Origin of the sequence: Collinsella sp. AM24-1, from assembly GCF_003470325.1 — a bacterium.
Lineage (GTDB): Bacteria > Actinomycetota > Coriobacteriia > Coriobacteriales > Coriobacteriaceae > Collinsella.
In genome coordinates, this window is the sequence record NZ_QRHM01000007.1 from 57672 (window position 1) to 108940 (window position 51269).

The 51269-nt window shown below is 61.6% G+C and carries 44 protein-coding genes and 1 tRNA gene; 14 read left to right on the forward strand and 31 right to left on the reverse strand.

Going from position 1 to position 51269, the window contains the following annotated elements; genetic code table 11:
• Positions 1 to 9 precede the first annotated feature (9 nt).
• The 7 genes from DW661_RS04050 to DW661_RS04080 form a co-directional block, all read right to left on the reverse strand.
• Positions 10 to 85 (reverse strand) — tRNA-Arg (locus DW661_RS04050).
• Positions 86 to 390: 305 nt separating this feature from the next.
• Entirely contained in the window at positions 391 to 789 is a 399-nt protein-coding gene (locus tag DW661_RS04055; protein ID WP_117800596.1) for a DUF956 family protein, read from the reverse strand.
• A 120-nt stretch (positions 790 to 909) separates the two neighbouring features.
• The gene (locus DW661_RS04060; protein ID WP_117564942.1) at positions 910 to 1830 is read right to left on the reverse strand and encodes a PTS system mannose/fructose/sorbose family transporter subunit IID; all 921 of its coding nucleotides are present in this window, start codon (positions 1828 to 1830) and stop codon (positions 910 to 912) included.
• A gap of 16 nt (positions 1831 to 1846) precedes the next feature.
• Positions 1847 to 2665, reverse strand: coding sequence for a PTS mannose/fructose/sorbose transporter subunit IIC (locus DW661_RS04065; RefSeq protein WP_089573274.1), 819 nt, complete (start codon positions 2663 to 2665; stop codon positions 1847 to 1849).
• An 18-nt stretch (positions 2666 to 2683) separates the two neighbouring features.
• Positions 2684 to 3673 carry a PTS sugar transporter subunit IIB gene (locus DW661_RS04070; RefSeq protein WP_089573275.1) on the reverse strand — a complete coding sequence of 330 codons (990 nt, stop codon included), beginning with the start codon at positions 3671 to 3673 and terminating at the stop codon, positions 2684 to 2686.
• Between the two features lie 374 nt (positions 3674 to 4047).
• Positions 4048 to 4476 carry a hydrogenase maturation nickel metallochaperone HypA gene (locus DW661_RS04075; RefSeq protein WP_117583629.1) on the reverse strand — a complete coding sequence of 143 codons (429 nt, stop codon included), beginning with the start codon at positions 4474 to 4476 and terminating at the stop codon, positions 4048 to 4050.
• Positions 4477 to 4666: 190 nt separating this feature from the next.
• Positions 4667 to 7444 (reverse strand): FAD-dependent oxidoreductase, encoded by a 2778-nt coding sequence (locus DW661_RS04080; RefSeq protein WP_199584847.1) that lies wholly within the window; start codon positions 7442 to 7444, stop codon positions 4667 to 4669.
• 188 nt (positions 7445 to 7632) lie between these two features.
• Here DW661_RS04080 and DW661_RS04085 point away from each other — a divergent pair, with 188 nt between their 5' ends.
• The 3 genes from DW661_RS04085 (at position 7633) to DW661_RS04095 (ending at position 11071) form a co-directional block, all read left to right on the forward strand.
• Complete coding sequence (locus DW661_RS04085; RefSeq protein WP_118934748.1) at positions 7633 to 8295, forward strand: TetR/AcrR family transcriptional regulator; 663 nt, start codon at positions 7633 to 7635, stop codon at positions 8293 to 8295.
• A gap of 62 nt (positions 8296 to 8357) precedes the next feature.
• Positions 8358 to 9365: a DUF5692 family protein gene (locus DW661_RS04090; RefSeq protein WP_118934750.1), complete on the forward strand. Its 1008-nt coding sequence runs from the start codon at positions 8358 to 8360 to the stop codon at positions 9363 to 9365.
• Between the two features lie 233 nt (positions 9366 to 9598).
• Positions 9599 to 11071, forward strand: coding sequence for a hypothetical protein (locus tag DW661_RS04095; protein ID WP_118934752.1), 1473 nt, complete (start codon positions 9599 to 9601; stop codon positions 11069 to 11071).
• A gap of 73 nt (positions 11072 to 11144) precedes the next feature.
• Here the strand turns inward: DW661_RS04095 and DW661_RS04100 are convergent, their stop codons facing one another.
• The 12 genes from DW661_RS04100 to DW661_RS04155 form a co-directional block, all read right to left on the reverse strand.
• The gene (locus DW661_RS04100) at positions 11145 to 12497 is read right to left on the reverse strand and encodes an ATP-binding protein (RefSeq protein ID WP_117759088.1); all 1353 of its coding nucleotides are present in this window, start codon (positions 12495 to 12497) and stop codon (positions 11145 to 11147) included.
• Between the two features lie 245 nt (positions 12498 to 12742).
• Entirely contained in the window at positions 12743 to 13570 is an 828-nt protein-coding gene (locus DW661_RS04105; protein WP_158561639.1) for an HAD family hydrolase, read from the reverse strand.
• Entirely contained in the window at positions 13567 to 14799 is a 1233-nt protein-coding gene (locus DW661_RS04110) for a neutral/alkaline non-lysosomal ceramidase N-terminal domain-containing protein (protein ID WP_117759092.1), read from the reverse strand. The genes DW661_RS04105 and DW661_RS04110 overlap by 4 nt, the downstream gene beginning before the upstream one ends.
• A gap of 66 nt (positions 14800 to 14865) precedes the next feature.
• Positions 14866 to 15732 carry a Nif3-like dinuclear metal center hexameric protein gene (locus tag DW661_RS04115; protein ID WP_089573283.1) on the reverse strand — a complete coding sequence of 289 codons (867 nt, stop codon included), beginning with the start codon at positions 15730 to 15732 and terminating at the stop codon, positions 14866 to 14868.
• 57 nt (positions 15733 to 15789) lie between these two features.
• A complete protein-coding gene (locus DW661_RS04120) occupies positions 15790 to 16191 on the reverse strand; it encodes a PTS sugar transporter subunit IIA (protein WP_117759094.1) in 402 nt (133 codons plus the stop codon).
• 216 nt (positions 16192 to 16407) lie between these two features.
• Positions 16408 to 17289: a PTS system mannose/fructose/sorbose family transporter subunit IID gene (locus tag DW661_RS04125; RefSeq protein ID WP_158561640.1), complete on the reverse strand. Its 882-nt coding sequence runs from the start codon at positions 17287 to 17289 to the stop codon at positions 16408 to 16410.
• Positions 17282 to 18067, reverse strand: a complete 786-nt coding sequence (locus DW661_RS04130; protein WP_089573286.1) for a PTS sugar transporter subunit IIC — start codon at positions 18065 to 18067, stop codon at positions 17282 to 17284. The genes DW661_RS04125 and DW661_RS04130 overlap by 8 nt, the downstream gene beginning before the upstream one ends.
• A 15-nt stretch (positions 18068 to 18082) precedes the next feature.
• A complete protein-coding gene (locus DW661_RS04135; RefSeq protein ID WP_117759098.1) occupies positions 18083 to 18571 on the reverse strand; it encodes a PTS sugar transporter subunit IIB in 489 nt (162 codons plus the stop codon).
• Between the two features lie 260 nt (positions 18572 to 18831).
• Positions 18832 to 21585, reverse strand: a complete 2754-nt coding sequence (locus tag DW661_RS04140; protein WP_117759100.1) for a PRD domain-containing protein — start codon at positions 21583 to 21585, stop codon at positions 18832 to 18834.
• Positions 21586 to 21930: 345 nt separating this feature from the next.
• Positions 21931 to 22104: a hypothetical protein gene (locus DW661_RS04145; RefSeq protein WP_231501577.1), complete on the reverse strand. Its 174-nt coding sequence runs from the start codon at positions 22102 to 22104 to the stop codon at positions 21931 to 21933.
• A gap of 132 nt (positions 22105 to 22236) precedes the next feature.
• Positions 22237 to 24864 carry an ATP-dependent chaperone ClpB gene (gene clpB / locus DW661_RS04150; RefSeq protein ID WP_118934754.1) on the reverse strand — a complete coding sequence of 876 codons (2628 nt, stop codon included), beginning with the start codon at positions 24862 to 24864 and terminating at the stop codon, positions 22237 to 22239.
• A 286-nt stretch (positions 24865 to 25150) separates the two neighbouring features.
• The gene (locus tag DW661_RS04155; protein WP_147325196.1) at positions 25151 to 25822 is read right to left on the reverse strand and encodes a hypothetical protein; all 672 of its coding nucleotides are present in this window, start codon (positions 25820 to 25822) and stop codon (positions 25151 to 25153) included.
• Positions 25823 to 26056: 234 nt separating this feature from the next.
• Here DW661_RS04155 and DW661_RS04160 point away from each other — a divergent pair, with 234 nt between their 5' ends.
• Positions 26057 to 26725 carry a hypothetical protein gene (locus DW661_RS04160; protein ID WP_117640733.1) on the forward strand — a complete coding sequence of 223 codons (669 nt, stop codon included), beginning with the start codon at positions 26057 to 26059 and terminating at the stop codon, positions 26723 to 26725.
• Between the two features lie 270 nt (positions 26726 to 26995).
• On the opposite strand, the gene DW661_RS04165 is transcribed toward DW661_RS04160, so the two are convergent.
• From DW661_RS04165 to dnaK, 5 genes are all read right to left on the reverse strand, one after another.
• Positions 26996 to 29296, reverse strand: a complete 2301-nt coding sequence (locus DW661_RS04165; protein ID WP_118934756.1) for a hydratase — start codon at positions 29294 to 29296, stop codon at positions 26996 to 26998.
• Between the two features lie 286 nt (positions 29297 to 29582).
• Positions 29583 to 29999: a heat shock protein transcriptional repressor HspR gene (locus DW661_RS04170; protein ID WP_055250809.1), complete on the reverse strand. Its 417-nt coding sequence runs from the start codon at positions 29997 to 29999 to the stop codon at positions 29583 to 29585.
• A gap of 72 nt (positions 30000 to 30071) precedes the next feature.
• Positions 30072 to 31037 (reverse strand): DnaJ C-terminal domain-containing protein, encoded by a 966-nt coding sequence (locus tag DW661_RS04175; protein ID WP_055285310.1) that lies wholly within the window; start codon positions 31035 to 31037, stop codon positions 30072 to 30074.
• A 108-nt stretch (positions 31038 to 31145) separates the two neighbouring features.
• On the reverse strand, positions 31146 to 31988 hold the full coding sequence (locus DW661_RS04180; RefSeq protein WP_118934758.1) for a nucleotide exchange factor GrpE: 843 nt from the start codon (positions 31986 to 31988) through the stop codon (positions 31146 to 31148).
• Between the two features lie 2 nt (positions 31989 to 31990).
• Positions 31991 to 33883 (reverse strand): molecular chaperone DnaK, encoded by a 1893-nt coding sequence (gene dnaK, locus DW661_RS04185; protein ID WP_118934760.1) that lies wholly within the window; start codon positions 33881 to 33883, stop codon positions 31991 to 31993.
• A gap of 657 nt (positions 33884 to 34540) precedes the next feature.
• Here dnaK and DW661_RS04190 point away from each other — a divergent pair.
• Entirely contained in the window at positions 34541 to 34726 is a 186-nt protein-coding gene (locus DW661_RS04190) for a DUF362 domain-containing protein (protein WP_006235216.1), read from the forward strand.
• A gap of 237 nt (positions 34727 to 34963) precedes the next feature.
• On the opposite strand, the gene DW661_RS04195 is transcribed toward DW661_RS04190, so the two are convergent.
• The 6 genes from DW661_RS04195 to DW661_RS04225 all read right to left on the reverse strand — a co-directional run bounded on the left by DW661_RS04195 (position 34964) and on the right by DW661_RS04225 (position 42196).
• Entirely contained in the window at positions 34964 to 35509 is a 546-nt protein-coding gene (locus tag DW661_RS04195) for a transcription repressor NadR (protein WP_118934762.1), read from the reverse strand.
• Positions 35509 to 36369, reverse strand: a complete 861-nt coding sequence (gene nadC / locus DW661_RS04200; RefSeq protein WP_118256336.1) for a carboxylating nicotinate-nucleotide diphosphorylase — start codon at positions 36367 to 36369, stop codon at positions 35509 to 35511. The genes DW661_RS04195 and nadC overlap by 1 nt, the downstream gene beginning before the upstream one ends.
• Before the next feature lie 3 nt (positions 36370 to 36372).
• A complete protein-coding gene (locus DW661_RS04205) occupies positions 36373 to 37749 on the reverse strand; it encodes an L-aspartate oxidase (protein ID WP_233547449.1) in 1377 nt (458 codons plus the stop codon).
• A 56-nt stretch (positions 37750 to 37805) separates the two neighbouring features.
• Positions 37806 to 38831: a quinolinate synthase NadA gene (gene nadA / locus DW661_RS04210; RefSeq protein ID WP_117564544.1), complete on the reverse strand. Its 1026-nt coding sequence runs from the start codon at positions 38829 to 38831 to the stop codon at positions 37806 to 37808.
• A gap of 994 nt (positions 38832 to 39825) precedes the next feature.
• Entirely contained in the window at positions 39826 to 41007 is a 1182-nt protein-coding gene (locus DW661_RS04220; protein WP_118934764.1) for an IS3 family transposase, read from the reverse strand.
• Between the two features lie 82 nt (positions 41008 to 41089).
• Positions 41090 to 42196 carry a hypothetical protein gene (locus DW661_RS04225; protein ID WP_233547450.1) on the reverse strand — a complete coding sequence of 369 codons (1107 nt, stop codon included), beginning with the start codon at positions 42194 to 42196 and terminating at the stop codon, positions 41090 to 41092.
• 187 nt (positions 42197 to 42383) lie between these two features.
• Here DW661_RS04225 and DW661_RS04230 point away from each other — a divergent pair, with 187 nt between their 5' ends.
• Positions 42384 to 42911 (forward strand): GHKL domain-containing protein, encoded by a 528-nt coding sequence (locus tag DW661_RS04230; protein WP_117843688.1) that lies wholly within the window; start codon positions 42384 to 42386, stop codon positions 42909 to 42911.
• A gap of 18 nt (positions 42912 to 42929) precedes the next feature.
• Here DW661_RS04230 and DW661_RS04235 read toward each other — a convergent pair whose 3' ends face one another.
• A complete protein-coding gene (locus DW661_RS04235) occupies positions 42930 to 43505 on the reverse strand; it encodes a hypothetical protein (RefSeq protein WP_117564541.1) in 576 nt (191 codons plus the stop codon).
• A 136-nt stretch (positions 43506 to 43641) separates the two neighbouring features.
• Here DW661_RS04235 and trxA point away from each other — a divergent pair, with 136 nt between their 5' ends.
• The 8 genes from trxA (at position 43642) to DW661_RS04275 (ending at position 50905) form a co-directional block, all read left to right on the forward strand.
• On the forward strand, positions 43642 to 43962 hold the full coding sequence (gene trxA / locus DW661_RS04240; protein WP_117757734.1) for a thioredoxin: 321 nt from the start codon (positions 43642 to 43644) through the stop codon (positions 43960 to 43962).
• 231 nt (positions 43963 to 44193) lie between these two features.
• A complete protein-coding gene (locus DW661_RS04245) occupies positions 44194 to 44442 on the forward strand; it encodes a hypothetical protein (protein ID WP_006235225.1) in 249 nt (82 codons plus the stop codon).
• Between the two features lies 1 nt (position 44443).
• Positions 44444 to 44956, forward strand: a complete 513-nt coding sequence (gene nikR / locus DW661_RS04250) for a nickel-responsive transcriptional regulator NikR (protein WP_199408882.1) — start codon at positions 44444 to 44446, stop codon at positions 44954 to 44956.
• Positions 44957 to 45057: 101 nt separating this feature from the next.
• Positions 45058 to 47526, forward strand: coding sequence for a carbamoyltransferase HypF (hypF, locus tag DW661_RS04255; protein WP_117629672.1), 2469 nt, complete (start codon positions 45058 to 45060; stop codon positions 47524 to 47526).
• Positions 47527 to 47657: 131 nt separating this feature from the next.
• Positions 47658 to 47918, forward strand: coding sequence for a HypC/HybG/HupF family hydrogenase formation chaperone (locus DW661_RS04260; RefSeq protein ID WP_117629671.1), 261 nt, complete (start codon positions 47658 to 47660; stop codon positions 47916 to 47918).
• Positions 47918 to 49030, forward strand: a complete 1113-nt coding sequence (gene hypD / locus DW661_RS04265; protein WP_233505688.1) for a hydrogenase formation protein HypD — start codon at positions 47918 to 47920, stop codon at positions 49028 to 49030. Before DW661_RS04260 ends, hypD begins: the two co-directional genes overlap by 1 nt.
• A 48-nt stretch (positions 49031 to 49078) precedes the next feature.
• Entirely contained in the window at positions 49079 to 50113 is a 1035-nt protein-coding gene (hypE, locus tag DW661_RS04270) for a hydrogenase expression/formation protein HypE (RefSeq protein WP_117629670.1), read from the forward strand.
• A 123-nt stretch (positions 50114 to 50236) separates the two neighbouring features.
• Positions 50237 to 50905, forward strand: coding sequence for an HAD family hydrolase (locus tag DW661_RS04275; protein WP_233547451.1), 669 nt, complete (start codon positions 50237 to 50239; stop codon positions 50903 to 50905).
• Positions 50906 to 51269: the final 364 nt, after the last annotated feature.

Consider the following 51269-nt stretch of genomic DNA (forward strand, 5'->3'; position numbering starts at 1 on the left):
CGATTTTTCTGGTGCCCCCGGGCGGATTCGAACCGTCGACACCCGCTTTAGGAGAGCGGTGCTCTATCCCCTGAGCTACGGAGGCATGTTGTATTAGTGTAGCAGATTTACGCCGCTGTAATGCAGCGTATACCCACTCTTCGAAGTTGCGGTGGAACAGCCCTCCGGAAAGTGCGTCCCACTATCCAGGCAAATTCTGGGTCAGACTTTCCCCATGAGACCTCGCTGGGAAACTGTGACCCAGAATTTCGGCTCGAAACGGGACACGGTTTCCCAAACGACCCCGTTCCGGAAACTACATCCCGGAATCGACGCTCGAACTGGGATGCACTTTCCCGATCGAGCCACATGGGAGACTGCGCCCCACTTTGAGGGGGCGCTCTTTAATGACTAGTTGCCTTTGTGGAAAAGGTTTTTGATAACGGAGGGGATGCTCTTGGCGCCCTTGGCCGTCACATCGATAAAGTCGGGCGAACGAACGAGCCTGTCCTCGTCAATGTACTTACGCACCGCGCGAAGCGTTTCCTTGTCATTGCGCGTCGAAAACGTAAAGTGGCCATTCTCTTTGGTAAAGATGGCAAAACGCGTAATCTTCTTGGTGCCGCGCAAAACCTCGGCGGCAATATAGTCGACCTCGTCCCACGGGATTTGGATATAATCCTCGGGATTACGCTCGTTATAGTACTCAAACGCCTTATTGCCCACCATCACGTTACCGTGACTGGTAAGCCCCATCAGGCAGGTTGCCGGCGTTGCCAGATCGACCGTGCTGTTCTGAGATTGCGCCATACGCGCCTCGCCCTCCAATAAAAACAATCGGACCGCATCCAGTGTACCCACCGGGTGCGGTCCGTTTCAATGGCTCAAAAGCCCTTGCCTAGCAACTCTCGGTCTTAAGCCGAAGCGTGCTTACATGAAGCCGCAGACGCGACCGATGATGCCGACGGCGAAGAGAGCCAGGATGATGACGATCGGGCTGACCTTCTTCTTGAGGAGCTTGCAGACCAGAAGGGTCAGGCACACGGCGGCAAGGCCGGGGATGAGCTGATCGAGGTTGGCCTGAAGCGTGGTGACCTTCACCGGGTCGAGTGCGTTGGCACCGACAGAGCTGTACATCGTCAGTGCCTGCTTGATGCCCTCAGAACCGGCGGGCAGGTTGGCCCAGTCGATATAGGCGCCAGCAGACTGCGTGACCTTGGAGACGACCGGGGTGAAGGAGATGGACACCCAGCGCTCGACCAGGGCGCCGATGATGAACATACCCAGGATGGAAGCACCCTCGGTGACCTTGCCCATCAGACCGCCGGAGAGGTCCTTGGCGATGGAGGAGCCGACCTTGTAGCCAAACTCCTGCGTGTACCACAGGAAAGCGTAACGGATGATGTTCCACGCGAAGAAGAACAGCAGCGGACCGGCGATGCTGCCGGACAGGGCCAGGGAAGCGCCCAGTGCGCCCAGAATCGGGCGAAGGGTGAACCAGAAGGCGGGGTCGCCGACGCCGGCGAGCGGGCCCATCATACCGACCTTGACGCCCTGAATGGCGACATCGTCAATCGGAGCACCGTTGGCGCGCTCCTCCTCGAGGGCGAGGGTAACGCCAATGACGGGGGCGGAAACATAGGGGTGGGTGTTATAGAACTCCAGGTGGCGCTTAAGAGCGGCAATCTGGTCATCCTTGCTGGTGTAGAGCTTCTTGATCGCAGGGATCATTGCGAAGCACCAGCCGCCGTTCTGCATACGCTCGTAGTTCCACGAGCCCTGAAGGAACTGATGACGGAAGCAAACCTTCTTACGGTCAGCCTTGGTGAGCTGAATCTTGTTCTCTGCCATATGTATCACTCCCCTCCTACTCGTAATCGTTCAGAATGTCGCCGAGCGGGTCACCGGAGCCACCGCCCATGCCGCCACCCTGCTTGGCCAGATCCTTAAGGCCAAGGTAGATGAGGGCAAGGGAGATGCCGATGAGGCCAAGGGCGATCAGCGTGAGCTGAGGGATGGCAGCAAGGACAAAGCCGAGGATGAAGAACGGCCAGGTCTCCTTGGTGGCCATCATGTTGATGACCATGGCGTAACCGACGGAAGCGACCATGCCGCCGCCGACAGCCATGCCGCCGGACAGCCAATCGGGCATAGCGTTAAGCGCGTTGGTAACGGCCTCGGCCGGGATGATGCACAGAAGTACTGCCGGGATGGCGATACGAACACCCTGCATGAGGATGCCGGCGTACTGCCAACGCTCGATGCCGGCGAAGTCGCCCTTCTCGGCGCAGGCGTCCATGCCGTGAACCATAGCGGTAGCCAGGGTACGGCAGATCATGGTCAGGAACAGACCAGCGACCGACAGCGGGACGGCGACGGCGATGGCGGCGGTAACGGCCTTGGCCGAATCGGTGGCGCCACCGTTGAGGGCGAGCACCATGATGATCGAAGAAGCGACCGAGGCCAGAGCGGCGTCAGGCGCGACGGCGGCGCCGACGTTAGCCCAGCCAAGGGCCATCATCTGGAGCGAACCGCCCAGGAGGATGCCCTCCTGAAGGTGACCGGTTACGAGACCGATAAGCGTGCATGCCACGAGCGGCTGATGGAACTGGAACTCATCCAGAATGCCTTCCATACCGGCAAGCAACGCGACAATCGCAACAAGCAGAATAGTGATTGCAGACATGTATCGGACCCTCCTTTACTATGCTTGAGCGGCCAGTTCGGCCTTAGCTTTCTTCAACATGGCGTCGAGATCCTCGGAGGAATCCGAAGGAACCTTGCGGACCTCGAACTTGACGCCCTTGGCCTTGAGAGCCTCGATGGTCTTGACATCGTCATCGCCCATAGCGACAGCGTTAGTGACGACGACCTTGCCCTTGGAGTGGGCCATGGAACCGATGTTGGCTTCCTTGATGTCGACGCCGGCCTCGATGGCCCTGAGCAGATCCTGCGGGTTCTCGAACAGCAGCATCGCCTTGGTGTCGCCAAAGCGCGTGTCCTTGACGACCTCGGCCATCTTCTTGATAGGCACGACGTTGGCGTGGACTCCCGGAGGGGCAGCCTGCTCGATCATGGTCTTGCGGAGCTCGTCGTGAGCAACGCCGTCGGAGACCACGATGATGCGGTTGGGGTTGATCTGCTTGGTCCACGTGGTGGCCACCTGACCATGCAGCAGGCGCGTGTCGATACGGACGTGGGCGATCTTGATGTGCCCGTCGCCGATCACCGTTCCCGGAGGAATGGCACCCGCAGGAGCAGCGGCGGCCGCAGCCGGCTTCTTCTCCTCGGGCTCCAGAGACTCGGGCTTGACGCGCACGCCGGCCTTAGCCTCAGTCACGAGATGTTTTGCGATCGCATGTGCAGTGTTCTTTGCGTCAAAGCGCTGAGAATATGCCTCGATGAGCATAGGCAGGTTGACACCGGTGACGATAGCCCAGGAATCGTGGCCCTCGATGAGCCCGCTGATCTGGTTGAACGGCGTGCCGCCCCACAGATCAACGAGGAAGAGCACCTGCTCCTGGTCCTCGAAGGAAGCGATTGCCTCCTCGACCTTGGCACGGAAGTCGTCGGGGCCCATGCTCGGCTCGAGCGAGACCACGGCAACAGACGGCTGATCGCCAAAGACCATCGAGCCCGTCTGCTTGATTCCAGCCGCCAAGTCACCATGGCTAGCAAGAACAATACTTACCATCACATAACCTCCTTTTTGTCTACGTAATTCCTACACGACAGTTATGGAGTATAGCTGCAAATACAGCAGAATTGTTTGAAAAACTGCAAAAGGTAGCATTATTTGTTTAAACGTCTTAATTTGTTACAAGTTGATTACATTCCAGTATTTTGGCTGATTTGCTGCTGAGGATTGATAGCTGATCTATTTACATGACCGAATTGAGCACGCTGTTCATTATTGCCGGTTTTAAACAGACACAAATGTGCTCGCGTTGAGGCTATTTCGTTTAAACAGATGGTGCTTGACTAATGGTAAGAAATATGCTCTAGCAAAGTAGTCGTTAGGGACGTTCTTTAATGACTAGTCGTTTAAGAACGTCCCCAACGACTAAGTTAGGCGATGTGGAGGGGGTTGGCGGCGTCGACGGCATCGGGGGCATCGGATAGGCCGTCGGGGGCAGCGTCTGTCGGGTCCTCGTCGGGGGTCTCGATCTGCTTGATCATGACCTCCTGGCCCTGCAGCAGATAGGTCTCGCCGCTACCGCAATGGGGGCAGGTCTTGCCGTGCTCGACCGTCGCGTAGTCGCAGCCGCACGCCTCGCAATGCGTCACGGCCTCGACAGGCTCCACAATAAGCTCCGCGCCCTGCGTGATAGGCTTTTTATCTGCCGCCCAGCGCCAAGCATCAAGCAGCAGATCGGGAACGACGCCCGAGACCTCGCCCAGGAGCAGCGTCACGCTCGAAACGCGACTCACGCCATTGGCGCGCGCCACATTCTCGACATCGCGAATGATGTGATAGACGATTCCTAATTCATGCACTTTTTCTTCCGCCGTTCTAACGAACGGCGGTCGACTTGACGCTGCGCGAGCCCCAGACGGACGATCTGCCTTTCAATCGTCGGGCATGGGCAAAAGCCCTATGCCCTCCTCTTTCAAGGCACCTCGCCACGCCTGGGACTCGCTCGCTGTCCAACCGTTCTCTACGCCGTTCTCTTGTTTGTTGCGTTTTTTATTTCTTCCCAAATTTGATTTTGATCGCACGCTTCAAAGCGTACTTGCCGAGGCTGGGGAGCTTTTGCTCGTATTTGACCATCGTGGAGCACTCGGGGCGGTCGCGATCCAGATGGATGGCGTCAAACGCGCACTTGGTGGTGCACAGGCCGCAGCCGATGCACTTGTTGGGGTCGACGATCGAGGCACCGCAGCCCAAGCAGCGAGCGGTCTCGGCGCGCACCTGCTCCTCGGTAAAGGTCTCGACGTACTCGCTAAAGGGCGCAGCCTTCTCGCGCTCGCGGTCGACACGTGCCACCTCGCGGCTTGCGTTGTCATAGCTCTCAATCACAACATCGTCGCGGTCAAGCGCGGTGTAGCGGCGCTGGTTGCGGCCGATGGTGAGCGTGGAGCCCGGCTGCACAAAGCGATGGATGGACACGGCGGCCTCGTGACCGGCGGCGATGGCGTCGATAGCAAAGCTGGGACCGGTGTAGACGTCGCCGCCCACAAAGATGTCGGGCTCGGCGGTCTGGTACGTCTGCGGATCGGCAAGGGCACCCTGGCTGCGGCCGAGCTCCACCTTGGAGCCAGCCAGCAGGTCGCCCCACACAATGGACTGGCCAATCGACATGACGACACGGTCGGCATCGACACGGCGCAAGTCGTTCTCGTCATACTCGGGCGCAAAACGGCCCTCGTCGTCAAAGACACGCGTGCAGCGCTTAAAGGTGATACCGCACACACGACCGGCCTCGTCCAGGTGAATCTCCTTGGGGCCCCAGCCGCAGCTAATGTGCGCGCCGTCCTCAATGGCCTCGCGACGCTCCTCCTCGCTGGCAGGCATCTTGACCTCGCTCTCCAGGCAGAACATCTCAACGTGCTCGGAACCCAGACGGCAGGCGTTGCGCGCGACATCGATGGCCACGTTGCCGCCGCCCACCACGATGGTGCGCCCGGGCAGCGCGTCGATCTTGCCGCTGTTGACCTCGCGCAAAAAGTCGACGGCCACGGTCACGTCCTCGGCATCCTCGCCCGGAATACCGGCAAGGCGGCCACCCTGGCAGCCAATGGCCACGTAAAAGGCTTTAAAGCCCTGCGCGCGAAGCTCGTCGAGCGTCACATCGCGACCGACCTCCACGCCATAGCGGAACTCGGCGCCCATCAGGCGAATGACCTCGACCTCGGCCTCGATAACGTCCTTCTGCAGCTTAAAGCTGGGAATGCCGTAGGTGAGCATGCCGCCCGGGCGCTCGTTTTTCTCGAACACGACGGGCTTGTAGCCCTTCTCGGCCAGATAGAAGGCGCAGGACAGACCGGCCGGACCGGCGCCGATGATGGCGATCTTCTGGTCGAAGCCGCCGGCACGCGTCGGGGTCACCACAGGTGGGACATAGCGAGTCGCGGCATCCAGATCGCGCTGGGCGATAAACTTCTTGACCTCGTCGATGGCCACGGCCTCGTCCACGCGACCGCGGGTGCAGGCATCCTCACAGCGGCGGTTGCACACACGGCCGCAGATAGCGGGCAACGGGTTCTCGCGCTTGATGAGCGCCAACGCCTCGTCATAGCGGCCCTGCGCCGCGAGCTTCAAATAGCCCTGAACGGCAACGTGCGCGGGGCAGGCCGTCTTGCAGGGAGCGGTGCCGGACTCATGCGTCTCGATACGGTTGTCGTTGCGGTAGTTGGGCGACCACTTGGTGTGGTCCCACTTGGTGGCATCGGGCAGCTCCTGGCGCGGATACTCGGGCACCTGTCCGCCAGCCTTTTTGCTACAGAGCTTCTGGCCCAGTTTGGCGGCGCCGGCCGGACACACCTCAACGCAGCGACCGCAGGCCACGCACTTGTCCTTCTCGACCTTGGCGACGTAGGCCGAGCGCGACAGGTTGGGCGTGTTGAACAGCTGCGAAGTGCGCAGGGCGTAGCACACGTTGACGTTGCAGTTGCAGATGGCGAAGATTTTGTTCTCACCGTCGATGTTGGTGATCTGGTGCACAAAGCCGTTGTCCTCGGCCTGGCGCAGGATGTCGTAGACCTCCTCGCGCGTCACATAATGGCCGCGGTCGGTCTCGACCACGTAGTCGGCCATATCGCCCACGGCGATGCACCAATCGGCCGGGTCGTCGGCGCAGCCCTCTCCCATCACGCGACGGCTCGCGCGGCAGCTGCAGGTGCTAGCGGCATACTTACCTTCGTATTTGTCGAGCCAATGCTCGATATGCTCGATCGGCACCGAGGTGCTCGCGGCATCGATGGCCTTCTCGACCGGAATGACATGCATGCCGATGCCGGCACCGCCGGGCGGCACCATCGGCGTGGCCTTGGACAGCGGGCCCTTGGATGCCTGCTCAAAAAACTTGGCGTAGACCGGGTGCTCCTCGAGCTGGCTCACGCGCATGTTGAGGAACTCGGCAGAACCCGGCACCAGCATGGGCAGCACCCACTGCTTGGCGCGCTCGGGGTTTTCCCAGTTGTACTCGAGCAGACCCGTGTAGCTCATGTCGTCGAGCATCTTCTCGATATCGGCTTCGGGCATGCCGGTGAGCTTGACCATCTCGGGCAGCGTATAGGGACGGCGCATCTTCATCTTGCAGAGCACTTCGGCCTGCTCGTCGGTTGCGGCCTCGGCAAACGACCAGTACTCGTAGCCCAGCAGCTCATCGCGATGCAGCAGGCGGTTGGTGCAGTGCTCGCACAGTTTGACGATGGCCTCGCGCGGATGCTCCGGCAGCGGCGGCACGAACTCCGAACCGATATCGGGCTCGGTGTAGCTAATTCCCGGTCCGTTGAGAATCATGGTTGTCCCTTCTCTTGCCACAGCCCGGCGAGGCCGCGGCACCCCTCTTCTTACGGGTTCGACATGCCCCCACGCCGTTCACCCGTTATTGTTGACATTGTGTCAAAAACAGTATTGACGAACCGTCAACAATATTCAAGACTGTTAGGCGAACGGTCGGGCCCGAACGGATGAAAGGCGGCAAACACATGAGCGATAACACGGCGAATATCTCTGTTGCCGACACCGTCCCCGCACCCGACAGCGCGGCAAAGCGCCTGACGGGCGACGAGCGCCGTCGCGAGATTCTCGCCGCCGTGCGCGACGTGAGCTCCGAGCTGGGCGTATCCCATCTTTCGGTATCGGCCGTGACCAAACGGGCCGGCTGCACGCGCTCACTGTTCTACCACTACTTTGCCGATATGGACGCCGCCGTCACCGCTGTTATGGACGAGGCGATCGACGGCTTTATCTCCGAGCTCGAGCAGTGGAACGCCAGCCGCACGGTTGGCGACATCGAAGGCGCGCTCGACACCGTCGCTCCACTCTTTAAGCGTCTGGTCGTGAGCGGCCACGAGCTGCCGAGCACGCTCACCTCGAGCAGCGGCGCGCTCTACGGCGGCTTTCTGCACAACGTGGTCCAGCGCGTGGCGCAATACATTTGCGACACCACCGTGGTGGACTTTGTCGCCCATCACGACCTGCGCATCGACCATGTTTACGAGACGTTCTACACCCTCATCATGGGACTGTTGATGTATATCCGCACGCACCCCGATGTGCCCGACGAGACGGTCAAGGAGATTATCGCCTCGACGCTCCACATCGAGGGCTACACCGCCAAGTATCCCGAGCGCAAGCCCAGGAACTGACGACATTTTGCCAAACTGCCCGCGACGGAAGAGGGGACGCGGGCGCATGAAAGGAGAGCAGCATGCTGTTCGATGTTTGGGGTAGCGATACCCTTATCCACTGGGTCGGCTGGGCGATGGTCTTTATCGGCCTGATCGTGCTCAACGAGGTCGGCCGCCGCACCAAGCTGGGCGCGGCAATCATCTTTGGCGTAGCTCCGCTTGCCATGACCATCTACTGCGTCGCCATCGCCATCGGTGTCTCACAGGGCGCCGAGTGGGCGCTCACCAACCCCACCCGTGTGTACCAGAACAGCTGGTTCCACTACGCCAAGGTATACGCGGCGCTGGCCGGTTGCTGGGGCTTCATTGCCATTAAGTATCAGTGGGGCAAGATCGGCAAGGCGCATTGGTTCCGCGCGTGGCCGTTTGTGATCGTTGCCATCAACATCATGATCGCCGTCGTATCCGACTTTGAGAGCGCCTATCACTTCTTTGTCCTGGGCGAGTCCACCTGGGTCACCTCCGAGGGCGCCACGCAGCTTGCCGGCTGGAACAACGTGTTCAACGGCATCGCCGGTATCATCAACATCTTCTGCATGACCGGTTGGTGGAGCGTCTACGCCTCCGAGGATCAGACTGACATGCTGTGGCCCGACATGACCTGGGTCTACATCATCGCCTACGACATCTGGAACTTCTGCTACACCTACAACTGCCTGCCCACCCACTCCTGGTTCTGCGGCTTTGCGCTGCTGCTGGCGCCCACCGTCGCCGCCTTTATCTGGAACAAGGGCGGCTGGATCCAGAACCGTGCCTTTACGCTGGCCATTTGGTGCATGTTTGCCCAGGTGTTCCCGTACTTCCAGGAGGAGTCCATCTTTGTGACCCACTCCACGCTCGACCCCGGCGCCGCTACCGCGGTCTCGATCGCTGCACTGATCGCCAACGTCGCCGCAATCATCTACATCGCCTACCGCGCCAAGAAGCTCGGCCGCAATCCCTACAAGCAGGATGTCTTTGAGGGCACCAGCGATTGGGAGAAGGCTACCGCTCGCCGCGCCAAGGTTGATTACGCGCACGCCGAGTAACGTGCCTGACGCAAACATCGTTTGAGCACGAAGCGGCGTAGCCGGCTCCGCGCAACTCAACGCATTGCAGAGCCCCCCGGAATGTGATTCGTTCGCGTTCCGGGGGCTTTTTGCTGCCGCGAGGATGCGGCTGAACGATGTGCTCGGGTTAAATCGGATCTTATATTTCGCATTCGCTTTATATGGCTCCATTTTTGGGTACAGTGTTGAGCCGATATTGCATTGGGGGATATATGAGCGATGAGATGTGTGGCCGCGAGGATGCGGCCCAGGATGCGGAAGCATGTGCCGAGGCCCTGGAGAGCCTTGACCGGATTGCGCTAGACGAGCTCTCGTTTAGCGATTCGGCCGTCGACACGCAGGACGAGGCGCACGAAGACAGCGACGCCAAAGACGCTCCTGACGAGGCCGAAGCCGAAGAGGACGATAGCAAGGACGATGACCAGCCGGAATCCGACTCGGGAGAAGAGACCGTCCTGCTTGGCAGCTTGCCTGCCGACGACTCGCTCACCCGCGAGCTTCCCGGCCTGGGCTCTGCGCCTGCCGTGGACGAGACCATCGCCATGGGCGATATTCCCCTACCGTCCGTTCCTTCGGCACGCGAGGCCGAGGTTCGCCATCGCAAGATGTCGCCCAAGCGCCGCAATCTAATGGTCGCCGGCGCTGTGGCCGTTGCGCTTGTCGCCGGCGGCGCAGGCTACGCAGCCTGGAACGGATACCGGCAAGAGCAGGCTGCCATCGCCGCCGCCAATGCCCACACGATGATGTCGGTGCAGATTGGTGTACATGCCGCGGGGCTCGACTGTTCCACCGGCTCCAAGATTCCCGTACAGGTGAGTGGCCAGGATTCTGACGGATCCTCCGTAAGCGAAACACTCTATGTTGACGAGCACGGCCGTGGCATCAAACTGCTACCCGGTGACTACACGCTCTCCGTTGCCGCCTCCCCCATCGCGTCCGACGGCACCGTCTATACCGTGCCGACCACCAAGGCGCAGGTCACGATCAAGAGCGACGGACAGGACCTAAGCAGCCAGGCCGCCTTTAAGCTCAAGGTGCCTTCGGCCGACACGGTAACCGACGACCAGATCGATGCCGCCGCCAAATATGCCGAGGAGGGAGGCGCGAGCTCCGCCGCCACCGCCAAGGTGCTCCAGCAGGCGGCAACCGCGCGGCGCGACGCCGCCGTCAATGCCGTGAGCGCGCAAAAGGCACAGGCGGCCCGTGATGCCGACGCCCGTCACAAGGCAACCGACCTCTACCAGCTCGATATCCCCGTCGAGTGGTACGGCAAGGTCGAGACTTGGCAAAATGGCAGCACGCTATGCATCTATCTTGCCGGCGACAGCGATACGCCGATTGTGACGCTCGTCGCAGTGCGCGAGGGCGAGAGCTTTACGCCCGATGAGGGCGATACGGTTTTGGGTGCGGCCAACCTAGGCAACGGTTATACCGTCTACGCCAGCGGCCCCGTCTATCCGTACGTGGTGCCCCAGACCATCAACGGACGGACACAGAATCCCGTGTCGACCTACCCCATGGACACGGCCATTGAGCTTGTCGAGCTTACGACCGGCAACCGCTATACCTATAGCCAGATCAAGAACGTACTGGTCGGCAAAGACGGCAAGGCCGACGCTGCCACCAAACTCGAGACCGACTATCTCGCCCAGATTCTCCTGCCGAGCATCAAGGCCCAGGACTAGCCTGGCGCAGCAAGGTGCTCCCCAACTGTGATGAAGGAGCCAGGAGGTCCTGACCCCACAGGTCCATAGATGATTAGGCAAGGAGCCACTTCCATGCGGGCATAACGTGTACCACACCGTGCTCGCATGGAATATCGGTCTGTTCATCCATGGTAACGATTGCCGACTCGCCAAGATCGAACTGGGCCATCGAGGCATCAAGCGCGGCAATTTCGCGCTCGCGCGTTTTCTCACTTGCCATATCCGCACTCACCTGAATCAGGCTATAAGCCCGCATGAGAAGCGCGTCCCCAGCCACAAAGTCCACCTCATGGCTTTTGCTCTTCTCTTTGATTAGCAGGCGGCAGACAGAGCCGGTCCTCACCGCGGGAGTCCTTCTTCTGAGCGCATTGAACACTGCGGTCTCGAGCCTCTGGCCCTGGTCCAATGCCGATGCGGGAGAGAATGCTCCAAACATCGCAGGGTCGACAGCGTAGACCTTAGACGCAGACCGCATGTTATTTGCCAGTGAACGCGTGAACTCCGGCACAGAAAATAACAGGTAGGCGTCCTCATAATACTCAAGTAAATCGCTGAGCGAATTACGACTGACGGGTATCTGTCTGCTCTTGAACTCGTTGTACACTTTGTTCACTGACAGCTCTCGTCCCGAAGATGCCATACACCGCGTCAAGAACAGCGATGCCAGGCGAGGGTTCTTAACGTCGTAACGTTCAACGACGTCCATGGCGACCGTTCGCGAAGCATATTCCTGTAGCAGCTGAATCGCGTCTGCAGGCGTCTGCTCAAGTGTCGCGATGAATCCCCCTTGTTCAAGATACCCGATCAGATGATGTCGAAGCAGCGCTGCATCGCTCGGGGAAAAGGTCGCATCTGGCTCGGGAACGCTCCCCGTCTTATATCGAACGTATTCCGAAAAACTCAACGGAAAAAGCTCTCGCACAAGAGAACGACCCCTGAACTCGCTCTTAAGTTCCGAGGACAGCATCTTAGAAGAAGATCCCGTCACATAGACGGTCGCTTTCTCCGTATCGACTACACGCCGCAGAAACGCACCCCATTCGGGAATTTCTTGGATCTCGTCAAAGAAAATGTAAGCGCCCTCGGTTCGAGCAGCAGGATACAGCGCATAGAACGTGTCGAGCACGTCCGCCAGCAGCGATGGCTCATACGGGCGCAAGCGCTCATCCTCAAAATTAAAGTAAAGCATCCGGTCAAGCTCGACGCCCCGGCCCCGAAGCCGCTGCATCTCCTGATACAGGCGATACGTCTTTCCACAACGGCGGGCCCCCACAACCACATTTACGATGTTGTCGCGCTTTGGCTCCTGTGGGTTTCCCAGATCAAGGTCTCGCTCAAAGACCTGTGGAACCCCCTGCTGTTCAAAGTCCTTTATTTTCTGGGCCACCAAGTCGTTGAATGCCATGATTCTCCAATCTTGCTTATATGCTAATCAAGATTATATCGATTCTTGATTAGCAGATAAGTAAGATTGTGTGAAGCTTGATTAGTAGTTAAGCAAGTTTTTCACTGTCGAATTGCCCGGGTGATCACATGCCTCGGATGGCTACAAAACAGTTGAGGGGTCAAATGCTCCCGTTAGAGCCGTGATAAAAATTAACTAGGAACATTTGGCCCCCTCAGTCCTGCAGGGTATTGTAAAGTGCGGGGCTAGATCAGGCCGAAGTGTTCCATGGCCTGGGCGACGCCGTCGTCTGCACAGGGGACCGCGACGTAGTCGGCGGCCTCGCGCACATGGGGTGCTGCCTGGCCCATCGCCACGGCAACGTCCGCGGTCTCAAAGAGAGACAGATCGTTCTCGGAATCACCGAAGGCAAAGACACGCGCCGGCGCCGCACCCGCCGCAGCAGTGAGCTCCGCGAGCAGGGCCCGGGCCCCAGCACCTTTGGACACCCCGGGCATGACGAGCTCGTGGCTCCCCTCGCCCACGTTGTAGTAGCCGAGCTCCTCCATCAAAAAGTCGCTCGCCCGGTAGGCCCCGTACGCCTCGTCGACAAAATCGACCTTGGCAAACCGCAGGTCGGGCTTGGTACTACGCATCTCCTCGAGGTCGCACGCCACAGGACCCCAGTTGTAGAGGCTCCCACCGCTCGCGTTGAGCTCCAGGCAGAGCTCCGTCCCCTCAAAAAAGGCGGGCATCCCCACGCGGAGCATCTCCGCTACCATGCGCTCGAGCACCGCGCGCGGAAAGCAACAGTCGAGGATAACCTTGCCGTCGAGCACCACGTGCGCTCCGTCGAGCGAAACATATCCGCGAAACGGGAGGTTGTTGAGCAGCTGGTCGATCCCCACCCGGGCGCGTCCAGTCGAGAGAATCGGAATGCCGCCGCGCTCGGCGAACTCCTCCACGGCGCGCACCACGCGCTCAGTGGGAAAGCTGCCGGGGCCCGTTACGGGATCGCGGCACACCAACGTCCCGTCAACGTCGAAAAACGCAACGACCGGACCCTTCTCTAAGCGCACCCCACCGGCGCTCACAGCTGCTCCCCATAGGACGCGAGCATCTGCTCGGTCCAACCCTTGGGCATCTGAGTCACGTAGCTCTCGTAGCTCGAACCACCATAGGTGTGGGCGGCGACAAAATAGCCCTGGTAATCGTTGGCGTAGCCGATGATCACCGGATGCTTGCCCGTCCCGTCGAACGCACCCTTGACGATGGCGCCTAGCTCGCTTGCAAGCTCGCCGGGGAAGGTCGTGAACACCACCGAGCCAAAGTCGAGCGTCGTCATCGCAACGGTGAAGTCCATCTCGTGGCGCTGGAGCTGCTGCTCGAGCATCTCCTTCTCGGTATCGGCGAGTTTCTTCTCGTCAAACGTGGGATTGTTGGCGAGCACCTCGAGCACCTCGTCAAGCTGCGCCTGGTACTGCGGGTAAAAGTCCTCGTTGTTGTAGTGGACATGGTGCTCAAACCGCGAAACCTTGGGCGCAGCGAGCTCAATGGGCTCAAAGGCGCCCTTCATGATCTCGCCCGCGATGCCGTTGCTCACGCGGCGGAGCTCCGCAAAGTCGTTGCCCTGGCGGAACTGTCGGTTGCCCAAATCGCCCGAGGCGCCGGTAAAGATATACGGCACGCAGCCGATCCAGTCCGCAAGCTTGTCGCGCACGCCTCCCTGCACGTCGGTCGTGAGCAGGCGGTTGGTGGGGCCGACCACCGTGGCATGGCAGTTGAAGTTGAGCATCGCGCCCAGCGTCTTGCCGCCCTCAGCCACAAAGCGCAGCACCAGGGCCTCATCGTCAAACGGCAGGTCGGCATCGTTGCGGTTGGAATACCAACCGCGTACGTGCCTCGTGAGCATCTCGGGCGCGGCGTCGACGAGCTCCTCATCCAAACCCGTCGCCGCCTGCAGCACCAGCCCCGTGACCAGCTCGACATAGCCGGGCGTGGTGGGGATGCCCATGGCGCCCGCGCCCTCAAAGCCGTTGGCGCACGAGTGCGAGTGGATGGAGTTGATCACGATGTTCTCGCTCGCGACCCCAAGCCCCGCGGCGAGGCCCTCGCGCATCGCGCGGGTCGTCTGGGCCGTGAGGATGCACACGTCGATCGATACAAAGAGCGACCGTGTGCCCTCGACCTCGAGCAGGAGCAGCGTCGCACGCGGCGTATCGTGCACGCCCGTCGCCGGCTGCTTGCGGATGGGATGGATATAGCCCTCCATCCAAAACGTGCCCGCGGGAGTGATATCGACAGATATGCTTGCAGCCTTCATGGCTCTCCTTTCAAAAAAGCCCGAGACGCACAGGGCGCCCCGGGCATGCAGTGCAGATATTGTTCGCTATGCGACCACGTAGCGGTACGTGTCGCCCATCGGCACAAACGTGGCCGGGATTTCGCTCGTCCCCAGAGCCTCGGGCAGCCAGTTGACCATGTACTCCATACCGGGCTCCTCCAGGTTGAAGTGCCCGATGGTGATGGCGCACCGGTTTTGGCCGAGCATGCCAGAGTCGCGGATGTACTCGCACGTGGTGAAATCGATGAACTCCATCGTCATAAGGCAGTCGTTGGCCTCGGCATCGGTGCGATTGATTTCGGCGGTATCGCTCTTGGCGTCGCCGGTCACATGCATCGGGACGCGAACGCTCTTGACGCGTGCGTGCGGGTCGCCGGTAATACGTGTGCCGTTGAGGCCGAGCTTGTGCACGAGCTCCTGCGCGAGCTCCGTGGCGTCTGTCTCGGGGATCTGGTACTCCAGGCAAAAGCCCTTGTCCTCGCCCATGCGGTAGTCGAGCCAGCCGAGCTTATCGGCCAGGCCGTAGAAGATGCCGTCTGCCAGAGCACCGTCCGCGTCGATGGGCACGCGCGAGTGGATATAGTCGTGGCAGCGCCAGACGGCACCGCCCCACTCGTCGAGCAGGGTCTTCTTGGCCTTGAACGTTACGGTATCGCCCACCACGTCCTGATGGTCGCCATGGTTCCAAAAAAGTGCCTCGTGGCTGATGATCAGGTTGGCGCCAAGCTCCTGAGCGCGGCGGATGATATCTGCCGTGGGCCAGATGCAGGTAACGATGCCCGTGCACTCGGTGTCGGTAGCGCCGTAGAGCACCTGGTCACGCGTAGTCGCGTCGTCGATTGCCTTGCCGGTAAACGAGTCCACGCCTGTCGAGAAGTCCTTGACGTGTTGGATAACCTCGCTGATGAGCATATGAATCTCCTTTTGGAACTAAATGACCAACCGCATGTGCCGTCTGAGCGGCAGATGCTACTCGTCGTCCTCGTCGTCCTCGACCTGGATGGTGTTGAGGAGTTTGATGGACTGCCCGGCCATGTCGATCGCGTTCTGGATACCCTCGGCCGTGAGCGGCGCAGGTGCCAGGCAGAGCTCCATCGCCAGGACCACATTGACGCCCGCCACCACAAAGACGTTGGGGGCCACGTAGGGCAGAAACTTCTGATTGACACTGCCTGCCAGGATGTCGGTCAAAACGAGCACCTCGTCGTCGGGAGAAATCGCGTCGAACACGGTCTCGACCTGCGGCTCGAGCGGCGTATCGTCCACGTACGCGCAGATCACGTGAAAGTCGCACTTGGCGCCCAGAAACTCCAGCGTATCGGCCAAGCCCTGAGCAAATTTATGGTGCGACGCAAGGATTACCTGCCTCATGAGCCAACTCCTTATGTAGTAGCGGGAGTGAACCCCGCTAAACAAACCGTTCCATGGCACCCGCCGCGCACAAGCGTGTAAGGAGACGTGCAGGGCGGGTGCGGTGGAACGGTTCGCTCAAATCAGATACGAACCGTAACACCGGGGCCGTGGGATGGCGCCCACAGCCCCGTCGGCGGTCGGGGGAAGCCACCGACGGAGGAAAAGTGAAGGAACTTAGGCGGCCAGGATACCGAAGGCGGCGCAGACGCAGCTCACGGCAAGGATACCAAGGATGATCCAGTTGAGCTTGACGCCCTTCTTGATCAGTTTGTAGACCACGACGGCCAAGAGCAGACCCAAGATGTTGGGGAAAATCTGGTCGAGCACGCCCTCCTGGATACCGAGCGAGATCTCGCCGTACTGGAACACGAGGGGCGTGGTGAGCTTGACGGAGCTGTAGATCAGCGAGCCGACCACGGTAAGGCCGAGGATGGAGGCGGCGTCGGTGAGGACGTTGAGCTTATCGCCCATCTTGGTCACCACGGAAGCGCCCGCCTTGTAGCCCTGGACGTAGTTCTGCATACGCCAGAAGTACAGGGCGGCCCAGACCGCCAGCCACAGGAGGATGCCAACGGGGCTTCCCTGCTGGGCCATATAGCCGGCGATGGAGCCGAGGATCGTCATCGGCAGGATCCAGATAAAGACGTCGCCGATACCGGAGATGGGGCCCATGAGGCCGACCTTGAGGTCGTTCTCGGCATGGATGCCGTTAAGGTGGCCCTTATCCTCCATGGCGAGGCCGGCACCGAGAAGCAGGCCCGAGACGGGAGGCGTGGCGTTGAACACGCAGTCGAGCTGGTTCAGGATCGCGGTGTTGAAGGCGTCCTCGTCGTTGCCGTAGATCTTGCGAAGCGCGTAGTAGGAGGCGAACATGGCGCACGGGGCGTTCTGCGTGGCGTAGGAGTACGAGACCGTATCCATCAGGCACATACGGCGCGAGCAGATCTTGAGGTCTTCGTCGGTAAGGACGGGCTCATAGGAGCCATCGGGGAGTTGTACGGGGGCTGGAGCCTCGTTGAAGTCCTTGAATTCCTTGGGCTTGAAGAAGTTACTCATCTTCGAGCTCGCCTCCATTCACGGTAGCGGCGGCCACGGGAGCGGCCTCAGACTTGTTGCGGAAGTACTCGATGGCCACGACAGCACCCAAGAGAGCGATGGGGAGCACGGAGAGGTTGAGGTAGGCAGCGAGGACATAGCCGGCGATAAGGAACGCGTAGAACTTGTTGACCGGCATGAAGGTGAGCAGGATCGCGAAACCGGTGACGGGCAGCACGCCTGCGGCGATGGAGAGACCGTCGGTGAACCACTGCGGCATGAAGGCGTTGATGGCCTCGACCGCCTGCTGGCCAAAGGCGAGCACGATGATCATGGGCAGAGCGCCCTGGAGGAAGAGCCACAAGTGCGAAAGGAAGCACGAGGCGAGCATCTTGTTGTACTCGCGCTTGACGGCATAGCCGCGAATGACCTTGAAGACCCAGGAGTTGTAGATCTTGAAGATGACGTCGAGCTGGACATAGAGCATGGCGACCACGACGCCGATCGCAAGGCCGACGGAGATGTCGCCGTTACCGGTGATGCAGGCCGTGACGGTCGCGACCATACCGGCCATGCCGTAGTCGGGGGCAGACGAGCCGCCCAAGCCCGCGGCGCCCATGGACATGAGCTGGATGGTGCCGCCGACGATGAGGCCCGTGTTGGGGTCGCCCAAGATGATACCGGCGAGCCAGCAGACGAGCGCGTGCATAAACGGGATCGCCTGGGTCGAATAGGCGTCGACCGCGCGGAATCCTGCCAAGAGGACGAGCAGGACAAACTGGAGCGCATTAACATCCATGTTTATCACCTTTCTTTACAGGGGAATGAACTCAGAGATGGGCACAGGCTTATCGGTGGTCATGTAGCGGACCTCGACCTTGGTGCCCGCGGCCGCGATCTTCTGGTAGACAGGGATGTCCTTCTCCAGAATGAAGGCGCGCCTGCCGGCCTGGACGCCCGGGGTGCCCTCGGGCGGGGTCTCCGTAAGCCCCAACGTGAGCACCGGGATCTTCTGCCCGGCCTCGATCAGATCTAGGAACGTCTGCGGGTCGCGCGCGATGGTAAACACCGTGTGGTTGTCGTACTTGCCGGCTTTGAAGTTGGTGAGGGCCTTCTCCTCGGTAATAATCGAGAGCGCCTGGCCCGAGGGCTTCGACAGCTTCATGGCCGCCTTGCGCACCTCATCGTTGGCCGTGGCGTCGTCGATGATCATCGTGCGCTGCGTGGCGTACGTGGGGCACCAGAAGCCCTGTACGATTCCGTGGAGCAGACGATAGTCGATTCGCCCTGCGACGATACTCATGTCCACCCTTCCTTTCCGTGTGCGGGCGCGGGCGCCCGCGTTTCTTTGAGAGGGCCGCCGCTGCAACCCTTGATCTCCTGCTGAAACCAAGATAGGCGGTCGCAGACCGGCGGGACGCGGCATCAAACAGAATCGACAGAGCGCCGCAAACCGCAACAGCCTTGCCACTCAAATGGACAAGATATTTGGTTTTCTCAACACTAGCCCTCGACACTCATCGCAACAGTGTCGAGGGCTTTACCAGGTTTGTGTCGGCTGTTCTACTCGTCTTCGAGAATCATGCCCGCTATCTCGACTTTCTTTTGCGCATCGGCCATGCTCACATGCAGCATGTGGTGCACGTATGCAATCTCCGACACAGGTATCTCGACACGGTAGCGTCGCGTCATGTCGATAAAGGCCTCGCGGAAGTTCTCGATAAAGTCCGCATGGTCGCGCTCAAAGGCCTCGGTGTCGGGGGCGGAGTCAACAAAATTCTTGGTCACCAGGCGCTCGATAAGACCGCACAGGTGCACGTAGACACCGATCTTGCGGCGCGCGTCGATATCCTCGCCCTGCAGCTCCGCCAAGCGCTTGACCGCGCGGTCGGCCTCGATGTAGAGCATCTCGGGGTTAAGGATCGTAATGGACTCGATCACGTTGCGAAGGGTCAGGTTGCGCAGGAGGTTGGCATGGAACTCCTGGACGCTCTCGGGGTCCACGAGCGGGAAGAGCGCCCGGTCGAGCGCGTCGGAGCTTCCCTCGTAGAGAATGTCCTCGAGCCCCACAAACGGCACCGACACGATGCCCGGGTCCATGGTGCCCACGACGGCGCGCACGCGGTAGTCGCTAAAGACCGGGGCGCCGTCGCCCTTTTGGGCGAGCATGGGGTAGTCGCAGGTCACGAGCTGCACCTCGGGCGTGCCGGGGAGGCTGTTCTGCACGATCTGGCGGATCTTGTCGGCTGCCTCGATACCCGACTCCGAGCAAAACGCCACGGCGTCGTTTTCGACCGAACCCCTCACCACGCTGTAGCTGGGCGCGAGCCCCGCCGAGGCGTGGGCGAGCACCTCGTCCAGATCGGCGTGGGCGATGAGCGCGCTTCCCACCTCGAGGGCAAGGCCGGTCGACACGTTGTTGACGATGTGGATGTCGCACGTCGTGAGCCCTGTAATGGCGTCGTTGATCTTTTCGAGCGAACCCATGTCCACCAGGATCGCCACCGTCTTGCAGTGCGAGTAGCGCGCGAGCAGGCGCGAGAGCTGCCCCACGATCTCGGTGACCTCCTGGTCGTAGGTCATGTCGATGGCCTCGAAGACATGCGTTCGCAGGATGCGGTCGGCGGCGTCGGCGATGCTCGTGGCGGTGGAATAGCCGTGGCACACCACCACGCCCAGGTAGTCGCGCGGGCCTCCCGTGGCGCGCAGGGCGTCCCCCACCTCGATAAAGAGCACCGTGCGTGAGAGCGCATCGAGCTCCATGCCGAGGGCTGTCTTGGTCTTGGCGGCGATTTCCTCCACAACGGTCGCCGTGCCGGGTTGGTTCTTCTCCAAAAGCGTCAGAGTCCGCTCCACGGCGTCCGCATTGGCGATCCGCCACTTGCTCAGGCCCGCACCGCCCCAGAGCTGCGTAAAGAGCGACTGCGCGATGGAGCGCGAGATCTTGCGCGTAAGCTCGATGCCGTAGGCGTGGTTCACCTGCTCGATCACGGGCGCGACCATCTTCTCGTAGGCGCCCACGCGCGGGTTGACGCTCTTGTTCTCAAAGTCGAAGTTCATGTAGTCGTCGTAGGCACGCACCGCCATGGTCGCGCTGGTAAAGAACTCGGTGAAGCTCACCTGACCGCGCTCGAGTGCCTCAACGGGGTCGACAATCTTTTGGAAAAAGCCCGTCACGCGCACGGACGGGTCGTTGACATCCTTGTCGCCGCTCACGAGCTGGTCGTCGTCGGGCTCGGGCGCCGTCTTGCCCAGCACGCTGGAGGGCAGATTGTAGGTCTGGATGGTGAGCGTCTCGTTCTCGCGGTTGAGATAGGCGCCCGCGCAGCAGTTGGTGATACATGAGCGGAGGCCGTCGATGTTGTCCTTGAAGTCGGCGTCGACGAGGGCGCGCAGGGCGCCGCGGCTTACCGCGATGTCGGCACCCACGCGACGGCCCTCGACGCGCAGGTAGTGCATCACAAAGAGCGTGCGCTCCTCGACGCTGCGCTCCGCCAGGCGCGGGAGCGTGACGGTGATGGGCACAAAGCGCGCGATACCCTTGACGATATCGCTGTCGGCAGGCAGGGCGGACGAGAGCAAGAAGCGGGCGGGAGGCACGTCCGACGTGCCGCGCGCGGTCTCGCCCGTAGGGTCGCCGGCACCGATGCGTTGCAGGATACGTTCACGCGCCACGCGGGGCAAGTGGTCGTAGCCGCTCAGGTAGATCACGCCGCCGTTGGCCTCTTTGACCGCACCACCAAAGCCGTCCGCACCAAAGATCTCGTACTCGACCTCTGTCGCCTCGACGGGTCGTTTGCAGTCGATGCGCACGTAGCGGGCCTGCGTCGGCAGAATCCCCGCATTGACGCCGTACTCAAAAGTGAGCTCGCTCATCATGCGCTTGCCCGTCCCCGGCTCGCCGATCAAAAGCGCCGGGAGCCCATGTGGCGGATAGCGGATGGCGCTCTTGAGGTGGTCGACGCATGTCCCGTACGTAAGGTCGAAGCCGATGGCCTTGTCAAAGTCCTCTTCTTCGTCGATGCCCGCAGCACCCAGCAGCTCGTCTATCGAGGCATATTCGGATTTATCGAACGCATGCCTAAAGTAGCGTTCGACGGAGTGGCGATGGAAATAGAGCACCGGGCGGGCGTTGACCTTGATAACGTCGCCCTGACGAACGAGCTCGTTAAGATACTGGCTCGCCAGACTGCGGCTCACATGGCATTCGCTCGCGATCTTAGCCGTCGTGAAGTTGTCGATGTTGCACAGGTTAAGGTCGCGCGTCATCTTGTCGAGCGTCTTGAGAATCTCGGTTTTGGTGTCGTACGTAATCACGGCGCTGCCCCTTTTGCTCTTAGGTCACTTGGGGCGATTGTAGCCAAGGGAGGCGGTGCTATACAAATAAAATGGCTCTGTTAGACTGGGATTGACATGAAGTATTGATAGGCAACGTTCCCATAGAACGCAAAACTCCACGGGGGTGTTGTCTATTGTCGCCTCATGTCAATTCCGGTCTAGCAGAGTCTTAAAAGATCATTAGGTACAGAGAGATTTAAAAATCCCCGTCCTGGAAAAATCATCTGTTGCCGAACATCAAAGGCCAGGGCTAGCGGCTCCTATTAGATGCTGGCTCACATAGCAGCCCAAGTAGCTAAAAGAGCCCCGTCCCAAATGAGTTCGTTAGCGCCAGGGATCGGCTTCGAACAGCGGCTCACGCTCGGGGCGGCGATCGCTGTAGGGATCGTAGCCGTCGTCGTCCTCGTTCTCGGCACGGATGTAGGGGTCGCGCGGCTTGGGTGCCGGTTTGGACGTGGGCTTGGGCGCCGGCGCGCTTGTCTTGATCTCGCCTTTCATCTGCATAGCTCCTTGCATCGCATCCGTTCAACATTATCGATTGTCGCACGAAAAAGGGCGGCGGACCCAATTGGATCCGCCGCCCTTGGCGTTTAGAGACGGCTGGCAGATTTTAAGGCATGTCCCATAAATCTACTCAGCGTCGGGGACCTCGTAGGTAGCAGACGGCGTGTTGTCGCACACGACGGTAAAGCCGCCGTCCTTGTCGGCATCGACCGTCACCTGATCGCCCTCGCACACCGTACCGTCGATGATGGCGGCGGCGATGGCGTCCACGACCTCGCGCTGGACCAGGCGCTTGAGCGGACGGGCACCGAACACGGGGTCCAGGCCACCCACGGCGAGCATCTGCTTGGCCGCCGGGGTGATGGCAAGCGTCATGCGCTCCTTGGCCAGACGCGCGCGGACGTCGGCAAGCTGGATGTCGACGATCTTCTCGATCTGCGCCATGCCGAGCGGATGGAACACCACGATATCGTCGATACGGTTGAGGAACTCGGGGCGGAAGGTCTGAGCCATGGCGGCGTCGACCTGATGGCGCATCTCCTCCTCGTCCTTACCGGACAGATCGGCGATGGCCTTGGAGCCCACGTTAGACGTCATGATGATGATCGTGTTCTTGAAGGACACCTGGCGACCCTGGCCATCGGTCAGACGGCCGTCATCAAGCACCTGCAGCAGCACGTTAAAGACATCCGGATGAGCCTTCTCCATCTCGTCGAGCAAAATCACGGAGTACGGACGACGGCGCACGGCCTCGGTAAGCTGGCCGCCCTCGTCGTAACCCACGTATCCCGGAGGCGCACCGATCAGACGTTGGACGCTGAACTTCTCCATGTACTCGGACATGTCGATACGCACGAGCGCACGCTCGTCATCGAACAGGCACTCGGCAAGCGCCTTGGCGAGCTCGGTCTTGCCCACGCCGGTGGGGCCCAGGAAGAAGAAGCTGCCGATGGGCTTGTCCGGATCGGAGAGGCCCGCACGGCTGCGACGCACGGCCGCGGCGACAGCGGAGACCGCCTCGTCCTGGCCGATGACGCGCTTATGCAGCTCGCCCTCCAAGCCCTTCAGCTTGTCGAGCTCGCCCTGCATCATCTTGGAGACGGGCACGCCGGTCCAAGCGCTCACGACCTCAGCGATCTCATCGGAGGTCACCTGTTCGTTGAGGCCTTCGCCGTCCTGCTGCTTTTGCGCCTCGAGCGCAGCCTCGGAATCCTGAATCTGCTGCTGCAGGCCCGGAATCACGGAGTAGCGCAGCTCGGACGCACGGCCCAGGTCGCCGTTGCGCGTCGCACGCTCCTCTTCGCTCTTGGCCTCGTCGAGCTGCCCCTTGAGCTCCTGCACGTGGTCGATAGCGTTCTTCTGGTTGAGCCAGCCGGCCTTTTGCACGTTGAGCTTTTCTTGGACCTCAGCGATCTCTTGGCGCAGAGCCTCCAGACGCTCCTTGGAGGCCTCGTCGGTCTCCTTCATGAGCGCCTGTTCCTCAATCTGCAGCTGGGTGAGCTGACGCGTGGTGGCATCGATCTCGACCGGCATGCTGTCGAGCTCCATGCGCAGGCGGCTTGCCGCCTCATCGACCAGGTCGATGGCCTTGTCGGGCAGGAAGCGGTCGGCGATGTAGCGATCGGAGAGGTCGGCAGCTGCCACGAGCGCGCTATCGGTGATATGCACGCCGTGGAAGATCTCGTACTTCTCCTTGAGGCCACGCAGGATCGAGATGGTGTCCTCGACGGTAGGCTCGCTCACCATAACGGTCTGGAAGCGACGGGCGAGCGCCGCGTCCTTCTCGATGTACTTACGGTACTCGTCGAGCGTGGTCGCGCCGATCGCATGCAGGTCGCCACGGGCGAGCGCAGGCTTGAGGATGTTGCCGGCGTCCATGGAGCCCTCGGTGGCACCCGCGCCCACGATGGTGTGGAGCTCATCGATGAACAGGATGACCTTACCTTCCGATTTTTGCACTTCCTTGAGCACGGCCTTCAAGCGGTCCTCGAACTCGCCGCGGTACTTGGCGCCGGCGACCAGCGCGCTCATGTCGAGCTCGATGAGGTCGCGATCGCGCAGCGTGCTCGGCACGTCGCCGGCCACGATACGCTGGGCGATGCCCTCGACGATGGCCGTCTTGCCGACGCCCGGCTCGCCGATGAGCACAGGGTTGTTCTTGGTGCGGCGGGACAGGACCTGGATGGTGCGGCGAATCTCATCGGTACGGCCGATGACCGGGTCGAGCTTGCCGGCGCGGGCGAGGTCGCAGATGTTGCGACCGTACTGCTCCAGCGCCTCAAACTGCGCCTTGTCCTCGGCAGACGTCACGCGGTCATCGCCGCGCAACTCCTCGTAGACTTGCTCGATGCGCTCCTTGGTCACGCCGGCGTCACGCAGAACGCGGCCGGCCTCGCCCTTGTCCTCGGCAAGTGCCATCAGCAGATGCTCGGTCACCACAAAGCTGTCGCCCATCTTGGTGGCCTTCTTCTCGGCCTTTTCGATGACGCGGACGAGCTCGTTGGACAGGCCCATCTGCTGACCCTCGCCCGACACCTTGGGCGCATGGTCGATGGCATCTTGTGTGGAGCGTGCAAGCTGGGCCGGGTCGGCGCCGATGCGCTCGATGATCACGGAGATATTGCGCTCGCCGGCACCGAGCAGGGCAGACAGCAGGTGAATCGGCTCCACCGCGCCGGCCTGCGCGTCGGCGGCCGTGCTCATGGCGGTCTGCAGCGCCTCGCGCGACGTCATTGCTAGCTTATCGATTCTCATGGAATCACCTCTCTTGGGGCGGCCGCCCTACGGGGCGGCTTCACGTTGTTCGAGAAGTATTGTTGCCAGCTTTGTACGATCTTATACACAAATCTAAGTCTCTATATATAAGATTTTCTGAGTGATTGATGGATAGGGTACTGAGATGTCAGCCCGTCGCTGCCCAGGCGCACTACCATCTCGATCTATAACATCTAGCAGCCATTTTTGATCCTAGATGTTACAGATCGAGACAGACCGAAAACCACCACAAAGAGGACAGGCACCTTTGTGGTGGTCGCGGTCTCTACTCCTTCGCCGAACCCGTACTTCCCGATTCGACGGTCCAGGGCATCTCATCCTCGAACAGCCATGTACGGGCAGACCCACTATCGCGTGCAGTCTGCGGGTCAGGCAAGCAGGTCTGTTTATAGGCATCTTGGATACACTGACCCATAAAATCGTTGAGCTCGGTCTGGTCGCCCTCCATGACATAGGCGACATCGCCGTCCATGATGTAGATGCCCGGCCCCTCATTGCCCTCGTAGCCCGGATCGTACGAGACATCACATAACTTTGCGCCGTTTGCAGTGTCCAGCTCGATGGAAGAGTGGCATCCGCCAACCATGTCGTTCGCTTTTGCCCGATAGGACGCATATCCATACCAGCGCTTAAAGGTTTTGCCCTTGAGCAGCTCGGACGCCCTGTCGATCAGACTAGAATCCGTGGTATAGCGCATAGCCCCAAGCTGAATATGTGGATAATTACTAATGCCCAGCGCAGCCGGTTGCTCATCAAAATCAACGGTAATGGTCTCGGGCTTGTCGTCGCCGGTCAGAAGTTCGACAGATTGAGTCACAGGCTTGACCACCGGCTCCGTCACCGCAGCAGGTAGAAACGCCATGCCGACAGTGCCCACGCCAACCACGGCAATCGCAAGCGCCAAAACAATCAATCCAATACGGGCAGGACTTCTCACAGCAAAGCACCTCGCAACGCAAACCTTCGCTACCTGCACTAATGATATCGCCAGCCAGCACTATTACCAAAAGAAGCCGCGCGCTCCTCACCACCACAAAGGGGACAGGCACCTTTGTGGTGGTTTTAGACGCTAACGGTCGACCATCTCGCGCCATGAGATTAAACTTGAATTGTTCTCTGAACATATCTATTTCTGCCTATCCTCAACAGATCTTTGTCTCGAGGAGCGCATATGAAGCCGCCTCATTCCACCGGTCGCAACGTCATCGCCATTCTCGCCATACCCATCGTGATGCTCTTCCTTATCGTCATCACGCCCTTTTCCCTTGGTATCACCTCGCCCTTCGATTTATGCGGAATGGTCGACGCCGGCTCACGTGCCACCTCGCTCTCCTTTATCTGTCGCGGCGTGTTTTACGAAGATGGAATTCCCACCGGAATTTGGCAGTCAAAGTTGCCACTGCTCGGTCAGATCGACGGATGCTCCCCCTATTTCTGCCTTGGACCTCAGGCGCTAAACTATCTAATCGACGACCAGCCACTCGACTCCATCACCCTCGCCTACGACTACGCACCAAACACCGATGAGCGCCACATGAACCAAGTCCTCGACAAGATGCTTGGACAGTGCGGGCTCACCGAGGAGGCCGGTCGAACCATCTATAGCAACCAGAAATTAAAGCGAACAGAACTCCGCCGTGTCGGAAAAATCAAAGGGCGAAACGGGGCCGCCTACTGGGATGCCTGGGCAACACGCGACAAGGGCGAATTCGGACACAGCACCTATATGGTCACTGTCTACACCAAAGACGGAATTAAGGACAATGTTGACGATTTCGCGTCCTCCAAACTCGGCATCCCCAAAACAACCAAACCCGCCAACCCGGATGAAATCCTGTAGAGGCGCTTATTGGAATGTCGCTCAACGTGCACACCGACATTGAGCTCACCCCCACCACCACAAAGGTGCCTGACCCCAATGTGGTGGGTTTCGACAAAAAGAAGCCGCCCCAATAAAAGAGGCGGCATCAAGCAAGTCTATTTATTAGCATCCCTCAAGACCCAACGAGAACGCAGAAATGTAGCCCGGGGCCACCCTTTGCCGAACGCGACCCTCGCGAAGCGCGTGAGCGGGCGGGAAAGGGTGGCCCCGGGCGGACAATTAAGTGCGTTACTCGGCAGCGGCCTTGAACTTGTTGTAGTTGATCAGGCAGCCGGCCTTGACGATGGCACGCTCCTCGGCCGTCATATCGGCAATGTAAAGCTCAATCTGCTCGACCGCACCATCGGCGCGCACCACGTAGGCGGCGATGTTCTTGAGGTCGCCATCGAGCGCGGCACGGATGCCCGGCACAAAGACGTAGTCGCCCACCTCAAAGTTGGGCTCGGCCTCCATCTGGAAGGGCACCATGCCCCAGTTCATGACGTTGGAGCGATAGCGCTTGGTGGCGTACTCGTGAACGATGTTGGCCAGGCCGCCAATTACGCGCTGGCAGCTCGCGGCCTGCTCGCGGGCGGAACCGTCACCGGGCTTCTTGGCATAGAGCATGGAGCCAAACTCGGTCGCCTTGGCATCGGCCGCGACGCCCGCGCCGGTCAGCGCCTCAAACACACCGGCAAGCTCGGCATTGAGCGCCGCCAGGTCGCCCGTGGCCTCGCCGGCCACGCGGCGCTTCTCCACGGCGTCGACCTCCTTGGAGCGACCCACGTAGGCCGGATCGCGGCGGCTCAGCGTAAACTCGGCCAGACCCAGCGGGTTGGAGCGGAAGGAACTCGTCTCGCCCGAGGGAATGAGCTCGTCGGTCGTGGTGACCGGGTCCATGATCTTGGAGCACACCTTAAGCAGGATGTCGTCGCCGAGCGGCTCCATCGCGGGCCACGGCTTGATGTTGGGACCCTCGACCAGCTCGTCTGCCGGCTCGGCCTTGCCAAAGCCCCAGTACACGCGCTTCTTGTAGGGAGCGTCGTCAAAGGTGTACTCGCAGGCCTCGTCCCAAGTCTCCTCGGGCAGGTCGGTCGCCGGCGTCAGGACGCCGCCGTTGGCAGCCGTCGCCGCGATGGAGCGGGCGTCCATCAGAGCCACAGCGCTCAGCTGGCCATTACCCGGCTTGGAACCCTCGCGGTTGGGGAAATTGCGCGTGGTGTGGCGGATGGACAGGCCGTTGTTGGCAGGCGTGTCGCCGGCGCCAAAGCACGGGCCGCAGAACGCCGTGCGCACGATCGCGCCGGCCTCCATAAGGTCGTAGATATAGCCGCGACGCGTGAGTTCGAGCGCCACGGGCTGGCTCGTGGGATAGACCGACAGCGAGAACTCGCCGCAGCCGGTGTTGGCGCCCTTGAGCACGCGGGCAGCCTGGACCACGGAGTCGTAGTTGCCGCCCGAGCAGCCGGCGATAACGCCCTGCTGCACGTGCAGTTTGCCGTCGACGATCTTGTCGAGCAGGCTAAAGTGCGTCTTACCCTCGCCGATCTTGGCGGCCTCGAGCTCCACCTCGTGAAGGATGTCCTCGAGGTTCTCATTGAGCTCGTCGATCTCAAAGCCGTTGGAAGGATGGAACGGCAGCGCGATCATGGGCTTGATGCTCGACAAGTCGACCTCGACGCAGCCGTCGTAGTAGGCGACATCGGCGGGCTTGAGCTCGCGGTAGTCGTCGCCGCGGCCGTGCATGGTCAGGAATGCGTGCGTGTCCTCGTCGGTGGCCCAGATGCTCGACAGGCAGGTGGTCTCGGTGGTCATGACGTCGACGCCGTTGCGGTAGTCGGTCGTCATGCTCGAGATGCCGGGGCCCACGAACTCCATGACCTTGTTCTTAACGTAGCCCTTGGCAAAGACGGCGCGGATGATGGCGAGCGCCACGTCGTGCGGGCCGACGCCGGGGCGCGGGGCACCCGTGAGGTAGATGGCAACGACGCCGGGATAGGCGACATCGTAGGTGTCGCGCAGCAACTGCTTGGCCAGCTCGCCGCCGCCCTCACCCACGGCCATGGTGCCTAGGGCGCCGTAGCGGGTGTGCGAGTCGGAACCCAGGATCATCTTGCCGCAACCGGCAAAGTTCTCACGCATAAAGGAGTGGATAACGGCGATGTGCGGCGGGACGAAGATGCCGCCGTACTTCTTGGCCGCGGAGAGGCCAAAGACGTGGTCGTCCTCGTTGATGGTGCCGCCCACGGCGCACAGCGAGTTATGGCAGTTGGTGAGCACGTAGGGCAGCGGGAACTGCTCCATGCCCGAGGCACGCGCCGTCTGGATGATGCCGACAAAGGTGATATCGTGGCTCGCCATGGCGTCGAAGCGAATCTTGAGCGCCTCGGGGTCGCCGGACGTATTGTGTGCCTGAAGGATCGAATACGCGATGGTGCCACGCTTGGCATCCTCGGGCGTCTGCGTAATACCGCGCTCAGCAGCCTCGGCCGCAGGCACAACCTCGCTGCCACGGCGCAGGTAGATGCCGTCCTCGTACAGCTTGACCATACTGTCTCCCACTCTGCCCAAACAATTTGGGCGCATAGCATACATTCGTTCAATATCGTGCCATAGAACGGTTGCCAGCGGGTTACGAATCTGTACGTTCACTTTATCTCAGTAAAGCAAAGAACGAGTTGGGTGCCGGGGGCAGACTTAGACGCCGAAATGACGAGAATGGATAATCTCCCACTTTGAGCCTGCAAACAGGCCAAAAACGGGAGATTATCCACTCTCATTCTGCGGGCACTCATTTAAGTCTATCCCCAATGAGTGCCCGGCAGCGCCGGCGGACCTACAGGTCACCTCCGGTGCCCAGTAGCTTGCGCATGACTTGCTCGGGGTTAACCGAGCCATCGCGCGGGGCCAGGGCGGTGATCTTCTTCTGCATCTTGTACTCGTGCAGCTCATCCTCGAGCTGGCGCACGCGAGCGCGGAGCTTCTCGTTCTCGCGCTCGCGCTCCTCGGCACGCTCCTTCATATCGAGAATGCGCACCACGCCGGCAAGGTTGATACCCTCGTCAGTCAGCTGGTTGATGAGCTCCAGACGCTCGATATCGGCACGCGAATACAGGCGTGTGTTACCGCCCGAGCGCTGGGGGTTCACCAGGCCCTTAGACTCGTAGACGCGCAGAGTCTGCGGATGCATGCCGGTCAGCTCGGCCGCCACGCTGATCATGTACAGCGGTTTGTTCCTATTGTCCTCGGCCATGCTACCTGACCCCTTTCCGTCTCGTTATCGTCCATCATAAGCCCGCGGGCGCGGGCGCGCGCCGCGACCGCCCTAGTACGTCGCCTTGTAACGGTTGACCTTCTCGCGATAGTCGCGCGTGTCGGCCTCGCGCAGCTTGGTCATGGCATCGCGCTCGTCATCGGATAGGTTCGTGGGGACCTGCACCTTGATCTCGACGAGCAGCGCGCCTGTGCGGCCACGGTGCTTAACGTCGGGCGCACCCATCTCCTTAAAGCGGAACTTCTTGCCCGTCTGGGTGCCAGCGGGCACCTTCAGACGAACCGTCGCGCCGCCGGGCGTGGGCACATCCACCGTGCAGCCGAGCGCCGCCTCGTAGACCGAGACCGGTACCTCCATGGTCACGTCGGCGCCTTTGCGCTTGAACAGCGGGTGCTCCTCCACATGCGTGGTCACGACCAGGTCGCCGCGCTCGCCACCCGCAACGCCATACTCGCCGCGACGCTTGTAGCGTAGCTTGCCGCCATCGACCGCGCCCGCGGGCACCGAGACCGTGATGGTCTGCTGCTCGCCTGTCGAGGGAATGCGATAGGTGACCTTGTGCGTCACGCCGCGAAACGCGTCCTCGGCCGTTACGTCGACAGTCAGCGACAGGTCGCCGCCCTTGCGCGCGCGGCTGCGGCCCGCGCCGGCACCGGCAGCGCCCGCGGCCCCGGCAAAGCCCGAGCCCCAATCGCTGCCCCAGGCGCCGTTGCCGCTAAATATGCTGTCGAAGATGTCGCCCCAGCCGCTGGCGCCCGCGCCGGCACCGTAGCCGCCGCCATACGCGCCGCCCGCGCCCGGCATGCCGCCAAACATGAGCATCTGGTCGTACTCTTTGCGCTTCTTCTCGTCCGAAAGCGTTTCGTAGGCCTCGCTAATCTCCTTGAACTTGGCCTCGTCGCCGCCGGCATCGGGGTGATATTTTTGCGCGAGCTTGCGAAACGCGCTCTTGATCTCTTTGTCGGAGGCGCTCTTGGATACGCCCAGGATGTCATAGAAGGTTTTGCCTGCAGCCATCGTAGCTCCTCTCCTGTTACGTCCGCCGTCCATGCAGACGACGGCTCATGCTTTCATATGGCACTAGGTCAGAAAGGGCCCCGGGTGTTGCCCCGGGGCCCTTCTCAATTACTCCTCGGTGCTCTCGGCCGTATCGGCCGTAGCATCCTCGGGCGCCGCTTCGGGCTCCGGTGCGGGGCGCTTCTCGCCACCGTAGGTCACCGTCACCATCGCGGAACGCAGAATACGATCCGCCATGCGGTAGCCCTTCTGGTACACGTCGTTGACGGTCTCGTCATACTGCGATGCGTCCTCGACGCGACCCACAGCCTGGTGCTCGAGCGGATCGAACGCCTCGCCCTTGGGGTCGATGGGCTCAACGCCCTCGTGCGCAAACACATCGAGCAGCTTGGCATGAACCGCATCGACGCCGTCGACGAACTGCTTAAAGTCGTCGGAAAGCTCTTGGCTGCGGGCATGGTCGATCGCGCGCTCGATATCGTCGATCACCGGCAACAGCGCGGTGACAAGCTTCTCGGTCGCGCGCTCGCGCTCGGCGATGCGCTCGTTGGCGGTGCGGCGACGGAAGTTCTCCCAGTCGGCCTGTAGACGGGCAGTGCGCTCGGTGGCGTCCTTCGCCTTGTCCTCGGCGGCCTTCTGGGCCTCTGCCGCAGCATCGAGCTCGCTGCGCACGTCGGTAAGCTCCTTTTGGGCCTGCTCGAACTTGAGCTTAAAGTCGTTGTCGGCGGCTTCCTCACCGGCGCGGATAGCGGCTTCCACCATCTCGTCCTCGGCCATCGTCGCCTCCTTGTTGGAATCCTCTACCTGGTTCTCGGCAGCCTCGGCGGCCTCGGCCTCGTTGGCCTCGGTATCGTCGACGGCCTCTACGGGAATCTTCACGTCCTTCTCCTCAGAGTCAACGGGGGCGGCGCCAGTGGCGGCCGCCTCCGTGCGAGCTTTACGGGCGGACATGATTACTTGTCCTCGTCGTCCACAACCTCGTAGTCGGCGTCGACAACGTCATCGTCGGCAGACTGGGCACCGGCGGCACCATCGGTCTGCTGCTGAGCGTCGGCGTAGACAACCTGGGCCAGCTCGTAGGCCACAGACTGCAGGGACTCGCCAGCGGCCTTGATGGCCTCGACGTCGGAGCCCTCGAGCGCCTTCTTGGCGTCGGCGATAGCGGCCTCGGCCTTGGACTTCACATCGGCGGAAACCTTGTCGCCCAGCTCGTTGAGGGTCTGCTCGGTGGAGTAGCACAGGCTGTCGGTCTGGTTGCGGACCTCGACCTCTTCCTTCTGCTTCTTGTCCTCCTCGGCATGAGCCTCGGCGTCCTTGACCATACGATCGACTTCGTCGTCGGACAGAGCGGTGGAGCCGGAAATGGTGATCTGCTGCTCCTTGCCGGTGCCCTTGTCCTTAGCGGAGACCTTGACGATGCCGTTGGCGTCGATGTCGAAGGTGACCTCGATCTGCGGCACACCGCGGCGGGCAGCCGGGATGCCGGTCAGCTGGAACTTACCGAGCGACTTGTTGTCGCGAGCAAGCTCGCGCTCGCCCTGGAGCACGTTGATCTCGACGCTGGTCTGGTTGTCGGCAGCGGTGGAGTAGACCTCGGTCTTGGAGGTCGGGATCGTGGTGTTGCGGTCGATCATCTTGGTCATGATGCCGCCCATGGTCTCGACACCCAGCGACAGCGGGGTAACGTCGAGCAGCAGGATGCCCTCGACGTCGCCGGTGAGCACGCCGCCCTGGACGGCAGCGCCGTCGGCAACGACCTCGTCGGGGTTCACGGACATGTTAGGCTGCTTGCCGGTCATGGTCTTGACGAGCTCCTGGACGGCGGGCATACGGGTGGAGCCGCCGACGAGGATGACCTCGGTCAGATCGGAGAGCTTAAGCTTGGCGTCGCGCAGGGCGTTGGTGACAGGCTGCTTGCAGCGCTCGAGCAGGTCGCGGGTGATCTTCTCGAACTCGGCGCGGGTCAGCGTGTAGTTGAGGTGCAGCGGGCCGGACTGGTTCATGGTGATGAACGGCAGGTTGATGGTGGACTGCTGGGCGGCGGAGAGCTCCTTCTTGGCGTTCTCGGCGGCCTCCTTCAGACGCTGCAGGGCCATGGGATCCTGACGCAGGTCGACACCGTTCTCCTGCTGGAACTTGTCGGCCATCCAGTCGATGACGCGCTGATCCCAGTCGTCGCCGCCCAGGTGGTTGTCGCCCGAGGTGGACAGAACCTCAAACACGCCGTCGGCGAGGTCGAGGATGGAGACGTCGAAGGTGCCACCGCCCAGGTCGAAGACCAGGATGCGCTGGTCGGAGCCCTGCTTGTCCAGGCCATAGGCCAGAGCAGCAGCGGTCGGCTCATTGACGATACGCTTGACGTTGAGGCCGGCGATCTTACCGGCGTCCTTGGTGGCCTGACGCTGGGCGTCGTTGAAGTAGGCCGGGACGGTGATGACGGCGTCGGTGACGGTCTCGCCCAGATACTTCTCGGCGTCGGCCTTCATCTTTGCGAGCACCATGGCGCTCACCTGCTCGGCGGTGTAATCCTTGCCCTCGATGTCGACGACGGCACGGCCGCCCTGGCCCTCCTTGACCTCATACGGCACGGTCTTGAGCTCGGAGGTGCACTCGGAGTACTTGCGGCCCATGAAGCGCTTGATGGAGAACACGGTGTTCTTGGGGTTGGTGACCGCCTGGTTCTTAGCGGCCTTGCCCACGACGCGGTCGCCGTCGGCACGGAAGCCCACGACGGACGGGGTGGTGCGGTCGCCCTCGGCGTTCACGATAATGGTCGGAGAACCGCCCTCGAGGACGGCCATAGCGGAGTTAGTAGTACCAAGGTCGATACCAAGAATCTTGCCCATTAGAAATTCCCTCTCTCTTTTGCGTTCGCGCCGCCTCGACGGTCTGTCGCGCGGCGCTTCGGCTTGTCTTTCAGGATGTAGTGTATCCCCTTATGGGCCGGAATATACAAAATCTAAGTCAATTCATATAAGATTTCTTATTGCCGAGAGTTTAGGTTCTCAAATGCGCAGGTAGATGCACTGTTTTAGTTCTCGGCAGATCTATTGAGATCTATGTAGAGTTGACTGAGGTTTGGGCCCGAAGGTGTCTGGGGCTGCCTTGCGGAAAGGGTATCCCGGTCTGAGCGTAGATTCCGGGTCGCAGTTTCCGTCTGAAGGCTCAACCGGAAACCGTATCCCGTTTTGAGAGCTGATACCGGGTCGCAGTTTCCGCTAGCGGGCCCAACCGGAAACTGCGACCCGGTTTTCGGCCAAATAACGGGATGCCCTTTCCGCAGGCGCGCTCAATAGGTCAATATTACAAGTCACCTATAGCTAACATTTGCGCAGCTCAACGGCCCCACCTGCGCGTTTTTTAGTAAACCTTGGCATACTCGGCGAACGGTATGAAGATGCCGGCCAGAGGGTATTGCAAACGGTCGCTCCCGTGGTATGTTTTTGCCCGAATCAAACCGGCGCGCATCGCCTGTAGCGTCGGTCAACAGAGAGGAAACTACCATGGCTCATCCCGTAATTGATGCCGACGAGTGCATCGCTTGTGGCGTTTGCGTCGACTCCTGCCCCGCTGGCGTTCTGGAGCTCCAGGACGTCGCTACCGTCGCCGACGAGGACTCCTGCGTCGCCTGTGGCGCTTGCCAGGACGCTTGCCCCGCTGGCGCGATCACCGAGATCGTCGAGGAGTAACAACTCCCCCACTTGCACACTCAAAAGTACACCGTGCACAAAAAAGGAGGCTTCCGCATCGCCGCGGAGGCCTCCTTTTTGTGCGGATAACCAATTAGGCACCGTCGCAGGTTGAGCTCACGTCAGCGAAAACGTCCCTAAGCGAGCAAGGTGACGTGAAAGAGGAGGGAAGCGTACTTTGGTACGCGACCGACGATTGAACGTCAGATTGCCGCTTAGGGACGTTTGCAGCATCGGCTACGATAGATCGTCCTCGTAAGGCATTAAATCGGCAAGGTAGCCCTTCTCCTTGAGTATGGCCTCGATCTCGTCGAGGGTCTGCTCGTCCTCCGCCGCGATGCGATGGAAGTGGTAGCCGCTCGTCACCGTTAGTAGTGGAAAGCTCTTGCCGCTCTCGATATCGTGCAGGTAGCGCTCAACATCGCGACGATTGCGGATGTCCAGGTCGGCCGTGATCTTGCCGTACACACGATGGTTGACGATCACGTTGAGCACGGCGCCACCCGCGTCGACGATACTCGTAAGCTCGTCGACCGCCTGCTCCACGCCGTGGCGCACCTTAACAAGACGCGTGGGCACGGCGGGGCTACTCGCGGCTTCCTGCAGCACGTAGCCGCGGTTGGTCGCCACGATATCGTGCCCATCGGCACGCAACAGGGCAATATCCTGAACCACGACCTGACGGCTCACGCCAACCTCGCGGGCAAGTGCGCTGCCCGAAACGGGCTCCTTGGCTCCTTCGAGCACGCCCATGATGGCACGGCGACGCTCGCGGGCGTTCATTATTTACCGTCCAGCAGACGCAGGTGCTTAAGCGAGAGGTCGAGGATCGGCGCAGAGTGCGTCAGGGCGCCCGAGCTAATATAGTCGACACCCAGATCGGCCAGGGCGCGAATGTTGCTGGCGTCCACGTTGCCCGAGCACTCGGTCTTGGCGCGGCCATCGATAAGCTCAATCGCGGCAGCCATGTCGTCGTGGGTCATGTTGTCGAACATGATGATGTCGGCGCCGGCTTCCACGGCCTCGCGCACCATGTCCAGGTTCTCGCACTCGATCTCGACCGTCGTGGTAAACGATGCATGGGCGCGCGCCATCTCGATCGCACGCATCACGCCGCCGGCGGCGTCGATGTGGTTGTCCTTGAGCATGACGGCCGTCGACAGGTTGTAACGGTGGTTGCTGCCGCCGCCGATCTCGACCGCGGCCTTCTCGAAGACGCGCATGCCCGGCGTGGTCTTGCGCGTGTCGACGAGCACGGTCTTGGTTCCCTCGAGCGCCGCGGCCATGCTGTGCGTGTAGGTAGCGATGCCGCTCATGCGCTGCAGGTAGTTGAGCGCCACGCGCTCACCCGAAAGCAGCACGCGCGCATCGCCCCGCACCTGACCCACATGGTCGCCGGCATGCACCTCGTCGCCATCCGAAACATCGAACAACACGGAGCTCTGCGGATCCAGCAGCTCAAAGGTGCGAGCGAATACGTCCAGGCCGGCGATAATGCCATCGGCCTTGGCGATGAGCTCAACGGTAGCGGGGCGCGCCGTGGGGCACACGCTCGCCGTACTCACGTCCTCAAACGTGATGTCCTCGCGCAGAGCCTGCAAAATCAGATCATCGACGACGAGCTTCATGGTAATGGGATTCATGGTCTACTCCTCCACGGCCTGTGTGCCGGCAGCACGGGCCAAATCATCGATTGCAAGGGTCTCGGCGCTCAGGGCGCGGTGACGTCCGTCAAGCGCGGGCTCACCGGCCTGCTCCACGGTCAGCGACTCGCCGGTGCGCATACGCCAAGCAGCGCGGCGGCCCCAAACTAGGGACTCGAGCAGGCTGTTGGAAGCTAGACGATTCTTGCCGTGAACACCGTTGCAGGCCGTCTCGCCAGCGGCGTAGAGCTCGGGCATCGAGGTGCGGCCGTCCTTGTCGACCCACACGCCGCCCATAAAGTAGTGCTGCGTGGGCGTAACGGGAATGGGCTCGTCCAAGATGTCGCGACCGTCCTCCAGACAGCGCGCGCGGATGTTGGCAAAGTGCCCGGTCACCACGTCGCGCTCGACGGGGGCAAAGCTCAGCCACTCGTGCTCGGTGCCGTCCTGCTTCATCTGCTCGCGAATAGCGGCGGCGACAACATCGCGCGGCTGCAGCTCGTCGGTAAAGCGCTCGCCGGCGGCATTGAGCAGAATCGCGCCTTCGCCGCGGCAGCTCTCGCTGATCAGGAAGGTGCGGCCCGGCTGCGGCGAGAACAGTCCCGTGGGGTGGATCTGCACGTAGTCCAGGTGCTCCATCGTGATGCCGTGCTCCTGCGCGATGTAGCAGGCGTCACCGGTGAGCTGCGGGTAGTTGGTCGAATGGTCGTACACGCCGCCGATACCGCCCGTCGCCCACAGCGTATGGTGGGCATGGATCTTAAACGGCTCGCCGGCATGCACGCCCTCGGCGGCATTTGCCAGCTCGTCGGCGGGACGAACCGAGTTGTCCTCGTCCACGGAAACGGCGACGACACCGGTGCACACCGTGGCGCCATCACGCTCGCCCGTCAGGATGTCGGTCATGGCCACGTGCTCCAAAATCTGCACGTTATCCAGCTTGCGAACGGCCTGGAGCAGCTTGGTCGTGATCTCCTTGCCCGTAATGTCGGCATGGAAGGCAATACGCGGACGGCTGTGCGCGCCCTCGCGGGTAAAGTTGAGGCTGCCGTCGGCCTTGCGCTCAAAATCCACGCCCATCGCTAGCAGGTCGTTGATGACCGAACGGCTCGAGCGAATCATGATGTCAACACTCTCGCGGCGGTTCTCGTAATGGCCGGCGTGCATGGTGTCCTCAAAGAAGGCATCGTAGTCAGAGCCTTCGGGCAGCACGCAGATACCGCCCTGCGCGAGCATCGAATCGCACTCGTCGACGGCGCCCTTGGAGAGCATGATTACGCGCGTGCTCGTCGGCAGGTTGAGGGCCGCATACAGGCCCGCCACGCCGCAACCGGCAATGACGACGTCGCACTCCATGTCGGAGTATTGTTTGGTTTCCACAGGAATCCTCTCCCCTGTAATGTGGCATAAGGGATGGCCCCTCATGTCACATTGGCTTAGCGCGCCGCGTACTCGAGCATGCGGTCGAGCGTGAGCTTGGCCTGATCGGCGGCCTCGTCCGACACGCCAATCTGCACCTCGCCCTCGCCCGTCTCCAGGCAGTGCACGAGCTTTTCGAGCGTGATGAGATCCATGTTGACGCAGGTGGGCTGCACCGCGGGGAAGTAGAACTTCTTGCCGGTGCTCTGGCAGCGGCGCTCGAGCTCGTAGAGCACGCCGCGGACCGTCACGATGATGAACTCGCTCGCGTCCGACTCCTCGGCGTACTTGATGATGCCGGCGGTGGAGCCGATGTAGTCGGCCTCGGCCAGGACGTCGGCCTTGCACTCGGGGTGCGCCAGCACGAGCGCATCGGGATGCGCCTCCTGCGCGTCGACAATCTGCTCGACGGTGATGATGTGGTGGCGCGGGCAGTAGCCGTTGTTGAGGATGACGTGCTTTTGCGGCACCCGCTCGGCTACGAAGCGGCCCAGGTTTTGATCGGGGATAAACAGGATGTGCTGCTGTGGCAGCTCGGATACGATCTTGACGGCGTTGGAGCTGGTGACGCACACGTCGCTCCAGCTCTTGATCTCGACCGTCGAGTTGACGTAGCAGACCACGGCAAGGTCGTCGCCGTACTCGGCGCGCGCCGCGTCGACCGTCTCGCGCTTGACCATGTGAGCCATGGGGCAGTCCGCGCCCGGCTCGGGCAGCAGCACGGTCTTGGTGGGGTTGAGCAGCTTGGCGCTCTCGCCCATAAACTCCACGCCGCACAGCACGATGGTCTGCTGCGGCAGGCTCTTGGCGAGCTTAGCCAGGTAGAAGCTGTCGCCGACGTAATCGGCCACAGCCTGGACCTCGGGCGCCACGTAATAGTGCGCCAGGATCACCGCGTCGCGCTGGGTTTTAAGTTGCTGAATGGCCTCGACGAGCTCTGCGGGCACCAATGCCGCGCGCTCCGTTGCCGTCGTTGCCGATGCCAGGCCGGCCGCAATGTCGCGTGCAAGCTCCGACGCATCCATGTTCGCGCTCTGTGCCATCAAGGCCCCTCTCTTTTGGCGAATCTTGGGGCTTTAGTATGACACCTAGGTTTACAGCTGACAAGACAGCTGTAAACCTAGGTGTAAAGTTGAAATAAAGATTCAATCATGCGGCAGGTCCATTTTCGAACTGGCAAGCTGAGGACAGCCGAAAATGGACCCGCCCCATGATTCGGGCAGCCCGTTTTGTCCTGGACCAAGGGGCAGTGGTCAAAAAGGGCCAAATATGAGTACTGTCACCAAATTAGTAGCATCGATTTTCCGGTCCAGAGCAGCAAAATCGCCTTGTTTGGAGCCCGATCGCGACTCTGAAGAACGAAAATCGATGCACTTTTGGCCTCTGGCACCGATTTTTGAGGCCATTTGGCTGCCACCAAACTTGTAACAGTACTCATATTTGGCCCTTTTTGACCACCGGGTTTCCGGCAGGCCCCAAAAGCGGGCCCGAATCGCTCGATCCGGGCCCGCTGGGGGTAGCGAGCACAATCGAGGTGTAAGAAGCAAGAGAGGGCCATCGCCTAGAATCGTCAGCGCCTAGATATTCAACGAGAGGAAAGACAATGGTCCGCAGCGACATGCTACCCCAGCCGGACCGGGGGCTCGGCCTCGACCGGCCCCAGACCGAGGCATTTCACCGACGAGTTCAAGAGGAAGATAGTCGATCTCCACAACGCCGGAAAACCCAGGCGCGAGGCCATGGACGAGTGCGACCTCGACAAGAGCACCGTGGAGAGGCGGGTCAAGTCGATAAACGAGACCGGCTCGCCGCGCGCCGCCGACAACCGCACGCCCGAGTAGAACCGGATCCTGGAGCCCGAGCGCGAGAACCGCAGGCTCCGGATGGAGGTCAACGTCTTAAGACGAGCGGCGCCAGCATACGCTCGGAAGTCAGGGCCATGGCGGCCAACGGGGGGCCGCTGCCCCATATCGGCGCAGCGCTGGCATCGAGGCCTTCTGACCTGTGTCAAGATTTCGGACACGCATGCTCGAGAAATCAAGCGGCCATAGGCATGGCCTCGAGCTTGGGCTCGGTTCTCTCGAAGAAGGCCGCCATGGCCTCGGCCGGCACCTTGTAGCCGATCGTCGAGCGGGGCCTTCGGCGGTTGTAGTACGCCTCGATGAACTCGACCACCGCGTGCTTGGCGGAATCCCTGGTCGGGAAGCTGCGCCTGTAGTACATCTCGTTCTTCAGCGTGGCGAGGAACGACTCGGCCACCGCGTTGTCGTGGCAGTTGCCGGCGCGGCTGCAGGACAGCCGCACGTCGTTGTCGCGCGCCCATTCGGCCAGAAGCCTGCTGGTGTACTGGGCGCCGCGGTCGGCGTGGAATATCGCGTTGCCGGCCACGTAGCCGCGCGATTTGGCCGACGCCAGCGCCGAAACCACGATGTCGGCGGTCATGCGCTCGGAGAGCGACCAGCCCACCACCATGCGGGTGTTGAGGTCGATGACCGTCGACAGGTACAGCCATCCCTCGCCGGTGCGCAGGTAGGTGATGTCGCCCACGAGCTTGCAGGTTGGAACGGGACTGGTGAAGTCGCGGCGCACCAGGTCGGGCCGGGGCCTGGCCTTCGGGTCGGGGATGGTGGTGCGCTTCCTGTCGTTGGGCGTGCAGCCGCGTATTCCCAGCTCGCGCATCAGCTTGCGCACCCTGTACAGGGTCAATCCGGAGAACTCGCCGGGCAGGAAGCATTTCACGAACCGGAAGCCGAACCTGCGGTCCGACTCCAGCCACACGCGCCGGACCGCCTCGCGCTCGGCCGACCAGTCTTCTCGCGGGCAGCCGTTGGAGAGCCACGAGTAGAAGCCCGATCGGCTCACGCCGAGCACGCGGGCCATCATTTTCACCGGGAATTCGGCCTTCTCCGCCAACATCATCCGGTAGCATGCGGCTACGCCTGGCTTTTGGCGAAGAAGGCCGCGGCTTTTTTTCAAGAAGGCGTTCTCCATCTCGAGCTCGCGCATGCGCCTTTTCGCCTCGCGAAGCTCGCGGTCCTCGGCCTTGGGGTCGGGCCCGCCGGCAAGCTCGCGCCGGCGGTTCTGCACCCACTTGTTCACGGTCTTGGAATTCAGGCCCAGTTCTGCGCAGCATTCCGTTATCGGCCTGCCCGTCGAGATGATGTAGTCGGCGGTCTCGCACCTGAACTCGTCGGTGTACTTGGCGGCTGGGTTGGACATAGCATACCGTCCTCTCGGTCGTCGATGAATGCATTCTAAAGGATTGGGCCTCTAGCATGCGTGTCCGAAAAGACGATACAGGTCAGACAACCCAATCAGACGTCGTCTCGAGCGCGTCCTCTGCACGGTCGACCGTGCTTCTGACCTTGGCGCCCTGCTTGAACCACGAGCGCAGGTCCTCGAGGGTGCTGCCCGCTGCATACACCTTGATTTTTCGACCGCCCTTCGTAGTCACCGTGCAGCGGTCGCCGCTCTCGCTGTTCTCGTGCGCCGTGACCTTCTTGAGGTAATCGCGACGGAACGCCACGACGCGGGCATTGCTGATCTCGATGAACCAATCATCGTCGACAAGCGAAGTGCCCGTGGTACCTCGACTTGCCATCTCCTCGGCGAAGGAGAAGCCGAGTTCGCGCTCCTGCCTGCCGATCTCGAGGATGCCGCGGGCGGGCATACTGAGCATGAGCAGGGGCAGGAGTCCCCCTATGAACAGGAAGAGGAACGGGACGAGCAAGAGCAAGCGGGCTCCGGCATCGGTGAAAACAGCCATGAAGGCGATCACGAGCGAGAAGACGAGCGCCATGCCGTTGAAAACAATCGTCAACGGCTTGATGGCAGACCAACACAGACCCGCCTTGGTCATCGGGCCGTCAACAGCGTCCGAGACCTCGATGCCCTCTTCCTCCAGACGGGCGAGGAGGTTGAGCGAGCACACCCCCTCGAGGCTTATCGAGCAGAACTTCCGGTCGCCCTCGAACAGGTCGATCCTCATCATCTGCGTGTGAAGCGTTGCACGGGTGATGTTGCCAAACGTCGTCTCCTTGCGGATGCCGAAGGCGTTACGCGAGAGAATTCGCTCACCGTCCACGTCGATGCGCGGGATGCTCAGCAGGGCCCAGATGGCCATGCCCGCGAGCGCCATGGCGTGACCGAACCACACAAGTTCGTGGTCCCACTCGCCCAACGAGACGCCCTGCCAGACGTAGACACCCAGCATGAGCAGTTCGAACGCGACGGCGCAGCAGGCGATGATCGTGCGAATGGCAGCGGGCATGCGCACCGTGAAGCGATCGAGGCTGTCCGTCGCCTCACTGCGCTCGCGCGCGCCGCGACGGGCGACCCATGCAGTGAGCGGACCGACGATGAACACCACCATCGCCACGCGCAGGAACGATTCGAGTATGTCGCCCATATTAACCACCATCCCAATAGAGAACTTGAATTGGAGAGACTATAGCAAAGCAAAGCGGTCCGCACGGCATCGTCCGGGTGTTTTCGGCATACGGTGGAAACCAGCGGCAGCGGACGTTGAGAACTCACCCAAAAGACGCGATTCGACCGAAGCGATTCTTCTTGACTTGGTCTCAATGTGATACGACATGCGCCACTACCTGCGCGGTCTAGCGGCCCTGATCGAAGAGGGTCACACCGATGAGGCACTCGAGCGCATCGACGCGCTCTGCGAGACCAACGACCGCACCGCCGTGCGCCGCTACTGCGCCAACGAAACGGTCAACATTGCGCTCTCGTCGCTTTCCGCGGACATCAACGCGCACGGCATCACCGCCGACCTGCACGCCGCCGTGCCCGAAACCGTCCACGTGGGCGATGTCGATCTATTCAGTGTGGTATCGAACGCCCTGGACAATGCCATCGCCGCGGCGAGCGCCGCCCCCGAAGGCAAGCGGTTTGTCGACCTGGACCTTCGCTACGAAGACGGTCAGCTTCTATTGCTGGTTTCCAACACGTTTGGCCGTGCGCCGCACATGGTCGACGGCATGCCCGTGGCTCAGCACACTGGGCACGGCTTTGGCACCAAGAGCATTATGCTTGCCGTCGAGCGCATGAACGGCAACTGCCAGTTCCGCATTAACGGCGACCGGTTTGAGCTGCGCGCCGTGATGTAGGGGCTGCCGCCAACCTCGCTACAGCGGTGCAGCCGCCGGGGTCAGCTGCTTAATGTAGGCCCACATGCGCTGCTTGGCGGCCTTGTCGGTGAGCGCCGCCTCAAAACCGTCGAGCGCCAGCACGCGGCGCCCCTGCACATGGGCGACCAGGCCGGGCTTGAGCATGGCGGTGTCAAAGTCATCAATTGCCACAAGCATATCGGCATAGGTCTCGCGCATGACATCGGCCGCACTGTTGTCCAGCAGCAGCACCGCCTCGGGGTCCAAGGTCTCCAGCGCCTCGCGGAACAGGTCGCACGTCAGGGCCTCGCCCGCCGCGACCGCTCCGTCGCCCGCGCCGGCGACGCTTGCCAGCACACAAAAATCCTCGGGGGCATATCCGATGGCACCGAGCGCCTTGCGCAACGCGGCGCCATCCGCGCCGGCGGCCAGCTCGCCGCCCGAGCACTCGGCTTCATCCAAATCGCCTTTGACCAGCACAATCGGCGAGCACGCGTTGCCCGCGATACGCACACCGCGATCTGCAAGCGACGCGAGCTCCTGCTCGGTCGCCTGAGCGATGGCTTCTTTTTTCTGGCTTTGTGACGTGGGCATGCGCTCTCCAATCGTTTGCGTGCCCACCATTATATAAAAGAGCCGCCCGCGAGTGGTTGCTTTGCGGGCCGCTGGGTATAAGCACGGTCGTACTGAGTTTTACGCGGCCGAGCCGCGTCGTATTATGGAGGTCACCATGGCTGACATTAAGCAGATTACCCCCGAGAACTTCGGCGCTGTCATCAACGATAGCCTGCCCGTACTGGTTGATTTTTGGGCCCCGTGGTGCGGCCCCTGCCGCTCGCTCTCGCCCATCGTAGACGAGGTTGCCGACGAGCTGGCCGGCAAGTTGGCTGTGGCCAAGTGCAACGTCGACGACAACCAGGACCTGGCCATGAAGTTTGGCGTCATGAGCATCCCCACGCTGATCGTCTTTAAGAACGGCGAGGAGGTCGACCGCTCGGTTGGCGCCCTACCCAAGGCGAGGCTGCAGGCGCTGCTGGAGAAACATCTGTAATACGCTTGTTACATGTTGCCGTCTGTCTGCCGTCCATGAGCGCTTTTACGCCGCTCGCCGGACTTCTGAATGCACCGAGTGCGACCACGGATAGTATGGTAGTTACAAACAGCCCCCAGTGAACGGGTGCGGGTCGCACAGGCTCGCACCCGTTTTCTTATGCAGCTGCGCGCAAAGCGGGCGTAGTAAAATCTGAACCACTGAACTGCCCCATACAAAAGGAGATTTCCCATGCATGATGTTGGAATGAACATGAGCCAGCTTGCCATGAGCGTCAAACAGGTCGACGACACCATCGAGCTCGCTCACGAATGGAGCCATCAGTTGCTGCATGCGACCGAGAATTTTGACATGGAGCGCATCGGCGCCAAGCTCGAGGCCGCCATGGCCGCGTTGCACGAGGCGCATGACGCGCTCGAGGGCTACGAGGAAGCCATCGAGGCCGACCACAACTCCGTCGGCTCCGTGAAGCTGGTGTAAGGTGGCCGAACACGAGCACGGCTGCGGGTACGAGCACGAGCATCCGCACGGGGCGGACGGTGACGCGGGCTGCCACTGTAGTGGCTCCGGCTCCGAGCTGGTCCGTTTTTCGGTTACCGCACCGGATGACCTGCTGCGCCGTTTTGACGAACAGATCGCGCGCCGCGGCGACGTGGCCAACCGCTCCGAGGCCGTGCGCGACCTGATTCGCGCCTCGATCGCCAAGGAGCAGATGCGCACGCCCGACGAGCATGTTATCGGGTCGCTCACCATGATCTACGACCACCATACCGGCGACCTGACGCGCCGTCTGGACGAAGTGCAGCACGACTACACCGGCGAGATCGTATCGACCATGCACGTGCATCTGGATCACCACAACTGTCTGGAGATCCTGGCACTCAAGGGTCGCGGCGAGCGCGTCTACGAACTAGCCGATCGCCTGCTGGGCCTGCGCGGCGTTAAGCACGGCGAGCTCACGTGCGCCGCCACCAAGCAGAGCCTGGGGCTGTAGCGCACCTACCAAAAAGGGACAGGTTTGTTTTGGCAGGTTTAGCGTTTTACCTACCAAAATAAACTTGTCCCTTTTTGGTCGGTTTTGATGAGGAGTGTCGCATGCGGCATGTGCATATTCATGTGACGGGCATTGTGCAGGGCGTTGGCATGCGACCATTTGTGTATCGCGAGGCCATGGCGCATGGCATTTGCGGATGGGTGCTCAATGCGGGCGACGGCGTACATATCGAGGCGCACGCTCCGGCCGATGCGCTCGATGCTTTTGTTGCCGCGCTTTCTGAGCATGCGCCCGCGGCGGCTCGCGTAGAGCATGTCGAGGTTGTGGACTTGGGGCCTGGCGGTTGGAGTGCTGCCGATGAGCAGGGCTTTCGCATTGTGGCATCGCAGGACCAGACCGCGCACACGACGCTCGTCTCGCCCGATATCGCTACCTGTGACGATTGTCTGCGCGAGTTGTTCGATCCCGCCGACCGACGCTATCACTACCCCTTTATCAACTGCACTAACTGCGGCCAACGCTTTACCATCATCCGATCGTTGCCTTATGACCGAGCGGCCACGTCGATGGATTGTTTTCCCATGTGTCCCAAGTGTGCCGCGGAGTATGCCGACCCACTCGACCGGCGTTTTCACGCGCAACCCGATGCCTGCTTTGATTGCGGGCCGCATATTACGTGGCGCGAGGCTGTGAACGGCGATGCGTGCGGGAATTCGTCCGCGACACCGGCAGTCGGCACCACACGCGAGGCCAGCGACGCCATTATCGAGCGCTGCGTTGAGCTGCTGGCCAGCGGTGGCATCGTCGCCATCAAGGGCCTGGGCGGATTTCATCTAGCCTGTGACGCCGCCAGCGAGCAGGCGGTGGCCGAGCTGCGCCGTCGCAAACGCCGCAGCAACAAACCACTTGCCGTCATGATGCGCGACCTTGCCGACGTTGAACGCCTATGCCATGTCAGCGACGTTGAGCGCGGCTTGCTGGCCGGCAGCATTCGCCCCATTGTGCTGCTGCGCCGACGTGCTGCTTGCGAGAGCGGCGGCTCCCCCGACGCCCTCGCGCTCGCGCCGTCCGTCGCGCACGACCTTCCAGAGCTCGGCATCATGCTCCCCTATACGCCGCTTCAACATCTGTTGCTTGCCGCGGCAGAAGCCTGCGGTATGCACGCGCTCGTCATGACCAGCGGAAACCTGAGCGAAGAACCCATAGAAACCGACGACGATCTTGCCTGGGAACACCTCGTTGCCGCCGGCATCGCCGATGCGTTGCTCGGCAACGACCGCGCGATCCTCTCGCGCTACGACGACTCTGTAGTGCGCGTGGTCGACGGCGCCGTTATGCCCGTGCGCCGCGCTCGCGGATATGCACCCCAGCCGTTGCCGTTGCCGGCGCTCGACGGCGCTCCGTCCTGCGTGCTCGCCTGCGGGCCACAACAAAAGGCCACGATTGCGCTCACGCGTGAAGGGACGAACGGCGAGGCAACCTGTTTTGTGTCGCAGCATATCGGCGATGTTGAAAACGGCGAGACCTTCGATGCCTGGAACGCCGCGCGCACGCGCTTGGAAGATCTCTTTGACTTGGCGCCCGCCGCCTTGGCCTGCGATTTGCACCCCAGCTATCTATCGAGCCAGTGGGCGCGCGAGCAGGCACGGGAGCACAATCTGCCGCTCGTCGAGGTGCAGCACCATCATGCGCATATCGCGAGCGTAATGGCCGAGGCCATCGCCGCGGGCCAGCTTACAACCGACGCGCGTGTCCTTGGCATCGCCTTTGACGGCACCGGCGCCGGCACCGATGGGACCATTTGGGGCGGCGAGTTTCTTGTTGCCGGCCTTGGCGGCTTTGAGCGCGCCGCGCATTTACTCACCTGGGCGCTCCCCGGCGGGGCGGCCTCCGTGCGCGACGCCCGCCGCAACGCCTTTGCCCTGCTCAGTGAGCTCGGTCTGCTCGAGCACCCAGGCGCCGCTCGGCTTTTGGGCAGCCTCGACGAGCAAACGCGCAGCGTGACAGCCACCATGATCGAGCACGGCATCAACAGCCCGCGCACCAGCAGCATGGGGCGTCTCTTTGATGCCGCGGCAGCAATTCTGGGCATCTGCGACAAGGCAACCTACGAGGGCGAGCCTGCCATAGAACTCGAAGCCGCCGCCTGGCGCGCGTTCAGCAGTGAAAGTGCCTGCCCCACCGGCAATATGGCCAGCTTTTCCGTAACCGAATCATCCCGTCCGGACGACTTCCATGTTCTGAACTCCAGACCGCTTTTTGAGGCGCTTTTGGAGGGAATCAGGACCGGCGTGCCCGCCGGCAAGCTCGCGCTCGACTTCCATGTCACCATCGCACGCGCGTCGGCCCGCATCGCAAGCGAGATCTGCGTCCGTGAAGACCTCGACACCGTCGCGCTCTCGGGCGGTGTGTTCATGAACCGGCTTTTGCTTCAGCTCCTTACCCACGAACTCAAAGACGCCGGTCTTGCCGTCTTGGTCCCCCACGCTGTACCCGCCAACGACGGCTGCATCGCCTACGGTCAGGCCGCCATCGCTCGCGCTCGCCTCGCGCAGACGGCGTTGCGATAGGCTGTTTTGCCAGCCTGCGCGCCGCCGTCTCACAGGTGTAACGCGTTTGCTCGTGACTTCCGCGAGCGCTACCATCAACTGATGGGTAATTAGGCGCCTATCCAGCGCAAAACGTATAAAAGGGGAACATTATGTGCCTTGCCGTTCCCGGTAAAGTGGTCAAACGCGACGACGACCTTAAGGCGACCGTCGACATGATGGGCATCGAGCGCCCCATTTCGCTGCGTCTCGTACCGACGGCGCAGGTTGGCGACTATATTCTCGTACACGCCGGCTTTGGCATCCAGATCGTCGACGAGCAGGAAGCGCAAGAAACGCTCGAGCTCGTTAACGCCATGACCGAACTGGCCGAAGAAGACCAACTGGCCAGCAATCCGGCCGAGGCATACTAGTGGCGGCCGGACAGCCGGCGCGTTCCGGTATCGACTTTTCGGCATTTCGCGACCCCAGGCTGGCTCGCGAGCTCATCGATCGTATTCATGCGCTTGTCGGCAGCCGCAGCATCAACCTTATGGAAGTCTGCGGCACGCATACCGTGAACATCGGGCGCTATGGCTTTCGCTCCATTATGCCTGCCGGGCTCAAACTGCTGAGCGGTCCGGGTTGCCCCGTCTGCGTTACCGCCAACCGCGATATCGACCATGCAATCGCGCTCGCCAAGATGGACGGCGCCATCATCACCACCTTTGGCGACATGATGCGCGTGCCAGGATCGTCCACCTCGCTTGCCGCGCAAAAGGCGGCGGGACGCGACATCCGCATCGTCTACTCTCCGCTCGACGCACTCGACATTGCTGAGCAAAATCCCGAACGCCCGGTTATCTTTATGGGCGTCGGCTTTGAGACCACAACGCCCACCATTGCCGCCGCCATCCTAGAGGCCGACGCGCGCGAGCTCCAGAACTTCTCGGTCTACTGTGCTCACAAGACCACGCCGCCGGCTCTGCGTGCGATCTCCAACGACCCCGAAACGACCATCGACGGCTTTATCCTGCCTGGTCACGTCGCTACCATCACGGGCCTGGCACCCTTTAGGTTTTTGGTCGATGAGTTCGAGACCCCCGGTGTAGTCACCGGGTTTGAGCCGGTCGATATCTTGCAGGGCATCTGCATGCTGGTCCAGATGGTTGTCGAGCACAGGCCCGCAATCGACAACGCCTACCGCCGTGGCGTCAATGCAGACGGCAATCCCGTAGCGCGCCAGCTGGTCGAGCAGGTGTTTGAGCCGTGCGACACCACGTGGCGCGGACTGGGACCGATTGCGGCTTCGGGTCTTTCCATCCGACCCGAATTCGTGCGCTTTGATGCCGGCGCCCGCTTTGACGTACCCATTGAACCGACGGTCGAGCCACGCGGCTGCCGCTGCGGCGACGTGCTGCGCGGAGCCATCACGCCGAGCGACTGTCCTCTGTTTGGCCGCGCTTGCACGCCCGAACACCCCGTCGGCCCCTGCATGGTGAGCTCCGAAGGCAGCTGCGCGGCGTACTTTAGATACCGCGACTAGCCCGGACGCTCCCGCGTACCGGCACCACCCACGATTGGAGTTTTCGATATGTCCCGTAATGCCACCGATAGCACTGTCCTGCTGGGCCACGGCTCCGGCGGCCAGATGATGAAGCGCATTATCGATGAGGTCTTTCTGGATGCCTTTGGGTCGCCCGAGCTGCTCGCGGGCAACGATGCCGGCGTCGCCGCGCTGCCCGCAAGCGGGCGAATCGCCATGTCGACCGACAGCTTTGTGGTAACGCCGCAGTTCTTCCCCGGCGGCAATATCGGCCGCCTCGCCGTATGTGGAACCGTCAACGACGTCGCGACCTCGGGCGCCAACGTGCGCTACCTCTCATGCGGCTTTATCCTCGAAGAGGGCTATCCCATGGACAAGCTGCGCCAGATTGTGCAAACCATGGCCGAAACAGCGCGCGAGGCGGGCGTGTCCATAATCACCGGCGACACCAAGGTGGTCGAGCGTGGAGGTGCCGACGGCGTCTACATCAATACCGCCGGCGTGGGCGAAGTGCCCGCGGGCGTAGCGCTCAGCGGTGCAAACTGTCGGCCCGGCGATGTCATCCTGGTGTCGGGTACGCTAGGCGACCACGGCATCGCCATCATGAGCCAGCGCGAGGGCTTGGCGTTTTCGAGCAACATCGAAAGCGACGCCGCACCGCTCAATCATCTGGTTGCCGACGTGCTCGCCGCCGCCCCCGACACCCGCTGCTTCCGCGACCCCACGCGCGGCGGCCTGGCATCCACGCTCAACGAGTTTGCCCAGGCCAGCGGCGTTGCCATGGAGATCGACGAGGATGCTGTGCCCGTGCGCCCCGACGTGCAGGCCGCCTGCGAGATGCTCGGCTACGATGTGCTGCAGGTGGCAAACGAGGGCAAGATGGTTGCCGTGGTGCCGGCCGAGCAGGCCGATGCCGCGCTGGCAGCCATGCGCGCCGCGCGCTACGGCGAAAACGCCGCGATTATCGGTCGCGTGCTGCCGCTTGCCGAGGACACCCGTCCCGCCGTGCGCGTACGCACCGGCTGGGGATCGACCCGCATCCTCGACATGCTCGTAGGAGAACAGCTTCCGAGAATTTGCTAGGGCGGAACCGCACGGTCGGCGCGATGCGGCTTGATATCCCTGGAGATGTTCAGATTCCAGCCACGCCAGACACGTAAGCCCAGTATTATGAGGTGCGTTTTAAACCCAATGACGGGAGCTTTCATGGCAGCAGCTTTTTCCCATGTGATTTTTGATTTAGACGGCACCATCCTCAACACGCTCGAGGACCTGGCGGCCGCCGGCAACCATACCTGCGAGACGCACGGCTGGCCTACGTTTGCCGTCGACGAGTACCGCTACAAGGTGGGAAACGGCATGCTCAAGCTGGTTGAGCGCTTTATGCCCGCCGAGTATGCGGGCGACGGCCGTATGTTTGAGCAGACGCTTGCCGAGTTTAGGGCTTACTACGGCGAGCACAAGGAGGACCACACCGCCCCCTATGCCGGCACGATCGAGATGCTCGACCGCTTGCGCGCCGCGGGTGTGCAGCTTGCCGTACTCACTAACAAGGACCACGTCTCGGCGGCTTCGCTTATCGAGAAATACTTTGGTTCCGAGCGCTTTGCGCTGGTGCAGGGCCGTGTCGATGCGTTTCCGCCCAAGCCCGAAGCACCCGTCACGCTGCATGTGATGGAAGAGCTGGGTGCCGATCCGGCAACCACGCTCTATGTGGGCGATTCCAATGTCGATATCCTGACCGGCCACAACGCCGGCCTCAAGAGCGCCGGTGTCACCTGGGGCTTCCGCGGCCGCGCAGAGCTGGAGGCCGCCGGCGCCGACTACGTGGTGGACACCCAGGACGAGCTCGCGGCGCTGATTCTGGGCGAGTAGCGGGGCTGTCGCTCAACACGGCTGCATAGATTCTGTCGCGCGGAAAGCGCATCCCATTTTGCCGCCTCAGAATGGGATGCGCTTTCCGGTTGAGCCTTGTCGGGGAATCGGCATCCCGTTTCAGAGCAATATTCCGGGTCGCACTTTCCGCAACCCACCCCATCCGGAAACCGCGACCCGCTATTCGGCCAAAAACCGGGCCGCATTTTCCCGACCACCCGATGCAACGCTGGCGCAAGGAGTGTCCCCAACTGCCGGCAGAAAAGGAACGTCCCCAAGTGCCGCCCCAATGACTACCATGGCAACGCCGCAGGTAGAGGACGGACAGACACTATGACCCAATCCAGGGGCACGGAGACGACAG

Coding starts and splice junctions, on each gene's coding strand:
- DW661_RS04135 (WP_117759098.1), bottom strand. CDS start 18,571: ATGAGTATCGTCGCAGGGCGAATCGACTATCGTCTGCTCCACGGAATC.
- DW661_RS04125 (WP_158561640.1), bottom strand. CDS start 17,289: ATGAGTAACTTCTTCAAGCCCAAGGAATTCAAGGACTTCAACGAGGCT.
- DW661_RS04245 (WP_006235225.1), top strand. CDS start 44,194: ATGCATGATGTTGGAATGAACATGAGCCAGCTTGCCATGAGCGTCAAA.
- DW661_RS04180 (WP_118934758.1), bottom strand. CDS start 31,988: ATGTCCGCCCGTAAAGCTCGCACGGAGGCGGCCGCCACTGGCGCCGCC.
- DW661_RS04095 (WP_118934752.1), top strand. CDS start 9,599: ATGAGCGATGAGATGTGTGGCCGCGAGGATGCGGCCCAGGATGCGGAA.
- DW661_RS04130 (WP_089573286.1), bottom strand. CDS start 18,067: ATGGATGTTAATGCGCTCCAGTTTGTCCTGCTCGTCCTCTTGGCAGGA.
- trxA (WP_117757734.1), top strand. CDS start 43,642: ATGGCTGACATTAAGCAGATTACCCCCGAGAACTTCGGCGCTGTCATC.
- DW661_RS04175 (WP_055285310.1), bottom strand. CDS start 31,037: ATGGCTGCAGGCAAAACCTTCTATGACATCCTGGGCGTATCCAAGAGC.
- hypF (WP_117629672.1), top strand. CDS start 45,058: ATGCGGCATGTGCATATTCATGTGACGGGCATTGTGCAGGGCGTTGGC.
- DW661_RS04160 (WP_117640733.1), top strand. CDS start 26,057: ATGAAGCCGCCTCATTCCACCGGTCGCAACGTCATCGCCATTCTCGCC.
- DW661_RS04260 (WP_117629671.1), top strand. CDS start 47,658: ATGTGCCTTGCCGTTCCCGGTAAAGTGGTCAAACGCGACGACGACCTT.
- DW661_RS04220 (WP_118934764.1), bottom strand. CDS start 41,007: ATGTCCAACCCAGCCGCCAAGTACACCGACGAGTTCAGGTGCGAGACC.
- DW661_RS04170 (WP_055250809.1), bottom strand. CDS start 29,999: ATGGCCGAGGACAATAGGAACAAACCGCTGTACATGATCAGCGTGGCG.
- nadC (WP_118256336.1), bottom strand. CDS start 36,369: ATGAATCCCATTACCATGAAGCTCGTCGTCGATGATCTGATTTTGCAG.
- DW661_RS04225 (WP_233547450.1), bottom strand. CDS start 42,196: ATGGGCGACATACTCGAATCGTTCCTGCGCGTGGCGATGGTGGTGTTC.
- DW661_RS04275 (WP_233547451.1), top strand. CDS start 50,237: ATGGCAGCAGCTTTTTCCCATGTGATTTTTGATTTAGACGGCACCATC.
- dnaK (WP_118934760.1), bottom strand. CDS start 33,883: ATGGGCAAGATTCTTGGTATCGACCTTGGTACTACTAACTCCGCTATG.
- DW661_RS04165 (WP_118934756.1), bottom strand. CDS start 29,296: ATGGTCAAGCTGTACGAGGACGGCATCTACCTGCGCCGTGGCAGCGAG.
- hypE (WP_117629670.1), top strand. CDS start 49,079: ATGTCCCGTAATGCCACCGATAGCACTGTCCTGCTGGGCCACGGCTCC.
- DW661_RS04120 (WP_117759094.1), bottom strand. CDS start 16,191: ATGAGGCAGGTAATCCTTGCGTCGCACCATAAATTTGCTCAGGGCTTG.
- DW661_RS04145 (WP_231501577.1), bottom strand. CDS start 22,104: ATGAAAGGCGAGATCAAGACAAGCGCGCCGGCGCCCAAGCCCACGTCC.
- DW661_RS04080 (WP_199584847.1), bottom strand. CDS start 7,444: ATGATTCTCAACGGACCGGGAATTAGCTACACCGAGCCCGATATCGGT.
- DW661_RS04115 (WP_089573283.1), bottom strand. CDS start 15,732: ATGCTCATCAGCGAGGTTATCCAACACGTCAAGGACTTCTCGACAGGC.
- DW661_RS04235 (WP_117564541.1), bottom strand. CDS start 43,505: ATGCCCACGTCACAAAGCCAGAAAAAAGAAGCCATCGCTCAGGCGACC.
- DW661_RS04085 (WP_118934748.1), top strand. CDS start 7,633: ATGAGCGATAACACGGCGAATATCTCTGTTGCCGACACCGTCCCCGCA.
- DW661_RS04055 (WP_117800596.1), bottom strand. CDS start 789: ATGGCGCAATCTCAGAACAGCACGGTCGATCTGGCAACGCCGGCAACC.
- DW661_RS04195 (WP_118934762.1), bottom strand. CDS start 35,509: ATGAACGCCCGCGAGCGTCGCCGTGCCATCATGGGCGTGCTCGAAGGA.
- DW661_RS04110 (WP_117759092.1), bottom strand. CDS start 14,799: ATGAAGGCTGCAAGCATATCTGTCGATATCACTCCCGCGGGCACGTTT.
- clpB (WP_118934754.1), bottom strand. CDS start 24,864: ATGAGAATCGATAAGCTAGCAATGACGTCGCGCGAGGCGCTGCAGACC.
- DW661_RS04060 (WP_117564942.1), bottom strand. CDS start 1,830: ATGGCAGAGAACAAGATTCAGCTCACCAAGGCTGACCGTAAGAAGGTT.
- nadA (WP_117564544.1), bottom strand. CDS start 38,831: ATGGCACAGAGCGCGAACATGGATGCGTCGGAGCTTGCACGCGACATT.
- DW661_RS04230 (WP_117843688.1), top strand. CDS start 42,384: ATGCGCCACTACCTGCGCGGTCTAGCGGCCCTGATCGAAGAGGGTCAC.
- DW661_RS04190 (WP_006235216.1), top strand. CDS start 34,541: ATGGCTCATCCCGTAATTGATGCCGACGAGTGCATCGCTTGTGGCGTT.
- DW661_RS04070 (WP_089573275.1), bottom strand. CDS start 3,673: ATGGTAAGTATTGTTCTTGCTAGCCATGGTGACTTGGCGGCTGGAATC.
- DW661_RS04090 (WP_118934750.1), top strand. CDS start 8,358: ATGCTGTTCGATGTTTGGGGTAGCGATACCCTTATCCACTGGGTCGGC.
- DW661_RS04065 (WP_089573274.1), bottom strand. CDS start 2,665: ATGTCTGCAATCACTATTCTGCTTGTTGCGATTGTCGCGTTGCTTGCC.
- DW661_RS04100 (WP_117759088.1), bottom strand. CDS start 12,497: ATGGCATTCAACGACTTGGTGGCCCAGAAAATAAAGGACTTTGAACAG.